37 protein-coding genes are annotated in these 51,183 nt (G+C 63.5%); 25 read left to right on the top strand and 12 right to left on the bottom strand.

The window, feature by feature from the left end:
• On the bottom strand, positions 1-384 hold a 384-nt coding region (locus tag KF708_22775; protein MBX3415526.1), incomplete at its 3' end, for a hypothetical protein.
• 159 nt (positions 385-543) lie between these two features.
• Here KF708_22775 and KF708_22770 point away from each other — a divergent pair.
• From KF708_22770 to KF708_22700, 15 genes are all read left to right on the top strand, one after another.
• A complete protein-coding gene (locus KF708_22770; GenBank protein MBX3415525.1) occupies positions 544-1,497 on the top strand; it encodes a pyridoxal-phosphate dependent enzyme in 954 nt (317 codons plus the stop codon).
• A gap of 31 nt (positions 1,498-1,528) precedes the next feature.
• Entirely contained in the window at positions 1,529-1,768 is a 240-nt protein-coding gene (locus KF708_22765) for a hypothetical protein (protein ID MBX3415524.1), read from the top strand.
• A 356-nt stretch (positions 1,769-2,124) separates the two neighbouring features.
• Positions 2,125-3,831 (top strand): Flp pilus assembly complex ATPase component TadA, encoded by a 1,707-nt coding sequence (tadA, locus tag KF708_22760; protein ID MBX3415523.1) that lies wholly within the window; start codon positions 2,125-2,127, stop codon positions 3,829-3,831.
• A gap of 621 nt (positions 3,832-4,452) precedes the next feature.
• A complete protein-coding gene (locus KF708_22755) occupies positions 4,453-5,592 on the top strand; it encodes a type IV pilus twitching motility protein PilT (protein MBX3415522.1) in 1,140 nt (379 codons plus the stop codon).
• 228 nt (positions 5,593-5,820) lie between these two features.
• A complete protein-coding gene (gene tadA, locus KF708_22750) occupies positions 5,821-7,539 on the top strand; it encodes a Flp pilus assembly complex ATPase component TadA (protein MBX3415521.1) in 1,719 nt (572 codons plus the stop codon).
• A 125-nt stretch (positions 7,540-7,664) separates the two neighbouring features.
• Positions 7,665-8,993, top strand: a complete 1,329-nt coding sequence (locus tag KF708_22745; GenBank protein ID MBX3415520.1) for a type II secretion system F family protein — start codon at positions 7,665-7,667, stop codon at positions 8,991-8,993.
• Between the two features lie 1,055 nt (positions 8,994-10,048).
• On the top strand, positions 10,049-11,185 hold the full coding sequence (locus KF708_22740; GenBank protein MBX3415519.1) for a type II secretion system protein: 1,137 nt from the start codon (positions 10,049-10,051) through the stop codon (positions 11,183-11,185).
• Between the two features lie 377 nt (positions 11,186-11,562).
• Positions 11,563-12,894, top strand: a complete 1,332-nt coding sequence (locus KF708_22735) for a type II secretion system protein (GenBank protein ID MBX3415518.1) — start codon at positions 11,563-11,565, stop codon at positions 12,892-12,894.
• A 2-nt stretch (positions 12,895-12,896) separates the two neighbouring features.
• The gene (locus tag KF708_22730; protein MBX3415517.1) at positions 12,897-14,579 is read left to right on the top strand and encodes a prepilin-type N-terminal cleavage/methylation domain-containing protein; all 1,683 of its coding nucleotides are present in this window, start codon (positions 12,897-12,899) and stop codon (positions 14,577-14,579) included.
• Between the two features lie 151 nt (positions 14,580-14,730).
• Positions 14,731-16,095, top strand: a complete 1,365-nt coding sequence (locus KF708_22725; GenBank protein MBX3415516.1) for a hypothetical protein — start codon at positions 14,731-14,733, stop codon at positions 16,093-16,095.
• Between the two features lie 426 nt (positions 16,096-16,521).
• Positions 16,522-21,762, top strand: coding sequence for a hypothetical protein (locus KF708_22720; GenBank protein ID MBX3415515.1), 5,241 nt, complete (start codon positions 16,522-16,524; stop codon positions 21,760-21,762).
• Positions 21,763-22,006: 244 nt separating this feature from the next.
• Positions 22,007-22,294: an antibiotic biosynthesis monooxygenase gene (locus KF708_22715; protein MBX3415514.1), complete on the top strand. Its 288-nt coding sequence runs from the start codon at positions 22,007-22,009 to the stop codon at positions 22,292-22,294.
• 237 nt (positions 22,295-22,531) lie between these two features.
• Positions 22,532-23,563, top strand: a complete 1,032-nt coding sequence (locus KF708_22710) for an ABC transporter ATP-binding protein (GenBank protein ID MBX3415513.1) — start codon at positions 22,532-22,534, stop codon at positions 23,561-23,563.
• Between the two features lie 13 nt (positions 23,564-23,576).
• Positions 23,577-24,392, top strand: coding sequence for an ABC-2 family transporter protein (locus tag KF708_22705; protein MBX3415512.1), 816 nt, complete (start codon positions 23,577-23,579; stop codon positions 24,390-24,392).
• 4 nt (positions 24,393-24,396) lie between these two features.
• Positions 24,397-25,230, top strand: coding sequence for an ABC-2 family transporter protein (locus KF708_22700; GenBank protein MBX3415511.1), 834 nt, complete (start codon positions 24,397-24,399; stop codon positions 25,228-25,230).
• A gap of 12 nt (positions 25,231-25,242) precedes the next feature.
• Here the strand turns inward: KF708_22700 and KF708_22695 are convergent, their stop codons facing one another.
• On the bottom strand, positions 25,243-25,695 hold the full coding sequence (locus KF708_22695; GenBank protein ID MBX3415510.1) for a hypothetical protein: 453 nt from the start codon (positions 25,693-25,695) through the stop codon (positions 25,243-25,245).
• Positions 25,696-25,916: 221 nt separating this feature from the next.
• Between KF708_22695 and KF708_22690 the strand changes: the two genes are divergently transcribed.
• The 3 genes from KF708_22690 to KF708_22680 all read left to right on the top strand — a co-directional run bounded on the left by KF708_22690 (position 25,917) and on the right by KF708_22680 (position 28,265).
• Entirely contained in the window at positions 25,917-27,176 is a 1,260-nt protein-coding gene (locus KF708_22690; GenBank protein ID MBX3415509.1) for a M20/M25/M40 family metallo-hydrolase, read from the top strand.
• A gap of 254 nt (positions 27,177-27,430) precedes the next feature.
• Positions 27,431-27,727 carry a (2Fe-2S)-binding protein gene (locus KF708_22685; GenBank protein ID MBX3415508.1) on the top strand — a complete coding sequence of 99 codons (297 nt, stop codon included), beginning with the start codon at positions 27,431-27,433 and terminating at the stop codon, positions 27,725-27,727.
• A gap of 256 nt (positions 27,728-27,983) precedes the next feature.
• Positions 27,984-28,265: a ferredoxin family protein gene (locus KF708_22680; protein MBX3415507.1), complete on the top strand. Its 282-nt coding sequence runs from the start codon at positions 27,984-27,986 to the stop codon at positions 28,263-28,265.
• Between the two features lie 175 nt (positions 28,266-28,440).
• On the opposite strand, the gene KF708_22675 is transcribed toward KF708_22680, so the two are convergent.
• A complete protein-coding gene (locus KF708_22675) occupies positions 28,441-29,079 on the bottom strand; it encodes an HNH endonuclease (protein ID MBX3415506.1) in 639 nt (212 codons plus the stop codon).
• 713 nt (positions 29,080-29,792) lie between these two features.
• Between KF708_22675 and KF708_22670 the strand changes: the two genes are divergently transcribed.
• The gene (locus tag KF708_22670) at positions 29,793-30,098 is read left to right on the top strand and encodes a hypothetical protein (GenBank protein ID MBX3415505.1); all 306 of its coding nucleotides are present in this window, start codon (positions 29,793-29,795) and stop codon (positions 30,096-30,098) included.
• A 49-nt stretch (positions 30,099-30,147) separates the two neighbouring features.
• Positions 30,148-30,726, top strand: coding sequence for a thermonuclease family protein (locus KF708_22665; GenBank protein ID MBX3415504.1), 579 nt, complete (start codon positions 30,148-30,150; stop codon positions 30,724-30,726).
• Between the two features lie 17 nt (positions 30,727-30,743).
• Here KF708_22665 and KF708_22660 read toward each other — a convergent pair whose 3' ends face one another.
• From KF708_22660 to KF708_22640, 5 genes are all read right to left on the bottom strand, one after another.
• Complete coding sequence (locus KF708_22660; protein MBX3415503.1) at positions 30,744-31,100, bottom strand: type II toxin-antitoxin system PemK/MazF family toxin; 357 nt, start codon at positions 31,098-31,100, stop codon at positions 30,744-30,746.
• Positions 31,097-31,339 (bottom strand): hypothetical protein, encoded by a 243-nt coding sequence (locus tag KF708_22655; GenBank protein MBX3415502.1) that lies wholly within the window; start codon positions 31,337-31,339, stop codon positions 31,097-31,099. Before KF708_22655 ends, KF708_22660 begins: the two co-directional genes overlap by 4 nt.
• A 64-nt stretch (positions 31,340-31,403) precedes the next feature.
• Positions 31,404-32,417: a 3-deoxy-7-phosphoheptulonate synthase gene (aroF, locus tag KF708_22650; protein MBX3415501.1), complete on the bottom strand. Its 1,014-nt coding sequence runs from the start codon at positions 32,415-32,417 to the stop codon at positions 31,404-31,406.
• A 347-nt stretch (positions 32,418-32,764) separates the two neighbouring features.
• Positions 32,765-35,194 carry a DUF1559 domain-containing protein gene (locus KF708_22645; protein ID MBX3415500.1) on the bottom strand — a complete coding sequence of 810 codons (2,430 nt, stop codon included), beginning with the start codon at positions 35,192-35,194 and terminating at the stop codon, positions 32,765-32,767.
• Positions 35,195-35,227: 33 nt separating this feature from the next.
• Positions 35,228-38,077 (bottom strand): hypothetical protein, encoded by a 2,850-nt coding sequence (locus KF708_22640; GenBank protein ID MBX3415499.1) that lies wholly within the window; start codon positions 38,075-38,077, stop codon positions 35,228-35,230.
• Positions 38,078-38,432: 355 nt separating this feature from the next.
• On the opposite strand from KF708_22640, the gene rfaE2 reads away from it, so the two are divergent.
• Genes rfaE2 through KF708_22620 form a run of 4 tightly spaced genes read left to right on the top strand, consistent with a single transcriptional unit; the run spans position 38,433 to position 44,053 of the window.
• On the top strand, positions 38,433-39,998 hold the full coding sequence (gene rfaE2, locus KF708_22635) for a D-glycero-beta-D-manno-heptose 1-phosphate adenylyltransferase (protein MBX3415498.1): 1,566 nt from the start codon (positions 38,433-38,435) through the stop codon (positions 39,996-39,998).
• A gap of 44 nt (positions 39,999-40,042) precedes the next feature.
• Positions 40,043-41,098 carry a lipopolysaccharide heptosyltransferase II gene (waaF, locus tag KF708_22630; GenBank protein ID MBX3415497.1) on the top strand — a complete coding sequence of 352 codons (1,056 nt, stop codon included), beginning with the start codon at positions 40,043-40,045 and terminating at the stop codon, positions 41,096-41,098.
• The gene (locus KF708_22625; protein MBX3415496.1) at positions 41,088-42,902 is read left to right on the top strand and encodes a phosphotransferase; all 1,815 of its coding nucleotides are present in this window, start codon (positions 41,088-41,090) and stop codon (positions 42,900-42,902) included. The genes waaF and KF708_22625 overlap by 11 nt, the downstream gene beginning before the upstream one ends.
• The gene (locus KF708_22620; protein MBX3415495.1) at positions 42,899-44,053 is read left to right on the top strand and encodes a glycosyltransferase family 4 protein; all 1,155 of its coding nucleotides are present in this window, start codon (positions 42,899-42,901) and stop codon (positions 44,051-44,053) included. Before KF708_22625 ends, KF708_22620 begins: the two co-directional genes overlap by 4 nt.
• Positions 44,054-44,191: 138 nt before the next feature.
• Here KF708_22620 and KF708_22615 read toward each other — a convergent pair whose 3' ends face one another.
• The 3 genes from KF708_22615 to KF708_22605 form a co-directional block, all read right to left on the bottom strand.
• The gene (locus tag KF708_22615; GenBank protein MBX3415494.1) at positions 44,192-44,485 is read right to left on the bottom strand and encodes a BON domain-containing protein; all 294 of its coding nucleotides are present in this window, start codon (positions 44,483-44,485) and stop codon (positions 44,192-44,194) included.
• Between the two features lie 158 nt (positions 44,486-44,643).
• The gene (locus KF708_22610) at positions 44,644-44,874 is read right to left on the bottom strand and encodes a BON domain-containing protein (GenBank protein MBX3415493.1); all 231 of its coding nucleotides are present in this window, start codon (positions 44,872-44,874) and stop codon (positions 44,644-44,646) included.
• Positions 44,875-45,589: 715 nt separating this feature from the next.
• Complete coding sequence (locus KF708_22605) at positions 45,590-48,181, bottom strand: ComEC/Rec2 family competence protein (GenBank protein ID MBX3415492.1); 2,592 nt, start codon at positions 48,179-48,181, stop codon at positions 45,590-45,592.
• A gap of 364 nt (positions 48,182-48,545) precedes the next feature.
• On the opposite strand from KF708_22605, the gene KF708_22600 reads away from it, so the two are divergent.
• Positions 48,546-50,642 carry a S9 family peptidase gene (locus KF708_22600; protein MBX3415491.1) on the top strand — a complete coding sequence of 699 codons (2,097 nt, stop codon included), beginning with the start codon at positions 48,546-48,548 and terminating at the stop codon, positions 50,640-50,642.
• A 9-nt stretch (positions 50,643-50,651) separates the two neighbouring features.
• Here KF708_22600 and KF708_22595 read toward each other — a convergent pair.
• The coding region (locus KF708_22595; GenBank protein ID MBX3415490.1) for a hypothetical protein at positions 50,652-51,183 on the bottom strand (532 nt) is incomplete at its 5' end.

The following is a 51,183-nucleotide window of genomic DNA, read 5'->3' as shown; positions in this document are numbered from 1 at the left end:
GCTCATCCGCGGGACGCGATGACTTTTCATCATTTGCATGCGTTTCTCATGTGAGACTTTCATCGTGGCCGATTGTGCAATTTCCGATTCTGGAAACACATTTAGAATCTGCTGGCACTCCTCGGGACTAAATGGGAGACGGAGATAAATCCTCTCGATTGGTTCGTCACCAAGATGCATCCGAAACGCGTTGACGGAGGAAGCTCCTCCTTGCTCACCCCGATATTGAACTGGCATCAAACGGTCGTCTATGACTTCATGTAATTTTCCACGTTCGGAGTAGGGCACCAGCTTGCCACCTTGAAGTTCAATCCACTGTCGTGTGGTCTGCCTGCGATGGACGATCGCCTGTTGCCTACTCGCCCAGGCCATGGGAAGTGCCAAGATCGTCAATACCGTGAACAGGATTCGCAAGTTGAGTCGAGGCCGACGTATTGTAAATATCTCCAGCATGAGGGCATTTTAAGCCAAACGAGCGACAAAGTCCCTAGTATACTGTGGCTCCCCAAGAGTCACCGGTGCGTTTAGCAATTTGACGCCCCAATGCAACTGCCCGACCTCAACGTCATCCGCGCCGCCGCCCAGCGCATCGCCCCCTTCGCGCATCGCACGCCCGTCCTCACGTCACGCTATTTCAACCAGCGCACGGGCAGCGACGTCTTCTTCAAGTGCGAAAACTTCCAGCGCGTCGGCGCCTTCAAGTTCCGCGGGGCGACGAATGCCGTGCAATCGCTCGGCGACGATGAGGCCCGACGCGGAGTCGTCACGCACTCTTCGGGCAACCACGCCCAGGCCCTGGCGCTGGCTGCCCGCCAGCGCGGCATCCCCGCCACGATCGTCATGCCGCGCGGCGCCCCGGCCGTGAAGCGCAACGCCGTGGCGGACTACGGCGCCGAGATCGTCGAGTGCGAGCCGACTCAGGCCGCCCGCGAATCAGCCGCCGAGGAGATCGTCGCCCGCACCGGGGCCAACTTCATCCACCCCTACGAAGACCCATGCGTCGTGGCGGGCGCCGCCACCGCCTCGCTCGAACTGATCGAAGAAGTGCCGCGGCTCGATGTCGTAGTCACCCCGGTCGGCGGCGGTGGACTCGCCAGCGGCACCTGCCTGGCCGTCTCGGAGCTTTTACCCCAAGCCAAGATCATCGGCGCCGAGCCGGCCCTGGCCGACGACGCTCGGCGCTCGCTCGCCGCCGGTCACATCGTCGCCGAGCCAATCGGCCCCACGATCGCCGACGGGCTGCGCACCTCGCTCGGCCCGCTGACCTTCTCGATCCTCAGCCGGCACCTCCGCGAGATCCTGACGGTCGACGAGGCCGAAATCGTCCAGGCGATGAAGCTCGTCTGGGAGCGGATGAAAATCGTCATCGAGCCATCCTCGGCTGTGCCCGTGGCCGCCCTATTGAAATACTCCGACCGCTTTCGGGGCCGCCGCGTCGGGGTCATCCTCAGCGGCGGCAACGTCGATCTCGACTGCCTGCCCTGGACGATTCGTTGACCCAATTGATGCGCGGAGGGAAACTTCCCACATGGCGCAACGACACAGCTACTTCCAGGAGCGATTCGGGCCGGTCGTGGCCAGGCGGTTCGAGATCGTCTGGAGTTTGTTGGTATTCTCGCTGTTCGTGGCAGCCCTGGTTGTCGCACTATTGCTGACAGGGAGCGGCGCACGGGCAGAAATGGTCCGCTGGCTGACCTCGGCCCTGGTCGGAGCAGGTACCGCCATGCTTTGGCGCATGAACCGGCACGCCAGGCCAAGAGCGGACTAGTTGCCCAGGCGAAAACGCCAGGAAAGCATCTGTTTGACAGCGGCCCTAGGCGTCATTAGCCTAAATCCATACTGGGTTTATTGTCATTTTGGGGGTCCTGCGTTCGCTGGGCACCTGCTCCTGCCGCTGGCAGGCTCGATCGGCCGCAAGGCGGTTTTCCGCCCGTGACAGAAGAAGAGGCGTCTCCTCCTTTCGCGAACTCCGCGCCGTTCGGCTACCAGGATCGGCCCTTGGATCGTCGTTTTCCATCGCGCGTGCAGCATCGTCGGGTCAACCGGCCCGGGCGATCACCACGCGTCGTTTCGCGCTTGTTTTAATCAGACAGAGGGCGCCGTATGCCTCCCGGAGCATCGTCGATGGCCAAGCAGGGCAAGTTTGGCGAAATCCTGATCCGCCAACGGGTCGTCAGCAGCGAACAGCTCGCCGAAGCCGAACAGATGGCCAAATCGTCGGGCATGAAGGTCCCCGACGCGCTGGTCCGCCTCGGCTATGCCACCGGCGAAGAGGTAATGCGCGCCGTCGCCCAGGAACATGGCCTCGACTACGTCAACCTGAACGAGGTAGTCATCCCGCCGTCGATCATCGAGCTCGTTCCCGAGTCGATCGCCCGCGAAAACGCCATTTTGCCGATGGCCCGCGACGATGGCGCCCTCAAGGTCATCGCCAGCGATCCCCTCGATTTCGACATGCTCGACAAGCTGCGGTTCATTCTGAACTGCGAGATTCGTCTGGCCCTGGCCCCCCGCGAGAGCATCCTCGAGTCGATCAACCGCCACTACGGGCAGACCGAGGGCGAAAGCGCTGACTCCATGCTCCAGGAGTTCACCGACACGGCGATCGACTTCACCGAGACCGAAGACGCCGGCGCCGAGGGGGGCGAAGAGGTCATCGACGACTCGGCCGCCCCGATCGTCCGGCTGGTCCAGCTCATCATCAGCGAGGCGGTCCAGCTACGGGCCTCCGACATCCACGTCGAGCCCTTCGAGGATCGGGTCCGGGTCCGCTACCGCATCGACGGTGTGCTGGTCGAGCGCGACAGCCCCCCCCGCCGCCTGCTGGGGGCGATCCTCTCCCGCATCAAGATTCTGGCCCGGATCGACATCGCCGAGCGCCGCCGACCCCAGGACGGACGCATCAAGGCCACCGTCGGCAGCAAAACCCTCGACCTTCGCGTCAGCGTCCTGCCCACCAATCACGGCCAATCGGTCGTCATGCGTATCCTCGATAAGGACTCCATCAAGGTGGGGCTCCGCCAGCTCGGCATGTCGGACGAGGTCTTCCGCACCTTCCAAGGTCTGATCCGCAGACCAAACGGGATCGTCCTCGTGACCGGCCCCACTGGCTCCGGAAAGACCACCACCCTCTACGCCGCCCTCAACGAGCTGAACCGGCCTGACCGCAAGATCATCACCGCCGAGGACCCGGTCGAGTACTACCTGCCCGGCATCAACCAGGTCGAGGTCCGGCACAACATCGGGCTCGATTTCGCCCGCATCATCCGCTCGATGCTGCGTCAGGCCCCGAACGTCATCCTCGTGGGCGAGATGCGCGATAGCGAGACGGCGGAGATGGGAATTCAAGCATCTCTGACTGGACACTTGGTATTCAGTACCCTGCATACGAACGATGCGCCCGGTGCTGTTACACGCATGGTCGACATGGGTGTCCCCTCTTACCTCGTCGCCAGCAGCGTCGTGGCCATCTTGGCACAGCGTCTCGTGCGCGTCATCTGCACCAAATGTAAACAGCCGTTCACCCCACCCGACTCGCAGCTCGAGGCGGCCGGTATCTCTCCCGACATTGCCGCCCGAGGGAATTTCATGCGCGGCAAAGGGTGCGGAAACTGCAACAGATCGGGCTACCGCGGCCGCTTGGGCATCTACGAACTGATGATGATGACCTCCAAGATTCGCGAGCTCTCCTTCGCCGGCGTTTCGACCCAGGAGCTTCGCAAGGCAGCCCTAGCTCAAGGCATGGTATCGCTTTACGACGACGGCATCGCCAAGGTCCTCAAGGGCATCACCACCATCGAAGAGATCTTCCGCGTGGCCAAGCGCCAGTAAGTGGCCCGGAGCTGCGAAGCCCCTACCACCAGGCTCGGCCCCTCCCGGCCATCGCCGGCAAGCCGGAGCAGGCCCCTCTCGAAGGGCCAGACCGTCTTGTTAAAATAGAGAATATAAATAGACTGAAGTGCAATGCTGAATTGGTCTTTCGCGCAGTCCACTCGCGTGGCGTCACCGCGACCGAGACCCATCCAAGAACGTTAAAATGTTGTGCGGCGCCGTGGATGTGCCGCCCGGGGAACTCGACTTTTCTTGGCCTGGCACGACTCCGGGCGAATAATCTTGCGCTGCCCGCGACTCTTGCGTGGCGGCGCAAAACTCCTGCCGACTCATCCACACGGCGGGAAACAGGTGGGGGGCCTGATTGCGATACGGAACCAACCGCGACTCGAGCCTGCTGACTCATCGGCTCGAAGCGCGGATTAGCGCAACGGCACTCGAAGAGGCGGTCTAACTGCGGCTTCGTCTCGAGGTCGCAAAAAACGTTCGGTCCAACATCCGCACGCCGGCGGTGCGTGGATGCCGCGCGGGCTACGGCCCCACTTCGCGGCTTCGCCCGCGCGACGCTGGCTGGGCCTCCGGTCTGTTTGTCCCGCGAAAACCACCGAGCAAGAACGCTCCATGGGAACGATCCTCATCGACAAACTGCTGCACACCGTCGTGCATCAGAAGGCCAGCGACCTCCACATCACCGTGGGCCAGCCTCCGGTGATCCGTCTCGATGGGCACATGCGCAAGCTCGAGACCAAGGTCCTCGAGCCGGACGACACCGTCGGCCTGATGAAGAGCATCACTCCCGAACGCTGCCAACAAGAACTCCAGGAAATGGGCGGAACCGACTTTGGTTTTGCCTTCGGCGATGCCGCCCGCTTCCGCGTGGCCGTCTTCAAGCAGCGCGGCACCGTGGGCATGGTGTTGCGGCGCATTCCGAACGAATTCCTCTCGTTCGATCAACTCGGCCTGCCGCCGGTCTGCAGCTCGTTGATCATGCGCCCACGCGGGCTGTTCCTCGTCACGGGCCCCACCGGCTCGGGCAAAAGCACCAGCCTGGCCAGCATGATCAATTACATCAACGACACCGTCGACCACCACATCATCACGATCGAAGACCCGATCGAGTTCTATCACAAACACAAGAAGTCGACCGTCAACCAGCGCGAGATCGGCGTCGACGTCCCCAGCTTTCCCGAGGCGATTCGCCGCGCCCTGCGTATGGACCCCGACGTGATCCTCGTGGGCGAAATGCGCGACCTCGCCACCATCGAGGCGGCCATCACCGCGGCCGAAACGGGGCACGTCGTCTTCGGCACGCTCCACACCACGGGGGCCGAAGGTACCGTCAACCGCATCATCGACGTCTTTCCCACCACGCAGCAAGAACAGATCCGCGTGCAGCTATCGACCTCGATCATCGGCGTCCTCTCGCAGGCGCTGATTCCCAAGATCGGTGGTGGCCGTGCCGCGGCGTTCGAGATGCTCGTCGTCACCCCCGCCATCGCCAACCTGATTCGCGAGAACAAGACCTTCCGCATCACGTCGGCGATTCAAACGGGGGCCAAGTACGGCATGCAACTGCTGGACGACAACCTCTTCAAGCTGTGGCGCAGCGGCAAATGCACCAAGGAAGACGTGATGGTCAAGTCGAACAAGCCCGACGATCTCGCCCGGCGCATCATGCAGGCCGAGAAGGGCATCTTCGAGGACGAAGACGACGCCGCCCGCCGCCAGGACGAGGACGACGACAAAGGCAAGAAAAAGTAATTCGTGTGGCACTGCTGGCTTGTGTAGGTCAGGTACCCCGTACCTGACAAAAGAACGATTCAACGCAAAGACGCGAAGGCGCAAAGACAAAAAGAAAAATGACTGGGTGCCATGCCCTCACCGCACGGCGGGGTGGGCATGCCAAACGATTCAACCAGAAACCAAGGTCAGGCACCCCGTGCCTGACAACTGCCCCCTGACCACTAACCCCTGCTCACTCACTCATTCATGGCCATCAGACGTCTCGGACAGATCCTCGTCGACCTCGGTTTCATCACCGACGAGCAGCTCGAAATGCTGCTCGAAGAACAACAGCAGCGCCCCGGCATGCTGCTGGGCAAGGTCGCCGAGTCGATGAGCCTCATCAGCGACGAGCAGCTCGCCCAGGCCCTGGCCGAACAGATGGGCATGCAGGCCATCAGCCTGGCCGATACCTCGATTCCGCCCGATGTGCTCACCTACGTCACCGAGCCGATGGCGCAGCTCTATCGCATCGTGCCCATCAGCTTCCGCGACAACACCCTCACGATCGCCATGTGCGATCCGCAGAAGCTCTCCGTGCTCGACGAGCTGCGCAACTTCCTGGGCTACGACGTCCGCGCCGTCGTCGCCACCGAACGGGACGTGCTCGCCGCGCTCGATCGCTACTACGCCGGCGCCACCGACAGCGTCGAGAGCATCGTCAGCGGCCTCGAAGATGACGAAGAGCTGATCCGGGCCGCCGAGAAGCTTTCCAAAGAAGGGCCGATCGACCTGACCAGCGTCGAGGCCCTGGCCGATAGCGCCCCGGTCCGCAAGCTCCTCAACATGGTCCTGCTGCTGGCCATTCGCGAGCACGCCAGCGACTTGCACTTCGAGCCGTTCGAAGACGAATTCAAGATTCGTATCAAGGCCGACGGCGTGCTCTACGAGATGGTCCCCCCGCCACGCCACCTGGCGTTCGCCATCACCACCCGCATCAAGGTGATGGCCAACCTCGACATCGCCGAGCGCCGCCTGCCGCAAGACGGCCGCATCGAGCTCAACGTCGGCGGACATCCCGTCGATCTCCGCGTCGCCGTCCTCCCCACCATGTTCGGCGAAAGCGTCGTCATGCGGGTCCTCGATCGCTCCGTCGTGCAGTTGGATCTCAACGCCGTGGGCATGGACGCCGTCACGCTCCGCAAGTTCCGCGACGTGATCGCCAAGCCCAACGGCATCGTGCTCGTCACCGGGCCGACCGGCTCGGGCAAGACCACCACCCTCTACTCGGCCCTGAACGAGCTGAACGATATCCACGACAAGCTCATCACCACCGAGGACCCCATCGAGTACGACATCGACGGGATCGTGCAGGTGCCCATCGATTCCTCCATCGGCGTCACGTTCGCCTCCTGTCTCCGTGCCATTCTGCGGCAAGATCCCGACAAGATCCTCGTCGGCGAGATTCGCGACGTCGAAACGGCGGAAATCGCCGTGCAGGCCTCGCTCACCGGGCACATGGTCTTCAGCACCCTGCACACGAACGATGCCCCCAGCACCGTCACTCGTCTGCGCGACATGGGCGTGCAGCCGTTTCTCATCACCGCCACGGTCGAGGCCATCCTCGCCCAACGACTCGTGCGCCGCATCTGCAGCGGCTGCCGCGAGGAAACCACTCCCTCGGCCGAGATGCTGGCCGATCTCCAACTCGATCCCGGAGACATCATCGGCAAGAAGTTCTACCGCGGCGCCGGCTGCGAGGCCTGTAACCACACGGGCTACAAGGGACGCGTCGGCCTGTTCGAGCTGCTCATCATGGACGACGACCTCCGCGACATGATCGTGCGCAACGCCGCTACCGACGAGCTGCGCGAAGTGGCCCGCCGCCACGGCATGGTCACGCTCCGCGATACCGGCCTCGACATGGCCTACAACGGCACCACCACCATCGATGAAGTCATCCGCGAAACCATCGTCGAAAACTAAGCAACAAACAGCTCACGCGGAGACGCGGAGAAAGAATGGTGTGATCTATAAAACTTCGCCGTGCCGAATAGCTTCTGACCACTGCCCCTGCCCCCTGATCACCAACCACTGACCTGGTAACGACCATGCCCACATTTCAATTCGAGGCGATGGACTCGACCGGCACCGAGATCAAGGATGTGATCGACGCGCCGAGCGAGGAAGAAGCACAGGCAACCATTCGCCAGATGGGCTACTTCGTCACCAAGATCGCGGTGAAGAAGTCGCGCAAGACCGCCGACAAGAAAAAGTCGGACAAGAAGGGCAAGTCGATCGCCATCGGCGGCGTCAAAAGCAAGGTCCTCACCACCTTCACCCGACAACTCTCCATTCTGCAGGACGCCGGTCTGCCGATTCTCCGCAGCCTGCGGATTCTCGAAGCGCAGTCCAAGCCCGGCCGCTTGAAGAACTCCCTCATCGACGTCTGCGACGACATCGAGTCGGGGGCCACCCTCTCCGAGGCCATGGCCAAGTGCCCCAAGTGCTTCGACCGTCTCTACGTGAACATGATCAAGGCGGGCGAGGCGGGGGGTGCGCTCGAAATCATTCTCCGCCGCCTGGCCGAGTTCCAGGAACGTTCCGAATCGCTCAAACGCAAGATCAAAGGGGCGATGATCTACCCGGTCGTCGTCGTGTTGATCGCCTGCACGATCCTCATGGCGATCATGAAGTTCATCGTGCCGAAGTTCAAAGAGATCTTCGACGACTTCGACACCGAGCTCCCCCTGATGACCGAGCTGCTGATCACCATCTCGGACGCGGTGATCAAATACTTCTACCTGATGCCGCTGATTCCCATCTCGGCGGTGCTCTTCGTCAAGCTGGTGAAGAAGTTCAAAGGAGGCCGCGTCGGCTGGGATCTCTTCATCCTCAAGCTGCCGGTCTTCGGCCAGTTGATCGAAAAATCGATCATGGCCCGCACCAGCCGCACGCTGGGCACGCTCATCGCCAGCGGCGTGCCGATCCTCGAAGCCCTCAACATTGCCCGCGAGACGAGCGGCAACGCCATCTTCGAGAACATCTACGGCAAGGTCTACGACGCCATCCGCGAAGGCGAATCGATCGCCCGGCCGCTGAAAGAGAACTCGCAGCCCGGCTTCAACATGGTCACCGTCATGTTCTGGTTCATCTTCGTGGCCGGACCGATCGGCGTGTTGATCTATGTCATGCGCATGAAAACCAAGGTCATCGACGACCTCGTCGTGAACATGGTCGACGTAGGCGAGGAGACGGGCGAGCTCGACACGATGCTCTACAAGGTGGCCGACACCTACGACGAAGAGGTGGCCGTGCTGACCGAAAGCCTCGTGGCCCTGCTCGAACCACTCTTGATCATCGTGCTCGGCGTGATGGTGGGCTTCATCGTCATCGCCCTCTTCCTGCCGTTGATCAAGCTCATCACCACCTTGAGCTAGGAGAGGGGGCAGGGGTCCGCGGACAGTGGGCAGGGGTTAGTGGGCAGGGGGCAGAAACGATCACCAGCGCGAAGCGTAAGCCAAAATCCCAACCCGAAGCGTCAGCGAGGAAGAAGTAGGTCAGGTACCCCGTACCTGACAACGCGCGACGTCACCAACTCGACCGAGTGTCAGGTACAGGGGTACCTGACCTACAAGACACCACGTTCTGCCGTCGTGGGAAAGCAAATGACTTGGACCACGACGACACAACGGCACGACATGAAGGCATCCCAGGCGCAAAGCGTCAGCAAGGCGATCCTTGGATCTGACTCAAAACCCAGTTCCGCACAGGCCAGCGGCCTGTGCCACTAGCCCCTGACCCCTGACCACTAGCCACTGACCAGGCCGACAAGAAGCGGCCCGAGCACGATCATCGCAAGGAGAAGAGCATGGACCGGACAACGCGGCCTGCGGCCGAGACAGTCGAGCAGGCAAAAAAAGACCAGCAGACCCTGCCCCAGCACATCTCCGCGCCGCCGCAAGCTCCGCGCCTCCGCGTGAGCAACTCTTCTGCCCACTGCCCACTGACCACTAACCACTCGCAACCCCGGGTGCCACTGGCCGGGCACCGACGGCGTAAGCCGTTGGTCGCAGTGCCGGATGGAGTCGAGCAACACGTACAAAGCCTCACGCAGAGCCGCGGAGCCGCGGAGCAAGCTTGTTGTAGGTCAGGTAGCCCTCTACCTGACAAGAGCGAAGCGGACCGCTTAGCCTCGTCGGTGGAACACAGCCAACACCAACAAGTGTCAGGTACAGAGTACCTGACCTACAACTCCGTGCCTCCGCGCCGGGTGCCACTGGCTCCGCCAGTGCTCTGCCGAGTCGAGCAGCCGTATTCCAAGTCCACAACGGCAACCGCGCGCCAGGCTCGACTCGAACGATCGAGTGGACAGTGGACAGTGGGCAGTGGGCAGTGGGATGACTGCGATACGACAACTCACCAGACACTGGCGGAGCCAGTGCCACCCGTGCTGCGCGAGAGAGGAGAGCAGTGGACAGGAGAACAGGAGATCATGCGCCAGCAAATCTCCGCGCCGCCGCAAGCTCCGCGCCGCCGCGTGAGCACCTCCTCTTCTGCCCACTGCCCACTGACCACTGACCACTCGCCGGCCAAAGGCCGGCGCGCCTTCACGCTCGTCGAGCTACTGATGGTGATCGTCATCATCGGCATCCTGGTGGCGTTGGTCACCGTGGCCGTCGCCCGCGCTATTACGTCAGCAAAACAAACGGCCGTCCTCGCCGAAATCAGTCAACTCTCGATGGCCCTGGAGCAGTACCAACAAAAACACGGCTCGTACCCGCCGAACCCGGGGACGGAAGAGACCGATCCACAACGACAGCAACGTCTCGAGCGGCATTTTCGACGCATGTTTCCTCGCGTCGTTGGAAATTACACTGCGATCGAAGCCGCTATCAGGAATGCAACTACTTTTTCGCAGGCTCCCTATACGACAGGCCTCAAACTCGAAGATCTCGACGGCGCCGAAGCACTCGTGTTCTTCCTGGGTGGCCTGCCGAACCCCGAGTCCTCGAATCTGTTGACCGGCTTTGCAGCAGATCCGGCCAAACCATTTCAATCGAGCAATGACCAGTCGCAACGCACCCAACGCTTCTTTGAATTCGATCCGACTCGTCTTGCCGATTTCGATGGCGATGGCTGGCCGGAGTATGTTCCAAAAATTAATGCCGGAGTGTTTACTGACGCTCTTGGCAGAACGTTCACCTCGGCACCGTATGTATATTTCGATTCCGGTTCGTATGAACTCGGACCGCACTATCCTTTTTTCCACGACGATGTAACCGTACAAGCGCGCTTGGCAGGTTATTGGGGCTATGCCGTTCCCTACGGCAGCCAGCGCGACACCACTATTGGAAACGCGTTAGAGCCGTGGACTTGGGCCATGACGGCAAATGGATGGCAAGAGCCGGGCAAGTTCCAGATTATCTGTGCCGGTTTGGACGGCAACTACGGCAGTCGTCCCGATCCGTTGTCGATTACCGACGAGGACGAAATCTGGAAGCGAGTCTTCCCCAGCGGTGAAGGTTACAAAACGAACATACCGCTCGGCGGCGCCTACCTCGATCTCGACTCCGACAACCTCACGAATTTCGCCGAGAAGCCGATCGGGGAAGTGGAGGCGCCGCAGTAGTCATGCGATCCGCGCACGAACAGCGAACAACCTGTAGGTCAGGTAGCCCTCTACCTGACAAGAGCGAAGCGGCAAGCTCAGCCGTTTCGAGTAAGCTCCCCCGGGTGCCACTGGCCGGGCACCAACGGCGTAAGCCGTTGGTCGCAGTGCTCCGGGTGCCACTGGCTCCGCCAGTGCTGCAGGGAGTCGAGCAACCGTATTCCAAGTCAACCACGGCAACCGCGCGCCAGGCTCGACTCGAACGATCGAGTGGACAGTGGACAGTGGGCAGTGGGCAGTGGGATGACTGCGATACGGCAACTCACCAAACACTGGCAGAGCCAGTGCCACCCGCGCTGCGCGAGAGAGGAGAGCAGTGGACAGGAGAACAGGAGATCATGCGTCAGCAAATCTCCGCGCCGCCGCAAGCTCCGCGCCGCCGCGTGAGCACCTCCTCTTCTGCCCACTGCCCACTGACCACTGACCACTCGCCGGCCAAAGGCCGGCGCGCCTTCACGCTGGTCGAGATGCTGGCCGTCGTGGCGATCATCGCCATCCTCGCCTCGGTCCTGCTGGGCGCGCTCTTCCTCGCCACGGAACGCGCCCGACACGAACGGACCCGCTCGCTCATCAACAAGCTGCACAACCAGATGATGCAGCGCTGGGAAGAATACGAATCGCGCCGCATGCCCCTCGTGCTACCGCCTAACTTGCTGACGAGCGCGCAATCCGATCCCACCGTGTTGGACTCGATCGCCCAGGCGCAGCTCATCTTCCTCTACGAAACGATGCGGATGGAGCTGCCCGACATGTACGAGGATCTCAATCTCCAATACTTCGATATGTCGATTCCCAATCTCGATCAAGAGTTCCACAGTAACGGTCTCTTTTTCGATTGGCAGAACCTTCCCGCTGGCATCAAGCGGCCCGACAACCACCTCGCGACCCCAGAACAAGAGTACGTGCCCGCCATCACGCGCGCCTATCAACTCCGGGTCCTCACCGCCGCCGCCGCCAACGCCGACGACCCCACTGACATGGCCCAGGTGGTCGCCGCCGTGAAGGCACTCGGCGATGCCAACACGTCGGCCGAAATGCTCTACCTCATCATGACCACCGCCACCGGCGACGAGGACTCCGGCGGCGTCCACTTCTCCCAAAAGGACATTGGCGATACCGACGGCGACGGCATGCCCGAGTTCATCGACGCCTGGGGCAAGCCGCTCCGCTGGATCCGCTGGCCCTCGGGCTATGTGAACGACCCCGCCATCGTGGGTCTGTCTCTACTGTCTTCGCCGTGGGGATTGATCACCGACCTCATCTCCGGCATCGCCGCAGACAACCTCATCGATCCCGACCCGAATCCCTTCGACCCGCGCCCCGTCACACCTGCCACGGTGATGGCCAATTCCGAGCCGGGGAATCTTCCGCTGCCGTCACCGCCGCAAGTGTTGAAGCAAGGTTACCGCCTCGCCCCCCTCATCATGTCGGCCGGACCCGATGGCGAGTTCGGCATCCGCTTCGATCGAGATGATGCTGGCCTGTCAGATCCCGATCGCGCCACACTGATCAGCAACTACACCGATCCCTATTACTGGTGGATTGCCGACGGTGAATACGTCCGCCGCGGCACCCCCGGAAAGCTCGACATCGCCACCGGCGCGTTCAGTCCGACCGGCGAATGGGTCCACCTCGACAACATCACGAACCACCTGACGGAGGCCCAGTGATGATGGCGCTGCACCTGCTATTTCAGGCATGGCTCACGCGGAGCCGCGGAGCCGCAGAGCAAACGCGGCGACGACACCTGGCGCCACTGGCTCTGCCTTGTAGGTCAGGTAGCCCCCTACCTGACACGAGCGAAGGTGCCAGCTTAGCCCCTTCAAGTAAGCCCCCCAGGGTGCCACTGGCTCCGCCAGTGCTGCAGGGAGTCGAGCAACCGTATTCCAAGTCCACAACGGCAGCCACGCGCCAGGCTCGACTCGAACGATCGAGTGGGCAGTGGGATGACTGCGATACGGCAATTCACCAGACACTGGCAAAGCCAGTGCCACCCAGAGCCGAGCTATGCTCGTCCGAACAAGTGTCAGGTACGGGGTACCTGACCTACAAGGCACCTCGTCGTGCCGTTGTGTCGTCGTGGTCCAAACCGTTGGATTTACCACCACGGCACCACGACACTACGCCGCCACGCCGCCGCGTGAGCACATCTTCATCTTCATCTGCTGTCCACTGCCCACTAACCACTGACCACTCGCCGGCCAAAGGCCGGCGCGGCATGACGTTGGTCGAGCTGCTGGTGGTGATCTTCATCGTGCTGACGGTCACGGCGCTCGCCATTCCGGTCATCGCCCCAGCCATGCGCGGCCGTCAGGTCCGCGAGGCCTCGCGCCTAGTGACGGCCTACCTCGCCGGCGCCCGCTCCGAAGCCCTCCGCACCGGCCGCGCCACCGGCGTCATCTTCGAACGCTTTCCCAATGCGCCCGAGATGTGCATCAATCTCTCACGCTGCCAGGTCCCTCCGACTTACGCGGGCGATACAACGGCGTCGCGCGCCACCGCCACAGGAAATAATCACGAATTCACGGTCATTGACGCATGGAATAACCGCGTACAGCCGGGCGACCTTATCAAGTTCAACTATCAGGGGCATCTGTATCGTATTGTCAATGCGACCGGTTCTCCTAAGACCTGCGAGCCGGTGAACGGGACCGTACCGGCGTTTAATTTGCCCGCCGGCACCTCGGTTCCCTACCAGGTCTTCCGACAGCCAAAGCGCACCAGCACGCCCCCCGTGCAATTGCCCGCCGGCATCGTGATCGACCTCGGATTTTCGGGAGATGCAACTGGAAATACGGGCAATACACTGCAACCGTTTGTCATCAGAGATCACACCGCGTCGGGATGGAGCGGAACCGCTTACGAACAGGACCCGCACGCTGGAGAAATCATCGCAGGGCATACGCCATTGGGCATAATGGTTGTATTCGCTCCTGATGGCTCGGTCGAGGGACTTTATCGACCAAACGCGTTAGGTGTACAAATAAAAGACTTTCCATCAGGGTCCATCCATTTTCTCATCGGCCAACGGGCGCGTGTGCCAGTCACCACCGTGACCGACCCGAGCTTGCTTGCGGCGATCGAACTCGATTCGACGACCGTTACGAGCGAAAAAGAAGATCTCGCCGAAGAACAACTCGCTACGTTTAACTTCATGGATTTGGAAAACCTCTGGGTCACGATCAATCCACGAAGCGGGCAGATTAACTCAACGGAAATGTATGCAGTTCCATCTATCGATGATCCCACGGCTGCTATCGCAACATCGAATCCGTCCGAAGTAAGACCCATCGCCGATCGCGTCCGCCAATCGCGTCAATTCGCCCTCGAAGGCCAGGCCATGGGAGGGCTCTAACGTGAACCACAGCACTCTGCCAATCGTTCCAAGCCTCACGCAAAGCCGCGGAGTCGCGGAGCAAGCTTGTTGTAGGTCAGGTAGCCCTCTACCTGACACGAGCGAAGCGAACAACGCAGCCGTTTCGAACAGGTTCAGCCAACACCAAGAAGTGTCAGGTACGGGGTACCTGACCTACAACTCCGCGCCTCCTCAAGCTCCGCGCCGCCGCGTGAGCACCTCCTCTTCTGCCCACTGCCCACTGATCACTGACCACTCGCCGGCCAAAGGCCGGCGCGGCATCAGCCTCACCGAAGTCCTGCTGTCGATGTTCGTCATGACCGTCGGCATTCTCGGGCTGGCGGCCCTCATCCCGGTCGGCGGCTCCGACGTCGCCACCGCCGTGCGCAACGACCGCACCAGCAACCTCGGCCGAGCCGCCTTCCGCGACGTCCAGGTCCGCGATTGGCTGAATCAAAACAACTGGCTCGATCCCGACGCCGGCACCGCCTGGCGCGACATGGACATGCCCGACGGCACGAACGAGACCATTCCCTTCGAGACCTCACCCCTCGATTACGGCAACGCGGTCTGCCTCGATCCCATGTTCCTCGCCCGGGCAGTCCCCGAGGGAACGCCCATCGATCGTCGCTGGGGCTTCCCCTACCGGCTCGATAACAATCCCGACCCCGACAACGACCACTTGCAATCGCTTAATCCTCCCCGCATGCAGCGCGTGGCGCTCCGCGCGTGGCCCGGCAGTACGCTCCCCATGTCGCTCGCCCAGACCGAACGACTCTTCCGCTCGAGCGACGATCTCGTCTTCGGCCTCCCCGACAATCAGCCCGACGGCCGCCCCTTCGCCTCCCTCGGCACGGCCGGGCAGGTGCGCCAATACACGGGCGACTACTCGTGGATGGTCACGATCGCGCCGTATCTCAACGAGCACACCGCCAACCTCCCCGCCGCTGAGCGACCCCAGTCGTACATCGTCTCGACCGTCGTCTTTCAAAAACGCATCGTCGAGCTCGCGCCCGAGGACATCGGAAATCGCGTCGGCACGCCTCCCACCGAGCGTTTGGTCTATTGCGATTTCATGAGCGGCATCGGCCTGGGAGGCGGCGACGTGCGACTACGCCTGCCTGTCGGTACGCTCGGTAACAACGACCCCAACCAGCCGAAAAACAGTGACTTTCCCGCAGTCAAGCCGGGGCAATGGATCATGCTGAGCGCCTGGCTATTGCCCGGTAACGGCGTCAGCGGCGCCGTCTTTCGCTGGTATCGCGTCGTCAGTGCGGGGCCTCTTACCTCAGCGGTGTCTGGTGGAGTGGTAACCGAGTGGTACCAGGATGTCACACTCTCAGGTCCCGATTTCTGGCGGAGCAGCGTTACTGTCTTTGGCTCCCTCTACGCCGATGCCGACGATTTAACTCCACCGTCGGGAAAAATCACCGTCTACGCCACGATCGTCGACGGCGTCGTCGGCGTGTACGAAAAGACCATGCGGCTCGACACCCGGGCCTTCGGCGTGAGGTAGGTCGCGCACCCCGTGCGTGACAAAACCAACGAAAAAGTGCTCGCGGAGAACACGGCAGCAAAACCATCCCAAACGCGAGGCAAGAGACGATTCACCGCGAAGGCGCCAAGACCGCGAAGAAAGGTTTCACGCACAACGCGACGTGGCCGACTCGATGGCAGAAGTAGGTCAGGTACGGGGTACCTGACCTACAAAACTAGTTCCGCACAGGCCAGCGACCTGTGCCACTGGCCACTGCCCACCGACCACTGAGAGGCGAACAGGAGAGAGGCCATGCGAACGAGCAACCAACAAGCGCCACGCCCAGCAAGCGCAACCGACAATTCTGCGCCTCCGCAAGCTCCGCGCCGCCGCGTGGGCAACTCGTCTTCTGCCCACTGCCCACTGACCACTGACCACTCGCCGGCCCGCCGAGGCCGGCGTGGCGTGATTCTGGTCGTTGTGCTGGGTCTGCTGACGATGATGGCCCTGGCGCTGCTCACCTACGTGCTGGTGGCGGCGCAGGCCAAGCGCACCGCCCGAGCCGCGGCGCACGTCGAACGCCGCGGCGACCCTCCGCAGGCCCTGCTCCACCAGGCCGCCCTGCAAGTCATCCGCGGCACCAACGAACCGACCTCGGTCCTGCAAACGCACAGCCTGCTCGAAGACATGTACGGCAACGACGGCGTGCGCGGACAAATTCCGTTCGTCGATCCCGCGTTCGGAACGGATGCTTTCAACGGCTTTGCACCCACTACCGTTACGGTACCTAACGGGGGCACCAACCTTACCTTCCCCACCATCCTCAAGGCGGGCACGTTTCTACAGATCGTCGTGACTCCTTACGGCCCCGATCTGATCCCCTTGGGACGCGCCGGCATCGATGACGATGGGGACGGAACCGTCGACGAGCCCGACGAATTTGGCCTCGGCGACGACAGTCGACTGGCTGACACCGACAACTTCTACAATGGCCGCCTCTTCACCATGATCGACGGCCCCGCCGCTGGGCAGTCGACGCGCATCGTGGGCTACACCGTGAACACGGCGTCCACGCCGCCGATCGCCGTGTTCACGCTGCTCCCCTTCGACAGTATGCAGGCAGCCAGTGCCACGGCGTGGTCCACACGCGGCGCTCCACGCCCTGGCGATCGCTTCGTCATCAACGGCATGCCCTTCAACGGCACGGGCTTTGGCTTGGACCCGAATACGTACGCCGCGAGCAAGCTACTCAACGCCAGCGGCCCTAACGGCCGCCAGTTCGCCCTCATGCCGAACCCGGCCTTCATGGCGCGAACGGGTCCTGCGTACGAGAACGCGGGTTATACCAACTGGCAACACCATTCCATTTTCGATCCGGCCGGTCCCGGTGGCGCCGACGAAGACTACGATGCCCCCGACTATCAGAACATGCTGCTCGGCATGCGCACGCTCCCGGCCGGAGGTGCCAATTTCCCCGCCAATGGCATCCTTCCCTCGTTACACCGACCCGATCTGATCAACTATTGGATCAACCAGGCGGGCTCGAATGGAACGTGGGATCACTCCACGCCCCCCAGTCCTGTACCGGCCGATCTGCGCCGGCGCGTTAGTCTCCGCCCGGACATCGCTCACCACCGGAATTTCACCGGCAGCAATCCAAACTACGATCCTCGCTTCGGGCCCTGGGATGTCGACAACGATGGCGACGGCGTGGCCGATAGCATTTGGGTCGATCTAGGGCTCCCCATCCAAACGGCACCCAATGGCACGCGCTACAAGCCGATGTTCGCCGTCATGTGTCTCGATATGGATGGCAAGCTCAACCTCAACGCGCACGGCAACGTGACACAGCTTGCCTACGATACGGCGAATCCGAATTTCAATCCGCTGGGCCAGAGCGTCGCCTCCTTCGGTGCGACGACCGTCCTCGGTCCCTACGCGGGCGGTCTGGCCAACACGGCTACCCCCTTGCCCGTCGGACTCGGTTACGGCCCGGCCGAAATCAACCTCTCGCGACTCTTTACCAACTCCCTGGGCGTGCCCACGGGCGAGTACAGCCGCATCCTGGGCGTCGACAGCGCAGCTCCCCTCCCCGGCCGCTATGGCGAGTTCGGACGCAGCTTCTCCGTCCTGCCGGCAGGTTTTCCGCGGGTACCAGGACCGGGACTCACCTTCTTCGACGGCCTGGCGTTCGATCCCACCATGCAGTTCAATCCCGATTGGGAATCGCTGCTCCAGCACTACGACCTGCCGGGCCTGTCGCTGCTATCGCTGAACGCCGCTTCGGCAAATCTCCAACCCTATCACAACCCCGAGTACGCCCTCTTCGCCACGCCCGGTGCCTATGGCACCCCCCCCGACATCAACGGCAATGGCGCTCTCGGTCTCGACCTGCGCGGCCTCCCCTACTGGGGCTTGCCCGCCCCGACCGACTATCGCGAGCGTACCGGGCTGAACGAATTCGCCGATCGCGCGACGAACCCCTACAAGATCAATCTCTCGTGGCAGGCGCGCGAGCGGACCTATGCCAGCGCGGCAGGCATGGTGCCGGTCGATGCCCCCTTTACTCCCGAAGAACTCGAGCGACTGCTACGCACCAACGACCTCGACGCCAGCATGCTCCCCGATCGGTTGCTGCAACTCGCGCCGCAGTCCTTCGTAACCGACACGAACGCCGCCCGCCGACGCAACGCCGTCACCACCGAGAGTTGGGATCTGCCGACGCCCAATATGGCCGCCATGCCCAACGACTTGATCGACGATCTATTCGATACCGCCACGGGCGTTGTCTCGTCGGGGCGCGGACTCGGCGTCGTCGAGATCCTGCGCGAGCGTCTCCGCAACGCCGGCATCAATGTCAATAATCTGGCCAACTTCAACGCGGTCGTGCGGGCCTACCTGCCGCCGGAGGTGATCGCCGGCCAGCGTCTCGACCTGAATCGCCCCCTGGGCAATGGCATCGACGACAACGGCAACCTGATCGTCGACGAACCGCAAGAAGCCACGGCCGAGGGCTATGCCACCAGCATCTTCCCGGGCGCGAGCACCAACTTTGATCTGAGCAACGACGGCGTCATCAACGCCAACGACGAATTGGCGCGGCAGGCGCTGGCCAAGCAGCTCTATTGCCTGGTATGGATGCTCATCGACGACCAGTACCTTGTGCGCTTGCAAAATGCGAGCGGCCTGGCCCCCGCCGAAGCCCGGCAGGAACTCGCCCGGCAAATCGCGCAATGGGCCGTCAACGTCGTCGATTTCCGCGACCGCGATTCGATCATGACACCGTTCGAATACGATGTGAATCCGTTCACGGACGACACCGGCGCCGGCACCAACCCGTGGAATGTCGATGGCGTAATCACGGCAGGCAGCGCGGATAATGCGTTGGCGTATCGCGGACTCGTCTGGGGCACCGAGCGACCCGAGTTGCTGCTGACCGAATCGCTCGCTTTTCACGACACGCGAACAGAAAACCTTGATAACGATGCTGGTGGAGATGGTGTCTACGATGCGTCCGGGGATCCCGACACCGATGACGATTTCGATCAGCGGTTTCAACCAAGAGGGTCGCTCTATGTTGAGATCTACAACCCGGGCAATCCCTGGGATGCGCCACCTGCAGAATTGTATGGTGGCCCAGCGGTAGATCGAGGGATCGACCTTGACAGAATGGCTGGCACATCGCCTGTTTGGCGTCTGATGATCGCCAAGCCAACCGCCAGTGGCCACAAGGATCCCGACGATCCGTTCGATCCATTGCCCAGCACCGACGCCGAGCGAGCAGTCTATTTTACTACGACTGAACCCACTTCAATTAGTGACGTTACAACTCGCTACTACACGAGCCAGGCTGTGGCAAGCGAACTACTACCCGGCCGCTATGCCGTCATCGGTTCTGCTGCGAGCTCTGACGTAACGTCATCTACGAATGTAGGTCGTCGAACGGGACCGGATTACCCGCGTAATATCCAATTGCGACCGGACGTCTCCATCACCGACGGCACGGGGACAAACGTCTACCCATCGACGACAAACGAGATTCAAGTTCCACTGGGCGTTGCCATCAACCAGCCAAGCTCGCTGAATATTTCGGAACCGTTGGCGGGCTATCCTCCAGCAGATGTCGCCCCGAATCAATACTCAGTCCCGTATGATGAGCCGTTGGATATTACCGTTGGCTATGATCCGCTGTTGCAAAGTTATGGAACTCATGAATCGTTTCGAATGATTCATCTCCAGCGACTTGCCAACCCAACGCTCGCTTGGAATCCTGAATCTGGCAAGGCTGGCCATAATCCCGCGATTCCAGTCAATCCTTACCTTACCGTAGACTCTCTGCCCGTTGACCTCACCGTCTACAATGGTGACGAAAACGGGTACATGGGAATGGATGAACCTCGCTTCACTGCCGCTCCCCCTGGCAGCATGAAGTTCAACTCGCGACAACGAAACGGCGGAGCTTCTTACAACATTTGGGCACAAACATCTGATGCACCCAGTGTCGCTACAGAGATCAATCCACTCACCAATAGTACGCTTGGTTATTTAAATGAATCGTTTGGGATGGCGTGGAACACGACGAACGCGCCCAACCTCAGCGGTACGAAGTCGGACGGTTCGCCGATCACCGCGGCCGACTATCGCGGCACCCCCATGACCCCCTTCCCCTGGTTCACCTGGCTCAACCGCCCCTTCGTCAATCAGTACGAGATCTTGCAGGTGCCCGCCGAGCGATCGTCGAAATTGCTCGCCGCCCATACGTTACGTCAGGCGGGAGACGATCCTTACCAGCCGGACGACGACAACACGGCCGCTCCCTGGTATCAGAACTACCCCTATCGACACCTGCCGAACTTCTTCTACACGGTCGATGCCCTCGCAACCGAGCCCGCCGCTCATCTCTACCGCTTGTTCGAATACGTCCACGTCCCCTCTCCCTTCGCAGGGACGGAAGATTTTCTCAATCCGCTCACGATGGCGATTCCACCGGTTGCCGGTGAACCTGCGCTCCCCTTCCATCCCCCTTACAATCGCGTCTCGCGCTATCGCGAGCCCGGCAAGGTCAATCTCAACACCATCGGCGACCAAGAAGTCTGGCGCGCCCTCACCGCCGACCATCCCGGTATGCCCAACTTCGATCAGCTCGTCGACAGTCGTCGCGGGTATCCGGACACAAGCGGCGATATGGTCGCGCAAAACAATGCCTCCCCGACCTTCTTTGCCAACCCGTTCCGCTCCTTCGCCGGTAACGATCTCGTTCCGCTCGATACACTGCGGCAACCAATTGGCTTTACTCGACGCGATATCGAAACCACGCTGTTGCGCTCTAAGCGCGATGCCAGCGGTCAGCCGACGAATGATCCCTTGTTCGCCGCCGACAGTGCCTCGCTCGCTACGAATACGACACAGAATCCCTACTTCCGCTATCTCGGCCTGCAGAAGCTGGGCAATAAAGTCACCACCCGCTCGAACGTCTATGGCGTGTGGATCACCGTCGGCTACTTCGAGGTCGATGATACCGCCATGTCGTCGTTGAACGGCCGTCCCGATGGCATTCAAATTGGCGCCGAGTTGGGGTCCGATACCGGTAACATCCAGCGCCATCGCGCCTTCTATCTCATCGATCGCAGCATTCCTGTCGCCTTCGAGCGCGGGCACGATCATAACGTCGAGAACTGTATCCTCATCAAACGGTTCATCGAGTGAGGGGGCAGTGGTCAGGGGTCAGTGGTTAGAGGGCAGTGAGCTGAGGTTAGTGGCACAGGTCGCTGGCCTGTGCGGAACTGGGCTGTGACTCAATCCTGGAATCTCCTCGCTCACGCTTCGGGTTGCGATTCCGCGAAAAGCGCCACTTCAAAACTGCCGCTTCGGGTTGTAATCGATTAAATTCCAATCCCTGCCTCCTGCTCACTGCCCCCTAACCACTGTCCCCTGACCCCTGCCCACTCCCATGTTTCATCTCAACGTCTGGCTGACCGTGAAGCGCGACGAGGATATTGCCCGAGTCGCCGAGTTGCTGACGACGGCGCAGCAGTGGTCGCGCGAGGAGCCGGGCAATCGCCGCTTCGAGGTCTACCACTCCGAGACCGACTCGCGCCGCTTCCTCCTCTGCGAGCACTGGGAGACGAAGGCCGACTGGGAGACCCATCGCGAGGCCAAGGCCTTCCGCGAGATCTACGCGCCCCAGATCCTGCCGCTGGTCGATCGCGAACCCCATCCCTCGCGGCTGCTCGGGTAAGGGGCCGAGCGTGGCGATGACACCGCCACGGCTCCCACGTACGCAACGCGGGACTCGCGGCTGCTCGGGTAGCCGAGCCGGGCGCGGCGAGAAAAGCCCGCCACGCGGCAGGGGGTCGTTTCTGAGATGCGCCGGCCGGCCCCGCCGCACATCGGTGCTTATCGGGGTGGCGGGCACGCGGCGGCCTCAGGTGGCCCGCTTTCCGGCCGGCTGGCGGCTCCCTATAATCCCTGCGCCATGCCGATCATCGAGATAGAAGGGCTGTCGAAGTCCTACCGCGTCTACCAGAAGCGAGAAGGCCTGTGGGCCTCGATCGGGGGCCTGTTTCGCCGCCAATACCGCGAGGTCCCCGCCGTCCGCTCCATCGATCTGGCGGTCGACGCCGGCGAGTTCACCGCCTTCCTCGGTCCCAACGGCGCCGGCAAGACCACTACGCTCAAGCTCCTCTCCGGGGTGATTCATCCCACGAGCGGCACCGCCCGCGTGCTCGGGCACATCCCCTGGAAGCGCGAGAACGCCTACCGCCGCCGCTTCGCCCTGGTGATGGGGCAAAAAAACCAGCTCTGGTGGGACCTGCCGGCGCAAGAGTCGTTCCGCCTGCACCAGCAGATCTATCGCCTGGCGCCGGCCGATTTCGAGCGTGCCCGCGACGAGCTGGTCGACCTGCTCGACGTGGGGCAGTTGCTCGGCCGCCCCGTGCGCGAACTATCGCTGGGCGAGCGGATGAAGATGGAGCTGATCGCGGCGCTTTTGCATCAGCCCGAGGTGTTGTTCCTCGACGAGCCCACGATCGGGCTCGACGTCGTCGCGCAGCACAATATTCAGACCTTTCTGCGCGAGTACCAGGCGCGGCGCCAGATCACCATTCTGCTGACGAGCCACTACATGAAGGACGTGGCGGCGCTCTGCCGGCGCGTGGTCATCATCACGCACGGCCGCATCATGTACGACGGCTCGCTGTCGGGCGTGATCGACCGTTTCAGCAGCCACAAGGTGGTGACGCTGCTCTTCGGCGACGGTCAGATGCCGGCCGATCTGGCGCGCTACGGCACGCTGCTCGAAACCGTCGCGCCGAAGGCCAAGATCCGCGTCGAGCGCCGCGCCGTGCCCGAGGTGCTGGCCCACGTGCTCGACCATTACACGCTCGAGGATGTGAGCGTCGAGGATCCGCCGCTCGAAGAGGTGATCGCCGAGGCGTTCTCGCAAGCCCGGGCCGATCTCGAAGCGGACGAAGCGTCTCGTGCCGCCGCCACCGTCGAGCGAACGTAGAGGCCCCTCCCGCATGTACGCGCGCGTGCAAACCTGGTGGACGATCCTGGTGATCTCGCTCGAGGAGCGCCTGGTCTACCGGGGCGATTTCGCGCTCGCCACGTTCATGCGGTTCATCCCGATCGTCACGCAGATTTTTCTCTGGGGGGCCGTCTTTAGCGCAACCACGGGCACCATGGTGGCTGGGTTCAGCTACAACGACTTCGTGGCGTATTACCTGCTGACGATGATCAGCCGCGCGTTCTCGAGCATGCCGGGCCTGTCGTCGAACATCGCCCTGCAGATTCGCGATGGCTCGATCAAGAAGTTTCTGATTCAGCCGATCGACCTGATGGGCTACCTGATCCTGCAGCGCACGGCGCACAAGCTGGTCTATTACCTGGTGGCGCTGGGACCCTTCGCGCTGATCTTCTTCATCTGCCGCGGCTACTTCCCGGGCTGGCCCGACGCGCCGACGATGGCCGGCTACCTGGCCTCGCTGGCGATGTCTTTCCTGCTGGGCTTCTTTCTCGAGGCCCTGATCGGCATGGTCGGCTTCTGGTTCCTCGAGGTCAGCTCGCTACTGTTCCTCTACATGCTGTTCAACTTCTTCTTCTCGGGTCACATGTTTCCGATCGACATGCTGCCGGGGCATTGGCGCACGATCGTCGAGTGGCTGCCGCTGCAGTACCTGGCGTACTTTCCGGCGGCGGTTTTCCTGGGCAAGATCACCGGCGCGGCACTCGTGAAGGGCCTGCTCTGGCAGTTGGCCTGGGTGGTGTTCTTTGCCGTTGCCTGCCGCGTGGCGTACGTGCGTGGCATCCGGCGCTATAGCGCCTACGGAGGTTGACCGCATGCCCCGCACCGACCAGCCCAGCTACGCACGCGTGTTTCTCACCTTCGCGCGGAATAGCCTCGTGCGGGACATGACGTTCCGCTCGAACTTCGTGATCGACGTGGTGACTTCGCTCGGCTGGATGCTGATGAACCTGGCGTTCTATACGCTCATCTTTCGATACACGAATTCGATTGGCTACAACAGCGGCTGGGGCAAATATGAGTTTTTCATCTTTCTGGCGACGACGATCTTCGTGAACAGCCTGGTGCAGGCCTTTTTCATGCCCAATGCCGACGAGTTCGGCGAACTGGTGCGGACGGGCAATCTCGACTTCGCGCTCTTGAAGCCGATCGACACGCAGTTTCTCGTCTCGCTGCGCAAGATCGAGTGGTCGTCGCTGGGCAACTTTTTCTTTGCCCTGGGACTGGTGCTGTGGTCGCTCTACCAACTCGACTACGTCCCTTCGCTGGCCAAGCTGGTGCTCTACCCGCTCTACCTGGCCTGCGGCGTGGCGATCATGTACAGCCTGATGATCTCGCTCGCGGCGGCCAGCGTCTGGTTGGGGCGCAACCAGAGCCTGTACGACTTCTGGTTCTACGTGACGAACTTCTCGCGCTACCCGATGGAGATCTACCAGGGCACCTGGGGCACCGCCTTGCGGCAGTTTTTCACCTTCATTGTGCCGGTGCTGATCGTGGTGAACGTGCCGGCGCGGATCCTGGTCAAGCCGCTCGACGCGGCACAATGGAAGTTCGCCGCGCTGGCCCTGGTGATGACGGCCGCTAGCCTGCTCGCCTCGCGCTGGATCTTCAACCGCTCGCTGCTCTCGTACCGCAGCGCGAGTAGCTAATACGCGCGCGACTTACTTACTAGGGAAGTTGCGGTCGCGAAGTTCCTTCAGGCGGCGTTCGAACTCGCCGGTTTCAACCGCCTCGGCGAATTCTTCGAGGTCGGTATAGATCGCGTTGCTGAGGAAACGGACGGCCCAATTGTGCTTCAAGGGGCTGATCGCGATGACGATCTTGCCCGCGTGGTGGGCCTCCCACATCTCGATCGCCGTGCCCATGCTCGCCTGGGGGACGTAGGCCAGCACGACGTTCGCCTCGCGGCACATGTGGGCGTGTTTGAAGAAAACAGTCCGGCCGAGCTGGTCGTCGTATTCGAGCGAATTAGTATGGTCGGCCAGCGGATCGTAGACGTCGCAGTGCGGGAGGTGCCTGGCCAGCAGTTCCTTGATCCGCTCCCGATAGTTCTGGGCGTGCAGGGCCGAGCCCAAGTGCGAACCCTGCATGATCCCGGCGAGAAACAGACGCATCGCGACAAACCCTCCGATTCCAAGCCGTACTCGAGGCAGCGGGCCGGGCGACGTTTTCCGCACGCCAGCCAACTTGTAGGATACGGCCTGTCTCCGCCGCCGCAAACATCGTTCCATCGAGCCATGCCGCGCCACGACACTGATTGCTTAGCGATCCTGCGATCCGATCTTGCCCGCCGCCGGCGAGGGGATGATCCCAAAAAACTTCGAGGTCCCGCACGATGATTCGCCGTACTGCCACGTTGTCTCCCAAGCGCCCAACCGCCACGAATGGTGAGGCGCCACGTGTCTCATCGCCCGGCGCGGCGGAGCCCGATCGCCAGGAAGCGCTTGAGCTCGTGCTCTCCCTGATGGCCATCCCGGGCGAAAGTGGCCGCGAGGGCGCCGTTGCGCAAGAGATCACACGGCGCCTGCTCGACGCCGGCGCGAAGCGCGAGGACATTCGACACGACGACGCGCATCGCCGCTCGGTCCTGCCGGGCGAGGTAGGAAATCTCATCTTCAAGCTGCCCGGCACCGTTCGTGCCCCACGCAGGCTCTTGATGGCGCATCTCGACACGGTGCCGCTGTGTATCGGTTCGAAGCCCAAGCTCGAAGGGGGCTGGGTGCGGTCGGCCGACGCGACGACGGGACTCGGCGCCGACGATCGAGCTGGCGCTTCGGTAGTGTTGTCGACGGCGCTGGTCATTCTGCGACACAAGCTGCCGCATCCACCGCTGACCTTCTTCTGGCCGGTGCAGGAAGAGGTCGGTCTGCACGGCGCGCGGCATGCCCGGCTCAGCATGTTGGGTAAGCCAAAACTTGCGTTCAATTGGGATGGCGGACCAGCCGAGAAACTGACCGTCGGCGCGACGGGCGCCTACCGCATGACGATCACCATTCAGGGGCGCGCGAGCCATGCCGGCGGCGCCCCCGAACGCGGTGTCAGCGCGATCGCCATCGCCGGCATCGCCATTGCCGAGCTCCAGCGCAACGGCTGGCATGGCCTGATCCAGAAAGGTCGCCACACGGGCACGAGCAACATCGGCATCATTCGCGGCGGCGCCGCGACAAACGTGGTGACGCCATCGGTCGAGGTTCGTGCAGAAGCTCGCAGCCACGATCCCATCTTCCGCAAGCGCATCGTGCGCGAGATCGACAAGGCCTTCAGCCGCGCGGCTCGCGAGGTCCGCAGCTCCGACCATCACACCGGGCACGTGAAGATCGATACCCGCGTCGACTACGAGGCCTTCAAGCTGGCCGACGACGAAGCGTGCGTGCTGGCGGCCGAAGAGGCGGTGCGCGACGTGGGTCTCGAGCCCTTGCGGGCGATCGGCAACGGGGGGCTCGATGCCAACTGGATGACGGCCCACGGCATTCCCACGGTCACCATGGGCTGCGGACAACAGTTCGTCCACACGACGGACGAACGCCTCGATGTGGCCGCGTTTCACAGCGCGTGTAGAATTGCGCTGAGGCTGGCAACGACGGCAAGTTCGTAGTTGCTGGCTGACGCTTCTGGAAGTTGCGCATTTCGGGAATCGTAACCCGAAGCGTGAGCAAGGCAGCACTGTACTCGACGTTCTTTCCAAGAATCCCCTCGCTGACGCTTCGGGTTGTGATCGGCCGATTGGCCGAGGAGAGGGGCCAAGGAACCTCGAAAAGCGCAACTTCAAAGCTGACGCTTCGGGTTGTGAACTTCGTAACCCGAAGCGTCAGCGAGGCTCGTTATACGGTGCCCACTGGGGTTATCACGATGGATCTCGACGACGAAATGTGCCTGTGCTTTCACGTGACAAAGCGCAAGGTGCTGAATTTCCTGCGCGTCGAGAAGCCGCGCCGCGTGGGCCAGATGAGCGAGTGTTTTGGCGCCGGCACCGGCTGTGGCTGGTGTCGACCTTTTCTGCGGCGTGCGTTCGAGGCAGCCGTTGCAGGCGGCACGACCGAGCAAGAAGAACCAAGCGCCGCGGAGTACGCCCAGCGGCGTTCGCGGTACATCAAGGCCGGCGGCGGCACTCCTCCCCCCGGCGCAACACCCGTGGGGGACGAGTAAACGCCCAGCGGCGATGAAAAAGTGGCGAGAATTGAGACTTGCGAGGTGATTTTGAGTCGGTGCTATTGAGACTGAAAATCAGCAAGCCAAATATTTTTCAACATCGTCAGATCACGCAGAAAGCGCACCTTGACACTCTTTGGCGGTCGTCCTAATATTCTCAGCGCCGCGGCCCGATGGCATCACTAAAGTGCTTTTGTGGCAAGTACTTCGTGACGAGAGCCAAGTCGGCCTGCTAAGAAGGAGAATCGCTTCCATGACTCACGTCGTTTGCGAACCGTGCTTCGGGTGCAAGTACACCGATTGCGTGGTCGTCTGCCCGGTCGAATGCTTCTACGAAGGCGAGAAGATGCTCTACATCCATCCGGATGAGTGCATCGACTGCGAGGCCTGTGTGCCCGAGTGTCCCGTTGAAGCGATCTTCCATGAAGACAACGTGCCCGAGGACTGGAAGGACTTCACGGCGCTGAATGCCGAGATGGCGCCGCAGTGCCCGGTCATCACCGAAAAGAAAGAGCCGCTCGCCGGCGCTGAATAGCCCGTCAGCCAGCCAGGCGGTTTCGCGCGTGCTTGTCGAGCAAGTGCGGCGACGCTCCCAGCACGCAACACCAGCCGACGACCGTTGCGGATCTTGATCCTTCCGCAACGGTCGTTTTTTTATAGACGTTGCTCGCGCCCCCCGGCTTGGACCGTCTCGCTCTTGCTTCCGGCGCCTACTTCAAATCGACCGACCAGTAGGCGTTGTCGAGGAACGATTTCCAGCTCTCGTACTTCGGATTGCCCAGCTTGAGCGTGAGCAACGGGCTGCGTTTCGGTTTGACGGGGGGCCGCACGAGCTTCATGTTCGCTTCGTGCGGCGTGCGTCCCCCTTTGCGGACGTTGCACTTCACGCAACTGCAGACGATGTTCTCCCAACTCGTGTCCCCCCCCCGGCTGCGCGGCATCACGTGATCGAGGCTCAACTCGCTCATCGGAAAGCGACGCCCGCAGTACTGACAGCGGTTTCCATCGCGGGCAAAGATATTGCGCCGATTGAAGCGGATCACCTGCTTCGGCAGCCGTTCGTACGACAGCAGCCGGATGACGCGCGGCACCTGGATCTCGAAGTTGACCGAGCGGACCCAGTCTTGATCGGGCTCTTTGAACTCGGCCCGCAATTCGCTGATTTCACGCCACGACTCGAAGTCGTAGTTGGCGTATTGGCCATCTTCCAGATGGATGACTTCCGCGAGCTCGCGGAACAACAAAGAGAACGCGCGGCGCACATTGATCACGTGAACCGCCACGTAAAGGCGATTCAACACCAACACACTTGCCCCGAGGGGATCAAGCGCGGGAGCCACGGCAGTCATAAACTCTCTCTCCGGGGAGTAACAGGGGAGTCGCGAGAGCAGCGGGACGCGGCCTGGTAGCAGGCCAGGACGTGTCCGGTTGCTCTATCCCCTGCGCCCTGGCGCGTCGCGGCGCGTGCCTGGTTGGCACCAGCGCTGTGCGTTCGCGGTGCATAGACAACATGGCTGCGCACGGAGTTCGCGCGGCAGACCGTCGCTCGCATGCTCTGGGCGGCGGCGTCCCCGGAGAGACTTCCGACTCTGCCCTCCAATCTATCCCAGCCCGATTCATTTCGCCAGATCTACTCTCCTGCCACACGAGTCTTGCCCGTTCCTTCGGGAAAAGTGCCCGTCGGTCGGCGTCTGAGCCTGGAGCATAGCGGTGCATCGCGCGAGCCAATTCGTGTCGAGCTCCGAGCGGATTTTGGTACGGCACGCATTCCATCACCTGCTGTCATGGCCGGGAATGCCCGTTCCCCGTGCTGGCGTCGTCTCCGCGGAAGAGAACGATCGAGCCGCGCACGTCGGATTCCAAGCGAAGAACAGCTCGACGCGCGCCTGTCAAGCACCATGCCAGCAGCGCGCTGCATGAGAAAAATATGCTGGCAAAAAGCGCGAAACACGGCTTGTCGCGGTTTTGCGTGCGTCATTAGGATGAATTGGTCGGCGTGGCTTGGAAGGCGACGCCCTTGATTCGCAGACCGTTTGTTCATCTAGCCGCAGGGAGCGGGTCCATGCTGCATTACTCGTGCGATTTCTGCCAACGGAAGATCGACCCGGAAGAGGATGTCCGGTACGTCGTGAAGCTCGAGGTCTTTCCCGTCGTCGAACCGACCGATGAATCGGACTTGGAAGACGACCGCGATCACTTGCAGGAAATCAACGAAGTGCTCGAGCGTCTCGATGACCGCGACCTCGAGAACGTGACGCCCGCCTACCAGAAGTTGCACTTCGACCTCTGCCCCGAGTGCCGTCGCCGCTTCATGAAGAACCCGTTGGGGCGCGACGTGACGAAGCACCTGCAATTCAGCACGAACTGATCGCTGCTGCCCTCCAGGCGATTCCGCGCAGGAATCGCGAAGGCGCTCTATGAACCACGGGCCGCGATTCGAGCCGCGCCGCCGTCCGCGGAAAGCCTCGCTCGGTGTGGCGGTGCTGGTCGCCATCCTGCTCGCCGCGCGCGCCTGTAGCGACAGCAACACCGACCACCAGGTCGACGCGCCGGCGCCGGTCACGGAATCGCTCGCCGCTGGCGAACATAAGATCCGCCGTGTCGTCGATGGCGACACACTCTTATTAGAGGATGGCTCGCGCGTGCGACTGCTCGGAGTCGATACGCCCGAGACGGTCAAACCCGACACGCCCCCCGAACCCTGGGGCGCTGAGGCGAGCGAGTTCACGCGCCAGTTTCTCTCTGGCGGAACCGTGCGACTCGAATTCGACCGCGAGCGCGTCGATGCGTACGGGCGCTACTTGGCCTATGCCTGGGTAGGCGATCGCCTGCTGAACGAAGAGCTGTTGCGCGCCGGGCTCGGCCGCCCGCTGCTGCAGTTCAATTATTCATCGTCGATGAAGACGCGCTTTCGCAAAGCGGCCGACGAGGCCCGCCAGGCCGAACGCGGCATCTGGTCGCTCGAACGTCCCCAGGCGAATCGCAAAGCGGCTTGAGTGGGCATCGCGAAGCACTACGGCTTAACTCCAAGCGCTTTGGCAAGGCAATTATCGACTTGTGTCATGATGCTACGGGGAAGTCGTCCGAGCTTCTTCAATACAAAGCCTTGGTCGACAGTGAGCACATTCCCGCAATCGATTACCGAGGTTGCAAGCAGGCCAGTGCCGCGCGAATCGGGCCTAGCTGGATTGATCTGCAATTGCCACGCATCCAACTTCGGTCGTACCACACTCGTGATGGCCGCCAGTACGACATCGTCGGTTTGATTCAGTTCGTCCGCCGAGACAACAGCAGTAGGGCGAACTTTGCTGCCCGTACGATCCGTATATGGATAGTCGACGAGTACAACGTCACCCCGTGTCAGTTTCATGATTGACGTGGGTCGAGCTGATCATAGACATCCATCGACGGATCGTCCCAACCTGCCCTGCGCCCCATCTCCCTCAATGCGAAACGAGTACCTTCGTCCATCGCGGCGCGCAGTTTTGCATACGCCTCGGCTGGTAGCAACACGAACTGCTTTTGCGTTTGGGAATCGACGACATCGATCGGCCCGCCACGACTTGCTTCGACGGCTTCACGCATTTCGCGAGTGATTTCAGCGGCCATAAGTACCTCCCTAATTATCATACCGCGCTGCGCGTCCGGCTAATAACGCGGGCGCGTAATTAAGCTACACCGCACGCTCCAGCGCCGTCGCCACGCGGCGGCAAAGCTCCATCGTCTGCCGAAAACCCGCGAAGTTGAGCGACTGGTAACCGTCGCTGGCGGCGCGTTCCGGGTCGGGATGCACTTCCAGGATCAGTCCATCGGCGCCGGCGGCCACGCTCGCGGCGGCCATCTGCGGCACGAGATACGTGTGCCCCGTGCCGTGGCTCGGGTCGACCACCACCGGCAGGTGCGTCTTGGCGTGCAGATAGGGCACCGAGGCCAGCGGCAGCGTGAAGCGCGTATGCGCCTCGAACGTGCGGATGCCGCGCTCGCAGAGGATCACGTTCGGGTTGCCGGCGTCGAGAATGTACTCGGCCGCCAGCAGCATCTCTTCCATGGTGGCGCTGGGACCGCGTTTGAGCAGCACGGCCTGCTTCTCGCGCCCGACGGCCTCGAGCAGGCGGTAGTTCTGCATGTTGCGCGCGCCGATCTGCAGCACGTCGGCATAAGCGGCCACGAGCGGCACGTCCTCGGTGGCGAGCACCTCGGTCACCACGGCCAGCCCGGTCTCTTCGCGCGCCTTGGCCAGCAGCTTGAGCCCTTCTTCCTTCATGCCCTGGAAGCTGTAAGGGCTCGTGCGCGGCTTGAACGCTCCGCCGCGCAGCGCCGTCGCGCCGGCGGCCTTGACGGCCCGCGCCGTGTCGAGGATTTGCTGTTCGCTTTCGACCGAGCAGGGCCCGGCGATCACGCCGATCTGCTGGCCGCCGCACGACAAGCTGCCGGCGGTCACCACGGTGCGCTCCGACTTCAACTCGCGACTGGCGACTTTGTAGGAAGCGAGGATCGGCAGCACCTCGGCCACGCCGGGCCCCGATTCGAGCGACTCTTTCAGCTCCTTGCTTTCGCTGCCGACGGCGGCGATCACGGTCCGCTCGACCCCCACGATCACGTGCGGCTTGAGGCCTAACTGCTGCACGCGTTCGACCATGTGTTCCACTTCGGCCTGCGAGGCCTCTTTTCGCATGACGACGATCACGACCAGCTCCTTAGCCAGGGTCGCAGGCAACTCTCGCCGACAGGACGAGCAGCGCGTGCGACCAGTTGTAATGTTTTCAGCCAGCCGTTCTACGAGCGGTGATCGCCCCCGGAACGTTGACCGCAAACGGTTCCCAAAAACCAACAAAAAACCCCGCCGATCGAGTCGATCGCGGGGCCGATGCACTTCGCAACGAGGAGATAAACGTTACACGCCTCCTCCGGCCCCGCTGGTGTAGCGGGTAAAGCTAAAGATAAAGCTGGGCCGATAGGTGACGTGCGAGCTCATAGCGACATTGTGTCTTCGGTTGCACTGCGTGACAAGAGCGCGGTGATTTCTCCGCCAGGTTACCGTGTCTTGGCGGCCTCGCCCGGCGTGGCTGCCGCGGCATCCTGCTTGGCCGGCGACTGCTCGGCACGCCAGGCGGTCAGGCGGGCTTCCACCTCGCGCTGCAACGTCTGGGGAGCCAACAACAAAACGCTCGCCGAGGGCCGATCGAAACGGGCCACCACTACTCCGGCCAACCCCGACGTTAAGCGAGCCACGACCGTCCCCTCATCGGTCGAGCCGTCCAGCAGATCGCGCACGGGGTAGATTTCCAGCTCGCGCCGTGAGGCGGCCTGCTGTTTCGACGTGATCTGAAACGTCCGCGGTCCGACCACCAGGTAGTCCAACTCCAGTGGTTCGAGCAATCTGGTGAGCGCTTCGCCCAGCGGCACATTCGCGACGACCAACGAGGCGGTAACCTCGCGCGAGATACCGGCCGGCGCCAAGGCCTGCCAATCGATAGTGAGATTCACCCGTGCCTGGGACTGCAGAAAGTCGACGATCTTCGTCAGGGGGGTGCCCTCGCCAAAGTTCACCGTACGCAGCGGCGTGTCGAGCTTGACTTGTGCCTGCTGGCTGCGGCTGGCCAGTGCGAAACGAGAGGGGTCGCCGACACTCGCCGGACGTCCGCCACGTGCCACGCGCAGCTTCTCGCACAGGACGAGCAGGTCGTAATGCGTCGCATCGCTTTGCCGCACGAGCAGCGCATCGCCGACCAGTTCGAGGGTCCCTGCGCCGCCAGCCTCGCTCCACGTCGCCGGTTCGACCAGGGTTCGTACCAGTTCGGCAAAGGCCTCGACCGAAGCCGGGGCGCTGCCCGTGAGATCGCCGACACGGTACCGCACCAGTCGGAGTTGCCCGCCGATGCGCCGCGGACTGGAGACAACCAGTCGGCCAGCGTCGGCCGTGTAGGCCAGCCCCAGTTCCGCGAGCCCCTCTTTCAGTGCATCTCCGACCGTCGTCTCGGCCAGGTGAATCGAGAACTTCAAATCGGGCGTGACTCCCGCCTCGGCCAGGGCATCGAGGTCGAGCGTGATTTCCAGCGTGCTCAACTGCGAGATGAAATCGACGAAGTCCGACAGCGCGATTTCGGTAAAGGCCAACTCGAGCAGCGGATCGGCGAGACGCGCCTCGACGGCCGCGCGCCATGGCTCGTCGTCGCTTGTGGCGAGGGGGGTATCCGCGGTGGGGACAGACGGCGAGGCTTCGACTGCGGCCGGAGCACCATCCGCCGTCGGATTCGCTGGCGCCCGCGCGGGACCGGCCAGGGGCGTTTCGACCGGCGCCGCTTCGTGGCCGGCAATGGTAGCCATTTGCTCCAACACGCGAGGGTCGACATCCTTCGAGAAGAATCGCACGGAACCATCGGCCATGCCTGCCGCGAGACCATCGGGCGTGCCGCTGCCAAAGCCGTCGGGGCCATTCACATAAGGAGCCTGTGTGAGTGGACGCACCGTCGCGGCCCCACCCGCGCTCCAAGGTCCCAGGTTGCCACTCGCCCCCAGCACGGCGATCGTATTCGATGCACCGTCAGGAATGTCCGTGCTGCGCACGCGCCGCTGAAAACCGAACACGCCAGCCCGGGGATGATCGATGGGCAGGTCGCCCGCATCGGCTCCGACACCCGCCACGCCGACATAATGCGTCGCGGGGAACTCCGCCTCCGGAGCATCTCCTTCCAGAGGAGTCAGGGCGGGGTTGGTCACTTCGCTGAGCTTTTGCGTGGTGATCGGCCGGTTCTGTTCGTCCTTCCACGAGCGCCGGAAATTGAGCGACGCGTGCCAATCCTCATGCCCGTAGTAGGGCAAGAGCGTGGCGATCCAACTCAAACGCTCCGTGGCTGGCAGTTGCGGTGTGCCAGCCGCGCCGACGGGATACTCTCCCTGCTCGGCCGCATGCTTTTGCAAAGCCTCGGCCAGTCGCTGGTGATTCGCGTCGTCGACGCCGCGCGCGTCGCTCGGCTGTTCGGACGCCGGCGGGGGTTCTTCGGCAACGGGCGCTGGCTCTTCGCTCGCCTCGGGCGGTGCAACTTCCACCAGTGTGCGATCGGCCGGGGGCTCGGCAACTTCTATCGGCGTGACCGGTTTCTCGATCGGGGCGACGGCCACCGACGGTGGTGTTTCGTTCGACGACAAGAGCGCCCAACCTGCCACGGCCGCGATCGTCAGGAGCAGTACACCGCACGCGCCGAGAATCCACGGCCTCCGACCTGGTTGTGCCGCGGCGCCGGACAATTCGAGACCCGCATCGTTCGGCGTGCTGGCCACGCCGGTGGGCTGGGTGGCCGTCGGTGCGTCGCTGCTGATGGCGGACTCGGCCTGTACCTCCTTCGCCGGAACCTGCACCATGCCACCGCAACGGGGGCAGGCCAGGATCTTGCCCAGCGCCTCCTTGTCGCGCACGCGCAGCCGCGTGTTGCAGGTCGTGCAGGTGATCGAAAGGGGTTCCACGCTACCAGCGCTCCCGCGACAAACGACACAAGTCTAGGGGGACTTCATGGGCTCCGTGGCAAGCTCCGGCGGCAACGTCTCGCCTCGCTTGGCCGCCGCGGCCCGGGTAGTGACGAACAGCGCCTCGCCACTGCCATCCTCTTTCGCCCGAACGACATACACAAGTTTGCCATCCGGATTCGCCTGACGCAGGATCTTCAGCAAGATTTCTCGCGCCGGTTGGTTTCGCTCGTCCAATCCGAACGACTGGTTCTTCGTGATCCCTTCCAATTGCAGGTCGGCCCCCAAAATGACGATCTCCGTGCCGATCCCTTCCCCCAGCATCAGTAGGGCCTGCTCCAGCGTATTGCGGGGAAAACTAAGCGACGTCGACTGATTGAGCAGCTCGGCCAGGCCCCGCTTCGACGTGTCGGCCAACGGCGTTCCGCCCGCGGTCGTGCCGGAAGCTGCCTGCTCGACCAACGCCAGTTGAGTACCCAGCGTCAGATTGTGCGCCGCCACGACGGGCAGATAGGCCCGCAGCACGGCGCAGCGATCTTCCACCCCGCTACGCGTGAAGCGCGACAAGATCGACACCATCTCGGGAAACCGTTCGAGCACCTTGGCGCTATAGGCCGACGGAGCGAGCGACGCGACGTAATCGCTCACTTCCGCCGGCAAGGTCGTGGCACGATCTTGCCAGCGGGCGACCAGCGCGTCGGGCAGCGTCTCGGTCGTGCCCGCCAGACGCAACTCGAGAAACAGATCGTCCGCCGTGAGATGAGCGCTGGCGAGCACGGCGGCCGTGTCATCGGCAAACAACTCCACCAGCGGCATGCGCAAGCGTTCGGCGCCATCGGTCAACAGGGCTCGGCCACCGGTCGAGAGGAAGCTGGGGACGAACAACCAGGTGACGTGGCGGTCGCGATCGCTCGCCGACAACAGCTCGGCCAGCTCGCGGCGCAGCGCGGGGGGTGTTCCCTCGTCGGCGATCAGATTGCCCAGTTCATCGAAGGGCGCCACCACGAGCAGCTTCTCTTCCTCGGGCGGAAGGAAATAACCGTAGCCATCCAGTTCCTGCACGGTCTGCCCAGCCAAGCTGCGGACAATCGCGGGGCCGCGCCCCGACAGCAAACTTGCCGACGTGACCGGCTCCAGCGTGCGCACCACCAGCGAATAACGCAGCCCACCGTTACCGTCGGGTAAGAATCCGACCGTGAGTTGTTCGACGTTCGGCCAGGGGAGCCCCACCAGTTTTTCGAGGGCCTGACGCGTCTGCTGTCCCAAGGCCCCGAAGGAGGCGAGGACCCGTTCTCCTTCGGGCTGCGCGAGAAACTCGGCCGGTCGCCAGACGAGAAACATCTGACTCGTCGGAGCGATCCACGCCAGGTCGACGGCCTCGCCCGACGTAGGCGATTGCCACACGCCGAGATCTTCGGGCGCCGGGGGCGCGCTCGGCGCCGTCGGGCTGGGTGCGGTTGGCTGAGGTTCTGCGCGTCTCGGCGATTCGCTGTCCGGCGAAGGCGCCCCAGGCGTGGCGACCGGCGCCGAAGCTATGGTCGGCGCAGGCAAGGGTGCCGTCTCCGCCGATGGAGAGCCGCCATACGTCAGCCAGGCGTACACTCCAAACCCCGACGCGCCCGCCACCGCTAACAGCACGGCCAAGAGCAGCAGAGGATTCCCCTGTGGCGGGCGGCGTGTCGTCGTGGTGTGAACGAGCGAAGCGAACGGATCGTCGTGATGTACAGGTGCCGTCGCGGGCCTCACGACGGGATGCTCGCCCGACGCCGACAAGGCTGGCGCGATCTGCTCGATGGGCCAGGCCACCGTTTCTGCCAGGGAAATGGGGTCGACTTCCACTGCGGGAATCTCGGCCGTTACGCCGGGCGGTGTCGCCAGTGTCGCCTCGTACGCCAGACGCGCGGGGTCGGGGGGTTCGGCGACGGCTTCGCCGGCAGAAACCGGCACCAAAGCGGCCAGCCCGTCGACGGCCATGGCCAAGGTCTGATAACGCTTGGCCGGATCGCTTGTGAGCAAGTACTCGAGCAGTCTCGCATACGGAACGGGCAGATCGGCTGCCGCGCGCGCGAGCGGATTGCGACCTTCGCGCGCATCGGCGCTCGGCGACCGACCGAAGAGCATCCAGTAGAGCAGCGTGCCCAGGGCGCGCACGTCGGCGTGTGCGGCCGACGCCCCTTCGGTTTTTTGCTTCGACGCAGCACTCGCTAGAGGAAACTGCAGCAGCTTGACGTGCCCCGCATCGTCGAGCCAAACATTGTCCGCGCGAATCTCTCCGTGGACGCGTCCGGCGCCATCGAACGTGATGGCGGTGATCGCCACCTCGTAGACGATGCGGCAGGCCTCTTCGGGAGTGAATTTCTCTCCCCGCGCCTGCCGCTCGGCCACCGTTGCGCCCAACAGATTCTCGACGACGGCGAACCGTCGCTTGCCGAGCGTCACGACCTCGTAAGTGCGCGACAAGCGCGGCGAGATCGTCTTGCACGCCGCGCGGGCGGCGCGCTCCCACTGCGCCAGGCGCGTCGGACTTGAGGCGGTCGTCTCGTCGCAAAAGGCGAGCAAGACGTCGTAACCGCTGGCCACGTGTCGAGCCCGGGCCAGCCCGGCCAGGCGCCCCTCGCGGATGGCCTCGCGCAGGACGTAATTCCCCAAGAGAAAAGGTCCCGCCCGGCCCGCGAGCAGGGTCTTCGCCTGGTAGCGGGTGATCTGACCGTTGGCCACCAACCAACGGGCCAACGACGTCGCGTCGGCCGCCGTTTCGGCGCCGCTGGCGTCGGGCCGGTGCCGCGCGAATTCGACCTGCAGGCGCGCAGCCTCGGCCGCGGTGAGAAGCCTGGCCTTTTGAGCCAGTTGCCAGAATTCTTGCGTCGACGGGGGCATTGCCATCGGCGCAGCGCGCCGCTCGAGGCCAGGCCGCCCCTGCGGCGACCCGGGCCGGAAATAGTGCGCGTCCACGCCCTCCTGCTGTTCCGATTCTCCAATGTACCGCACGCAACCCGGGTGCTGCAAAAGCCGCGCGGCAGAAAGACGTGCCGGCAGTGCGACTTAGGAATCTCCTGCGGCACCGTGCTAGCACGGCGCCCGGCCGCTTGCTGACATTGACCCAAATCGGCCCCAGTCCTATCTTTCGTGCCCCAGTGAACGACCCGGGCAAGTCGCCCGAGCGGTCGCGGCGCTGGCGGTCGCGCTCGAATGGCCGACCGGCTCACCCTTCGTACCGACTCCGAGGACCGGCCACCCTATGAGCCACGCCGATTTGCTCCGCGTCTTCGAACAGCTTTCTCGACCGCGGGTCATGGTCTTGGGCGATCTGATTCTCGACCGATACACCTGGGGCAACGCCGAGCGCGTGAGCCAGGAAGCGCCCGTCATTCTGCTGCGTGCCGACCGCCGCGAGGCGCGACTCGGTGGGGCGGCCAATGTCTGTCACATGCTGCGGGGGCTCGAGGCCGAGACCACCTGCGTCGGCATCGTCGGTTCCGACAGCGACGGAAGCTTGTTGCGGCGACACTTGATCGACAGTGGCGTCGACGAAGCGGCCGTGCTGGTCGACCGCACGCGTCCGACCACGGTGAAAGAACGCTTTATCGGTCGCGCGGCGAATCGCCATCCGCACCAGATTCTGCGCGTCGATAGCGAAGTGCGCGAGCCGGTCTGCCAGGAACTCGAAGATCAGCTCATCACCCGCATCGCCAAGGGGCTGCGCGAGCACGACGTGTTGCTCGTCTCCGATTACGACAAAGGGGTCTGCACGCCGCGCGTCTTGCACGAGACGATCGAGGCCGCCCATCGCGTCGGCGTGCGCGTCGTGGTCGATCCGATTCGAGGCAGCGATTACAGCCGCTATCGTGGCGCGACGACGATGACCCCCAACCGTCTCGAGGCCGAGCTGGCGACCAGGTTCAAGATCAACACGGCCGAGGACGCCTTCCGCGCCGGAGAACGCCTCTGCCGCGCCTTGAAGCTGGACATGGCGATCGTCACGCTCGATCGCGACGGCATGGCGCTCGTCTGGCCCGACGGCCGAGGCGAGCTTTTTCCCACGCGGGCCCGCTCGGTCTACGACATCACGGGGGCGGGCGACATGGTGCTGGCCATGATCGGCGTGGCGCTGGCCGCGGGCACGTCCCCCGAGGTGGCCATTCAGCTTGGCAACGTGGCGGCCGGCCTCGAGGTGGAAAAGATCGGCGTGGCGCAGGTCTCGCGCGACGAGATTCGCGAGCGCCTGTTGGCCGATCAGCCCGTGGGACAGTCCAAGCTCGTGAACATCGACGAGCTAGAGCGACTGACGATCGCGCATCGCGCACGAGGCAAATCGATCGTCTTCACGAACGGTTGCTTCGATCTGCTGCACGTCGGCCATGTGAGCTATTTGCAGGAGGCCGCGCAACTAGGAGACAAGCTCGTCGTCGGGCTGAACAGCGATGCCAGCGTACAACGTCTGAAAGGCCCCACGCGCCCGGTGATCAACGAGACCGACCGCGCGGCGATTCTCGCCGCGCTCGCCTGCGTCGACTACGTAGTGCTCTTCGACGACGACACCCCTTGCGAGCTGCTCCACCGGCTGCGTCCCGATGTGCTCGTGAAGGGAGGCACGTACCAACCGAGCGAAGTCGTGGGACACGAAGTGGTCGAAGAGTACGGCGGTCGCGTCTGCGTCACCGGCATGGTCGAGGGCATCTCGACTACGGCGATCGTCGCTTCGCTGGCCGAGAATCAGACCCTGCGCGGACCGCATACGAAGTTTCCCAATACGGCCGATGCAGCCAGAGCGCCTGCCAGCGCTCGCGACACGGCAGCGAAGTAACGCCTTCGAACAAGCCACGTGCAAGCACTCAGGACTCTGCCCGCATGAAGCTGGGGATCTTCCTGCCGAACTGGGTGGGTGATGCCGTCATGGCGACGCCCGCCCTGCGCGCCATCCGCCAACAACTGCCGACCGCCGAGATCGTGGGCATTCTGCGCCCGCCGATCGATCAGGCGCTGGCCGGCACCACGTGGCTCGACCGTACGATCGTCTATCAGCCGCGGACCAAGGATCGCCAGCGGCGCGGCTGGCGTCTGGTGCGGCAACTGCGCGCCGAGCGCTTCGAGACGATGCTGCTGCTGACGAACTCGTTTCGCACGGGCCTGCTGGCCTGGGCGAGCGGCGCGCGGCGCCGCATCGGCTTCGATCGCTACGGGCGAGGTCTGCTGCTCACCGAGCGGCTCTACCATCATCGCGAACAGGGACAGTTCGTCCCGTCGCCGGTGATCGACGAGTATCACAAACTGGCGGCGCAGCTCGGCTGCCCCCCCGACTCGTATCAGATCGAGCTGGCCACCTTGCCCGAGGACGAGGCGCGTGCCGACGCGGCCTGGCACGCGCTCCATCTGCCCGGCGAACGGCGCGTCGTCGTGCTGAACTCCGGTGGCGCGTACGGTGCGGCCAAGTTGTGGCCCACGGAATACTTCGTCGAGCTCGCGCGGCGCCTGGCCACGTCGCACGCGCGGCACGTGCTCGTGATCTGCGGTCCCAGCGAGCGCGAGATCGCGCGGCGGATTGTGGCAGAAGCCGGGCATCCGCACGTCGTCAGCCTGGCCGATCAAACCCTCTCGCTTGGCTTGAGCAAGGCCTGCGTCCGCCGCGCGGAGCTCATGGTCACCACCGATAGCGGGCCGCGCCATTTCGCGGCAGCCTTCCAAGTGCCGGTCGTCACGCTGTTTGGCCCCACGCACATCGAGTGGAGCGAAAACTACTATCCGCGCGCCGTGCATCTGCAGAAACGATTACCGTGCGGGCCCTGTCAGCGCCGCGTCTGCCCGTTGGGTCACCACCAGTGCATGCGCGATCTCTCGGTGGATGAAGTCGAGCGTACCGTCGTCGCGCAATTGCACCACCCGGCGCGAGGCTCGCATGCTGCTTGACCACCAGTCGCGCACGCGCTCGCGGTGGAGACGTTCCACGCTCACGCCCGAGTCTTCCAGGCGCCGCCTGTCGCGCGGGGCGGGTCCGTTCGATTTTCACTGGCACGATCCGGCCTTCGCCGCGCTGGTCGGCGCCGAACGACTCGACGAGCTCGCATCGCTGCTGGAGCGCACCGATGGCGTGCTCGTGGCGCGCGGTCGACCGGGGCGCGAGACGCTCCGCGTCGTGCTGGGGGGGGACAGCGCCTTGCGGCGCGTCCTGTTTCTCAAACGCGAGACGTCAACGCACACGAAAGATCTCCTCCGGCACGTGCTGGCCGGCCGCGGTTACTGGACGAAATGCCGCGCCGAGTTCGAGGTGCTGCGGGCGCTGCGCGAGGCGGGAATCAACGTGCCTCGACCGATCGCTTGCGTTCAGCAGGGGCTCTGGCGACCCCAGGCCTGCCTGGTGGTCGAAGGCCTCGACGGAACGGTGCCACTCGCCGAGTACCTGTCGTCCGACGCCGTCACGACCTCATCCGCGCGACGGGGGGAGTTCTTTAGCGCCCTGGCACGCGAAGTCGCGCGACTGCACGCGACGGGCTACAACCAGCCCGACCTGTTCGCCAACCACGTCCACGTGGCGACGACGGGCGCGAGCTGGCAGGTGGCGTTCCTCGACTTTCAGCGCAGCACGTACCACGCGAACCCTTCGCTTGCCCGCCGTGCTCGCGACCTGGCCGCCCTCTGGGCGACCTTGCCGCGCCGCTTGGCGAGCGAGCGCGACGAAGAGCGCTTTCTCGACAGCTACTTATCGGCGGCGCAGCTCGAGGATCGCGCGGCCGAGTTATTGGCGGCCACGCGACGGCGCGTCGAACGGCTGTTGCGTCGACGCAAGATTTGGGAGATCCGCGAAAGCGATACCGCCGCCCATCGCTCGGTGCAGGCGCTGGCCCCCATCGAACGGGGTCGCATGTGGATCGATCCCGAGTTTCGACCTCACCTCGAGCATGAAGGCCGGGCCACGTTCGCCGACATGATGGCCACCACCGCAGGCGAATGCCTGCGCGCCCTGGCAGATCGAGAGAACTGGCGTCTCGTGCTCGACGATGGCGAACACGCGCCGCGCGGCGCGTTCCTCAAGAAGCACCATATTCGCACCTGGAACACCCGCTTTCGTGCGAAGCTCGGGCTCGATCCGGGGGATACGGCGGGGCGCGTCGAGGCGCGCAACATCGCGCGGCTCGCGCGCGGCGGCATCGCGGCCATGCGCTTGATCGCCTACGGCGAGGGGCTCCATGCCGACGGACTGCTCGAGTCGTTCGTTCTCACCGAAGAACTGGTCGGCTGCACGCAGTTGGATCATTTCTTGCGACGACGCTTCCCGGCACTCAACGACGGCGCGGCGCTAGCGGTCGATCGGATCACGGGAGAACGTCACGGCCTGCGCAATGCGGCGCTCGACACGCTGCTGGGCGAGGTGGCGTCCGTGGCGCGTCACTTTCACGCCATGGGGTACAACCACCGCGACTTCTATTGCTGCCACTTCTTCATTCGCGAGCACGTGCCAGGCGAGTTCCGCGTCCATCTCATCGACCTGCAGCGCGTGCAGCATCGCACGCGGCTGCGCCGACGATGGATCGTCAAGGACCTGGCACAACTGGCCTACTCGGCGCCGCGCGAGCGCATCTCTCGCGCGCACAAGATGGCCTTCATCAAACAATACCTGGGGGTGCGTAAACTTCGACCGCAAGACAAGCAACTCATCCGGCGAGTCTTGCGCAAGCAACGCTGGATGGAATGGACCCTGGGATTGCACCCATGAAAATCGGCCTCGTGCTCGATCACTTCGATCCGCGACGCGGGGGCGTCGAACAATGGACCGCGCGCTTTGCGCACTGGCTGGTCCGGGCGGGACATGAAGTTCACGTCGTCGCCAGCAGCTTCGCCGACGACGCACTGGCCACGGGCATCACCGCGCACGAAGTCCGCGGGACCCGCACGCGCACGGGCTTTGCCGCCGCCGTCGAACATCGCCTCCGCACGCTGCGGCTCGACGTCGTCCACGACACGGGGTGCGGCTGGTACTGCGACGTGCTGCAGCCGCACGGGGGTGCCCGCCGCGCCGCCTTCGAGCAGAATCAATTGCTGCTGCCGCGAGCATGGCGTCCCTGGAAGCGAGCGCTTGCGCGTTGGCTGCCGCGCTATCGTGAGTTCGATCGGCTCGTCGCGCGGCAATACGCCGACGATGGCCGGACGATCATCGCCATCTCGAAGATGGTGGCCCGCGATCTGGCCCGCTACCACGGCGTGCGTCCCGAGCGCATGCGGCTCGTCTATAATGGCGTCGATCTGGTCCAGTTCACGCCGCAAAATCGGGCCCGCTACCGCACTCCGCTGCGCGAAAAGCTGGGAGTCGGCCCCGACGAAGTGCTGCTGCTGATCGTGGCGCACAACTTTGCGCTCAAGGGGGTGCCGACGTTGTTGCGCGCCGTGGGGCGCCTGGCGGCCTCGGGGGCGCCCGTTCGCCTGGCCGTGGCGGGGGGTAAGCGGCATGCCGCCGCGGCACGACTCGCGGCGCGCGTGGGCGTCGGCCCGCGCGTGACCTTTCTGGGCTCGGTCGACGACGCTGCTCCCTGGTACGCCGCCGCCGATGTCTATGTGCAGCCCACGTTCTACGATCCCTGCAGCCTGGTCGTGCTCGAGGCCTTTGCCGCGGGGTTGCCCGTGGTGACCAGTCGCTTCAATGGCGCGGGCGAGCTGTTGACCGAGGGGCGCGAGGGCTACCTGGTCGACGATCCCGCCAACGTCGAAGAACTGGCCGAGCGGCTTCGCCCGCTCCTCGACGCGGGCGCGCGAGAGCGCATGGGCATCGCCGCGCGACAACTGGCCGAGCGGCATTCCTGGGATCGCAATTGCCGCGAGATGCTCGACGTCTACAGCGAGATCGCCGAGACGCGACGCCTGGCGGCCTAGCGGCCCGTCGAATTCTCGACCGGGCCGCTCGTGCTGCATCAACATCTAAGGGTTCGGGTTGATGCAGCACGACCGCCGAACACGTAAGTGGTTCGGCGGCACACAACTTCGTGTGCCCGCTGCGGGCCATGAAGCTGCTTAAGCGACTTCGATCTCGTTGACCAGCGGCAGATTGCCGATCATGGGCATGGCGGCGTGCTGCGCCAATTGCTTCGAGTAGAACGAAGCGGTGCGCCCCGACAGGACCACGCCTCGGCCTTCGACGGCGACCGACAGGTCGCGAATCTGGCCGGCCGTTCGCTCGGCGATCAGACGACGAATCGTGGCGGCCTGGCTGGCCGCGGCGCGGCTCACGTCGCGTCCCCCGCAACTCACGACGCAATCACGTTCGAGGAGCGCGGTCTCCCCCTTACCATCCAAAACAAACCCCATGTACGAACATTCCTTCCCTCAACTAAACCCTAGGCGTGGACACCGCCATCGCAGGCGGTCTTGCTTCCCACGTTGCTCGCACGGCACGAGTTGAGCACAATTGCCGTGCAAACAAAGAGGCTGGCCGGCGACGACCCGAATCAGGTCCGAATCGCCCGCTAGCGACAACTGGCTACGCGAATCGAGTTCATCACCGGCACCCCCAGCGCGACGGCGCGAACCGCCTCCTGCGCGAGTTGCTTGTGGTAATAACTCGTCACGGAACCACTGAGCAGAAGCCCGCCCTCTACTTCTTCCACACGCAGCCCGCGCAAATCGAAGATGGGGCTCGTGGCAAGCGCCGCTTGGGCACGAGGCTGGGCACTTTCGATCGTAGTCTGGTCGGCCATGTGTATCCTTGCCAACCTCCTTGTAGCGATACGGGCACTTCGCACTCAGGTCGCGGGAACGGACCCCACGACTCTGTCGTCTTGACGACGTTTGCTTCGGTCTCATCCAGAGCCGAAGTCAACCGGGCATAACGCCCAAACCGCCTGCTCGAAAGCGACACTCAGCCCGCACAACGCACGAATCGGCATGCAAGGCAGGATCGACTCGCGTTCACTGTACGTGGTGCCACTTCGAAATGTCAACCCGCGCCGCGCGAAGCCTCTCGGGAATTTCTGATTTCCTTCACACGTACATGCTTCGCCACCTGGGGGACGAGCCGCCTCACGCGCGCGACTCATAGATTTCTGGCCAAATCAGGCCCTTTTTCGCACCCCAACAGGCGCCAGAGTTTGCCAGCATTGCCAGCATTCTCGTCGAGATCACGCCTCGACGGACGACTCGATAGAAGGGCGCGAAGAATGTCCCTTTCGAGGGCGACACTTGTTGATCGATGCGCCGCTTCCGCGCCCGATCGATGCCACCCCTGGCGAGACGGCCCATGCATGCTCGCGCAACTGCACCTCCGCGCATAAAAAAAGCCGCAGGTGGGGCAGGAACCTACGGCCCGCGCGGCAAAGACTAGCTCCGCCGCACTTCTTATAGCTTACTCGAGTCGCGATTCGATGCAAGGCCCACGAAACAGATCGCTGGTCAATCGCTCCGGAAAATGCCTACTTACGGCTGAGTAACGACTTGATAGTGCGATCCGGGGCGGTTTCCGAGGCGGTGCGTCTCGACGGTCAACCGGCCTGGACAGGCGTCGTCTGGGCCGGGGAAGATGCTCACCGTGACGGCGCCGACAACCGCCGTGTGCAGGACCTGAGCCCCCGACGCGGCATACGTCTGGGCCACGCCCGCCACTTGCTCGTCGTAGCCTCCACTAATGACCACATGCTCGGGCGACGACCACGCGATCATGCCCGGGGGGTCGCTTCTCGGGCTGCCATGATGGGGAGCCAACAGGACGTCGGTGTCATACGGCGCCTCGGCCAGGACCGCCTCGAGACCAGGGGTTTCGAGATCGCCGGTGAGCAAAATGCGGCGGCCGGCGTACTCGATCGCCAATACGATGCTGTTCGCGTTGTCGCTGCCGAGGATGCCGTCGACGGGTGGGTGCCACACCTCGAGCACCGCGCCGCTGCGGTTCTGCAGGCGATCGCCGGCGCGGACCTCGCGCAGCGCGATCCCGTGCGCCTCGAGCGCCCCCCACAGCGTTTTCACCGCCAGCGATCCTTCGGCGATCATGGGACGCGCCGCGAACACGGACCCACAAGAGAACCGCTCGACGAGTCCGGGCACCCCGTTGAAATGATCGACGTCGGCATGCGACACCACGAGACCGTCGAGGTGCCCGATGCCACGTTCCCACAACACGCCCGACACATCGCGCGTCGCGCCAGCGGGAGAACCGAGACGGCCGGCGTCGTAGAGTAACGTCTCGCCGCTCGGCAGCTCGATCACGACGGCCGTGCCATGACCGACGGCGACAAAGCTGCAGCGCAGGGCGCGCTCACCCGTTCGTTCGACCGCGGCCGCACCAAAGCCGATTCCCAGCCAGGCTATCGTCAGCGCGAGACACCAGCGCCCCGGTGGACGGCGCTCGCCGAGCATCGCCCAGGCAGCGAAGCCTCCATACGCGCCGATCATCCACCACTCGTAGGGTCCCGCCGCATAGAAGTGACCTCCCGGTACTGCCTCGCCCCAGCGCACCAGTCGATCGGTGATGGCCAGACCCACGTTGCAGATCGCGCCCAGCGCCGCGGCCAGGGGCGTGGCGATCCAACCCAACGCGAGCAACGCAAAGCCGGAAATCAACGCCACGCCCACGGGCAACATCAGCAACGGGTGCAGCACGATGCCGATGGGCGACACGACGTGAAAGCGCGTCAGGATCAGCGGCAGCATCACGAGCCAGATCACGGTCGAGACCGTCAGCGTGCGCACGGTCCACAAGCATGACGCACGCAGCATGCGCTGAGGCCAGGGACGCGTCTCGACAATCAATCGAGCGAGCGGGTCCAACCGCGGCCAACGGACGACTCGCGGCGTGATCCAGGCCAATACGCACACGGCGAGAAAGGAAAGCTGCGCCCCGGCGCGAAACAGATCGACCGGATTGATGGCCAGCACCAGGAGCGCTCCGGCCGCCAGCGAATTGAGCGCGAGCGGCTGTCGCGCCAAACCCATCCCCAGGCAGACGACGAGCACCAAGACCGTGGCGCGGACGACCGGCGGCTCGCCCCCGGTGAGCAAGGCATAAAGCACCGTCACGAGCGCGATGGCGATCAACCCCAGGCGCTGCGGAACGAGCGCCCAGCGCAACGCCAGAAAGAGCACCCAGGCCAGCAGCGCCACGTGCATGCCCGAGATCGCCAGCACGTCGAGCGTGCCGGTGTGAAGGAAGGTCTCCAACTGCTCGCGGCTTAACTGCTGACGCGTGCCGAGCAACAGGGCGGACTCGAGGCCAGCTCGTTCCGCGCCCACGTGCTGCCACACGAGGGAGCTCGCCTGACGGCGCCAGGCGTCGAGCCAGGCCGCGGGAGTAGTCCGCGTGCCCGGCGCGATACGTGTCACGGCATCGGGATGATCGGTGCGGATCAACGCCATCTGGCGATCGCCGCGCGCGAACGAGGCGAAATCGAACTGGCCGGGGTTCAACACCGGCGCTGGGCCGGCCAGTTGCCCGAAGATGCGCAGCCGGTCGCCCGAGCGTACGCCAAGCAGATGCCCCTCGACGATGAGCGTCGCTCGTCCCGCTCCGCGCCGCCACACGTCGCGATCGCGCAACTCGGTGACGATCACATCGAGCCGAGTGCTCTCCCCCGAGGGGAGCGCCCGGAGAGGATCGAACGGGGGAGCCGGCACGCGCGTGGGAGTGCTGGCGGCAATCGCTTCGAGACAGACCGGCTGCGCCACTTCGGTCGTGAAGCGCGAGATTTCATCGACGTCGAAAAGTCGCCAGCAGGCGTGATGCCAGGCGCCACTGAGTGCCGCGGCCGACAGCAGTAAGACGCACGCCGCCCGTTGATCTTGGCCTGCGCGCCGAGAATGCCACCAGCTGGCGCCCAAGAGAGTTCCCAGCGCGAGCCAGAACCCGAAAGAGAATGTGCCCCAGCGATCGAACACGATTCCAGACGCCACGGCCGCCGCCAGCAGCACCAGAGGCTGGTATCCGCTCGCCGGCTCGAGCGCACGTCGCGCAGCACGCTCGCGCGCCGAGGGGGCGCGGGGCTGCTCGGCTACCGGTGCTGGAACGTCGCGTCGCATGCGAAAGAAGCCCGAGGAAGACCTACCCACCGGGTGCGCCATTCGGCTCGAGCCAGCGGCTTCGAGCGCACTGCTGGCGCCCCCTTCTCCACGTGCCACGGCAACACTTTACGACAGATCGGCAGGCGGCAAAACCATTTCGCGGGCACGAACTGGCGTGAAACTACCGGTGGGGGGCGATCCGTCGGCCAAGCGGGGCGTATACAAAGCAGACGATCCGCGCGCCGGGCTGCCAGCAGGGGGTCCGCCTTGGCGGGTCTGTGGCAGGTCGGGTATGCTGCCCGCCACGAGCGAGGCCCTCGGGCCGCGGCTCTGGGTGGCTGGTACGGCCCCTCAGCATCGAGAACGACAGGAGACATCGGCGATGAAACGCCTTGGCATAGTTGGCTTTTCCTTGATCTTGTCGGGTCTCGCGGCGCTCGTGCTGGCGCCGCCGGCCGGAGCACAAGATCGCCCCGCCCGGCTGGCTGCCAAGCGCGTGGCCCCCGCGAAAGGAGACGGCGGCGTGAAGCTCATTCCGCGGAATATCTTGTTCGGCAATCCCCAGAAGGCCGCCGCCCGCATCTCGCCCGACGGCAAGCAATTGAGCTACCTCGCCCCCGTCAACGGCGTGCTCAACGTGTGGGTCGCCCCGGTCGATAACATCGCCGCGGCCAAGCCGGTCACCAACGACACGAAGCGCGGCATTCGTAGTTACTTCTGGGCCTACAACAATCGTCACATCCTGTACGTGCAGGATGTCGGCGGCGACGAAGATTGGCACGTCTATGCCGTCGATCTCAAGACCGGCAAGACGACCGATCTCACGCCGCTCGAGAAGGTGGCCGCGCAGATCGAAGGCGTCAGCCACAAATTTCCCAACGAGATCTTGATCGGCTTGAACGATCGCGATCCCCAGTTCCACGATATCTATCGCGTGAACCTCGAGACGGGGGAGCGCAAGTTAATCCAGAAGAACGAGTCGTTCCTCGGCTTTCTGACCGACGATGACTACCGCGTGCGCTTCGCCATGCGATTCACCCCCGACGGCGGCAACGAGATCCTGCAGCCCGACGGCGCCGGCGGCTGGACCGAGTTCCAGATGATTCCGATGGCCGACACGCTGACCACCAGCCCGGCGGGCTTCGACAAGACGGGAGACATCCTGTACCTGATCGACAGCCGGGGTCGCAACACGGCGGCGCTCAAGTCGCTCAATCTGAAGACGAATGAAGAAAAGCTGATCGCCGAGAACAAGCTGGCCGACATCGGCGGCGCGATGGCGCACCCGACCGAGAAGAACATCGAGGCGGTGTCGTTCAACTACACGCGCGAGGAATGGCAGATTCTCGATCCGAAGGTGCAGAAAGACTTCGACTACCTGCGCACGGTGGCCGACGGCGACATCACGGTCAGCAGCCGTACGCTCGACGACAAGCTGTGGACCGTGGCCTACATCATGGACGACGGTCCGGTGCGCTATTACCTCTACGATCGCACGAAGGGGAAGGCGACCTTCCTGTTCAACAACCGCGACGACATCGCCGGGCTGCCGCTGGCGAAGATGCACCCCGTGGTGATCGAGGCCCGCGACGGTCTGAAGCTGGTGAGCTATCTCACGCTGCCACCGCAGAGCGACACCGATGGCGACGGCCGTCCCGACAAGCCGTTGCCGCTGGTGCTGCTCGTTCACGGCGGACCCTGGGCCCGCGACGACTGGGGCTTCGACCCGCAGCACCAACTGCTGGCCAACCGCGGCTACGCCGTGTTGTCGGTGAATTACCGCGGTTCGACCGGCTTCGGCAAAGAGTTCGTCAACGCCGGCAATCGCGAGTGGGCCGGCAAGATGCACGACGACCTGCTCGACGCCGTGGCCTGGGCCGAAAAGGAAAAGATCGCCGACCGCAACAAGGTGGCGATCATGGGGGGGAGCTACGGCGGTTACGCCACGCTGGTCGGTTTGGCCTTCACGCCCGACGAGTTCGCCTGCGGAGTCGATATCGTCGGTCCGTCGAGCATCGTGACGCTGCTCAACACGATTCCGCCCTATTGGGCTCCGGCGATTCAACAGTTCAAGGATCGCGTGGGGGACCACACGACCGAAGAGGGGCGCAAGTTCCTCGACGAACGTTCGCCGCTGGCCAAGGTCTCGGCGATCAAGAAGCCGCTGCTCATCGGTCAGGGGGCGAACGATCCCCGCGTGAAACAGAGCGAATCGGACCAGATCGTCGCCGCGATGGAAGAGAAGAAGATCCCGGTGACCTACGTGCTGTATCCGGACGAAGGGCACGGCTTCGCGCGGCCGGAGAACCGCCTCTCCTTCTTCGCCGTGACCGAGGCCTTTTTGGCGGAGAATCTCGGCGGCCGCTACGAACCGGTCGGCAAGGATTTTGAGAATTCGACGATTGAGGTGCCCCACGGCGCAGCCGATGTGCCGGGTTTGAGCGAGGCCCTGAAGGCAAACGCCACGACGGCCAAGTAGCGCCGCGGCTTACGTCGCTTTGAGGACGACCAGTTGATCGATGGCGGCGGAGACGGCCTTGAGGAAGATGCGTCCGGTTGCCCCTTTGGCAATCAAATGCGCTGCAGCAAATTGCTCGTCCAAGGGGGAATGTAAATGTCCGTGCGCGTCCTCCCACGGGTATTCGCAATTGTCCGGACATGCACCATCCCGCTTGACCGCCGGCGCGAGAAGTTCGATCTCGTGCGCCAAATGTCGAATATGGGGCATCAACGAGCGGATTTGGCTCTTCTTTCGGCCAAACGTAATGAGCTGTGTTTGAATGATAGGCGGCAGATTCTTCCGCGTGTAAGCGTGCGAGGTCTGAAGAACTTTGGGGTCCGAGCGACTACCGCACAGTGATGCCTTCGTAAGCTTCTCACAAGCCATCTGCAAGAACAGCAGCCGATGGCATTCCGGAGTAGACAGCTCCGTCGCAATACTCAGTCCGACGAACGTATCGAAGTCCGCGCGTGCTTGGCGCGCGTAACATCGCGACCACTCCGTCGCAGAGCTCATGGGA

Source organism: Pirellulales bacterium (genome assembly GCA_019636335.1).
GTDB lineage: Bacteria > Planctomycetota > Planctomycetia > Pirellulales > JAEUIK01 > JAHBXR01.
This window is presented reverse-complemented; position numbering and strand designations above follow the sequence as displayed.

Bases quoted from the DNA above. Each gene is read 5' to 3' on its own strand.
- KF708_22675 (MBX3415506.1), bottom strand. From the start codon at position 29,079: ATGACTGCCGTGGCTCCCGCGCTTGATCCCCTCGGGGCAAGTGTGTTG.
- rfaE2 (MBX3415498.1), top strand. From the start codon at position 38,433: ATGAGCCACGCCGATTTGCTCCGCGTCTTCGAACAGCTTTCTCGACCG.
- tadA (MBX3415521.1), top strand. From the start codon at position 5,821: ATGGCCATCAGACGTCTCGGACAGATCCTCGTCGACCTCGGTTTCATC.
- KF708_22690 (MBX3415509.1), top strand. From the start codon at position 25,917: ATGATTCGCCGTACTGCCACGTTGTCTCCCAAGCGCCCAACCGCCACG.
- KF708_22765 (MBX3415524.1), top strand. From the start codon at position 1,529: ATGGCGCAACGACACAGCTACTTCCAGGAGCGATTCGGGCCGGTCGTG.
- KF708_22700 (MBX3415511.1), top strand. From the start codon at position 24,397: ATGCCCCGCACCGACCAGCCCAGCTACGCACGCGTGTTTCTCACCTTC.
- KF708_22660 (MBX3415503.1), bottom strand. From the start codon at position 31,100: ATGAAACTGACACGGGGTGACGTTGTACTCGTCGACTATCCATATACG.
- KF708_22615 (MBX3415494.1), bottom strand. From the start codon at position 44,485: ATGGGGTTTGTTTTGGATGGTAAGGGGGAGACCGCGCTCCTCGAACGT.
- KF708_22640 (MBX3415499.1), bottom strand. From the start codon at position 38,077: ATGGCAATGCCCCCGTCGACGCAAGAATTCTGGCAACTGGCTCAAAAG.
- KF708_22665 (MBX3415504.1), top strand. From the start codon at position 30,148: ATGAACCACGGGCCGCGATTCGAGCCGCGCCGCCGTCCGCGGAAAGCC.
- KF708_22730 (MBX3415517.1), top strand. From the start codon at position 12,897: ATGGCGCTGCACCTGCTATTTCAGGCATGGCTCACGCGGAGCCGCGGA.
- KF708_22670 (MBX3415505.1), top strand. From the start codon at position 29,793: ATGCTGCATTACTCGTGCGATTTCTGCCAACGGAAGATCGACCCGGAA.
- KF708_22705 (MBX3415512.1), top strand. From the start codon at position 23,577: ATGTACGCGCGCGTGCAAACCTGGTGGACGATCCTGGTGATCTCGCTC.
- KF708_22680 (MBX3415507.1), top strand. From the start codon at position 27,984: ATGACTCACGTCGTTTGCGAACCGTGCTTCGGGTGCAAGTACACCGAT.
- KF708_22770 (MBX3415525.1), top strand. From the start codon at position 544: ATGCAACTGCCCGACCTCAACGTCATCCGCGCCGCCGCCCAGCGCATC.
- KF708_22740 (MBX3415519.1), top strand. From the start codon at position 10,049: ATGCGCCAGCAAATCTCCGCGCCGCCGCAAGCTCCGCGCCGCCGCGTG.
- KF708_22625 (MBX3415496.1), top strand. From the start codon at position 41,088: ATGCTGCTTGACCACCAGTCGCGCACGCGCTCGCGGTGGAGACGTTCC.
- KF708_22755 (MBX3415522.1), top strand. From the start codon at position 4,453: ATGGGAACGATCCTCATCGACAAACTGCTGCACACCGTCGTGCATCAG.
- KF708_22620 (MBX3415495.1), top strand. From the start codon at position 42,899: ATGAAAATCGGCCTCGTGCTCGATCACTTCGATCCGCGACGCGGGGGC.
- KF708_22610 (MBX3415493.1), bottom strand. From the start codon at position 44,874: ATGGCCGACCAGACTACGATCGAAAGTGCCCAGCCTCGTGCCCAAGCG.
- KF708_22685 (MBX3415508.1), top strand. From the start codon at position 27,431: ATGGATCTCGACGACGAAATGTGCCTGTGCTTTCACGTGACAAAGCGC.
- KF708_22745 (MBX3415520.1), top strand. From the start codon at position 7,665: ATGCCCACATTTCAATTCGAGGCGATGGACTCGACCGGCACCGAGATC.
- KF708_22695 (MBX3415510.1), bottom strand. From the start codon at position 25,695: ATGCGTCTGTTTCTCGCCGGGATCATGCAGGGTTCGCACTTGGGCTCG.
- KF708_22715 (MBX3415514.1), top strand. From the start codon at position 22,007: ATGTTTCATCTCAACGTCTGGCTGACCGTGAAGCGCGACGAGGATATT.
- KF708_22600 (MBX3415491.1), top strand. From the start codon at position 48,546: ATGAAACGCCTTGGCATAGTTGGCTTTTCCTTGATCTTGTCGGGTCTC.
- tadA (MBX3415523.1), top strand. From the start codon at position 2,125: ATGGCCAAGCAGGGCAAGTTTGGCGAAATCCTGATCCGCCAACGGGTC.
- waaF (MBX3415497.1), top strand. From the start codon at position 40,043: ATGAAGCTGGGGATCTTCCTGCCGAACTGGGTGGGTGATGCCGTCATG.
- KF708_22710 (MBX3415513.1), top strand. From the start codon at position 22,532: ATGCCGATCATCGAGATAGAAGGGCTGTCGAAGTCCTACCGCGTCTAC.
- KF708_22735 (MBX3415518.1), top strand. From the start codon at position 11,563: ATGCGTCAGCAAATCTCCGCGCCGCCGCAAGCTCCGCGCCGCCGCGTG.
- KF708_22655 (MBX3415502.1), bottom strand. From the start codon at position 31,339: ATGGCCGCTGAAATCACTCGCGAAATGCGTGAAGCCGTCGAAGCAAGT.
- KF708_22605 (MBX3415492.1), bottom strand. From the start codon at position 48,181: ATGCGACGCGACGTTCCAGCACCGGTAGCCGAGCAGCCCCGCGCCCCC.